Annotated in this window: 52 protein-coding genes, 1 tRNA gene and 2 pseudogenes (1 of these 55 only partly in view); 31 read left to right on the top strand and 24 right to left on the bottom strand. The window is 62.3% G+C overall.

What is annotated here, in order from left to right; genetic code table 11:
- Together HAP47_RS02730 and HAP47_RS02735 are read left to right on the top strand one after the other, a co-directional pair.
- Positions 1–5: the 3' end of an N-acyl homoserine lactonase family protein gene (locus HAP47_RS02730; protein ID WP_173639542.1), read on the top strand. The gene continues 802 nt to the left of window position 1, outside the view; 5 of the gene's 807 nt are visible here — the last part of the coding sequence; its start codon lies beyond the left edge, outside the window; it ends in the stop codon at positions 3–5.
- 70 nt (positions 6–75) lie between these two features.
- Positions 76–957 (top strand): NAD(P)-dependent oxidoreductase, encoded by an 882-nt coding sequence (locus tag HAP47_RS02735; RefSeq protein WP_173639541.1) that lies wholly within the window; start codon positions 76–78, stop codon positions 955–957.
- A 210-nt stretch (positions 958–1,167) separates the two neighbouring features.
- Here the strand turns inward: HAP47_RS02735 and HAP47_RS02740 are convergent, their stop codons facing one another.
- Positions 1,168–1,728, bottom strand: a complete 561-nt coding sequence (locus HAP47_RS02740; protein ID WP_210285275.1) for a MarR family winged helix-turn-helix transcriptional regulator — start codon at positions 1,726–1,728, stop codon at positions 1,168–1,170.
- 190 nt (positions 1,729–1,918) lie between these two features.
- Between HAP47_RS02740 and HAP47_RS02745 the strand changes: the two genes are divergently transcribed.
- From HAP47_RS02745 to fahA, 5 genes are all read left to right on the top strand, one after another.
- Positions 1,919–3,544: an FAD-dependent oxidoreductase gene (locus tag HAP47_RS02745; RefSeq protein WP_173639540.1), complete on the top strand. Its 1,626-nt coding sequence runs from the start codon at positions 1,919–1,921 to the stop codon at positions 3,542–3,544.
- Between the two features lie 9 nt (positions 3,545–3,553).
- Positions 3,554–3,781, top strand: coding sequence for a DUF2783 domain-containing protein (locus HAP47_RS02750; RefSeq protein ID WP_173639539.1), 228 nt, complete (start codon positions 3,554–3,556; stop codon positions 3,779–3,781).
- Between the two features lie 28 nt (positions 3,782–3,809).
- The gene (locus HAP47_RS02755; RefSeq protein WP_173639538.1) at positions 3,810–4,766 is read left to right on the top strand and encodes an MBL fold metallo-hydrolase; all 957 of its coding nucleotides are present in this window, start codon (positions 3,810–3,812) and stop codon (positions 4,764–4,766) included.
- The gene (gene hmgA / locus HAP47_RS02760) at positions 4,766–6,112 is read left to right on the top strand and encodes a homogentisate 1,2-dioxygenase (protein WP_173639537.1); all 1,347 of its coding nucleotides are present in this window, start codon (positions 4,766–4,768) and stop codon (positions 6,110–6,112) included. The genes HAP47_RS02755 and hmgA overlap by 1 nt, the downstream gene beginning before the upstream one ends.
- A gap of 209 nt (positions 6,113–6,321) precedes the next feature.
- A complete protein-coding gene (gene fahA / locus HAP47_RS02765; protein WP_173639536.1) occupies positions 6,322–7,590 on the top strand; it encodes a fumarylacetoacetase in 1,269 nt (422 codons plus the stop codon).
- A 163-nt stretch (positions 7,591–7,753) separates the two neighbouring features.
- Here fahA and HAP47_RS02770 read toward each other — a convergent pair whose 3' ends face one another.
- Together HAP47_RS02770 and HAP47_RS02775 are read right to left on the bottom strand one after the other, a co-directional pair.
- The gene (locus tag HAP47_RS02770) at positions 7,754–8,065 is read right to left on the bottom strand and encodes a DUF1272 domain-containing protein (protein WP_173639535.1); all 312 of its coding nucleotides are present in this window, start codon (positions 8,063–8,065) and stop codon (positions 7,754–7,756) included.
- Positions 8,066–8,151: 86 nt separating this feature from the next.
- Positions 8,152–8,628, bottom strand: a complete 477-nt coding sequence (locus HAP47_RS02775; RefSeq protein ID WP_173639534.1) for an Lrp/AsnC family transcriptional regulator — start codon at positions 8,626–8,628, stop codon at positions 8,152–8,154.
- 122 nt (positions 8,629–8,750) lie between these two features.
- Between HAP47_RS02775 and hppD the strand changes: the two genes are divergently transcribed.
- Positions 8,751–9,869 (top strand): 4-hydroxyphenylpyruvate dioxygenase, encoded by a 1,119-nt coding sequence (gene hppD, locus HAP47_RS02780; protein ID WP_173639533.1) that lies wholly within the window; start codon positions 8,751–8,753, stop codon positions 9,867–9,869.
- Between the two features lie 182 nt (positions 9,870–10,051).
- Here the strand turns inward: hppD and HAP47_RS02785 are convergent, their stop codons facing one another.
- The 4 genes from HAP47_RS02785 to HAP47_RS02800 all read right to left on the bottom strand — a co-directional run bounded on the left by HAP47_RS02785 (position 10,052) and on the right by HAP47_RS02800 (position 15,125).
- The gene (locus HAP47_RS02785) at positions 10,052–11,164 is read right to left on the bottom strand and encodes a CaiB/BaiF CoA transferase family protein (RefSeq protein ID WP_173639532.1); all 1,113 of its coding nucleotides are present in this window, start codon (positions 11,162–11,164) and stop codon (positions 10,052–10,054) included.
- Positions 11,165–11,397: 233 nt separating this feature from the next.
- Positions 11,398–12,198 (bottom strand): FAD binding domain-containing protein, encoded by an 801-nt coding sequence (locus HAP47_RS02790; protein ID WP_173639531.1) that lies wholly within the window; start codon positions 12,196–12,198, stop codon positions 11,398–11,400.
- An 11-nt stretch (positions 12,199–12,209) separates the two neighbouring features.
- A complete protein-coding gene (locus HAP47_RS02795) occupies positions 12,210–14,549 on the bottom strand; it encodes a xanthine dehydrogenase family protein molybdopterin-binding subunit (RefSeq protein ID WP_176396242.1) in 2,340 nt (779 codons plus the stop codon).
- Between the two features lie 90 nt (positions 14,550–14,639).
- Complete coding sequence (locus HAP47_RS02800) at positions 14,640–15,125, bottom strand: (2Fe-2S)-binding protein (RefSeq protein ID WP_097675807.1); 486 nt, start codon at positions 15,123–15,125, stop codon at positions 14,640–14,642.
- A gap of 404 nt (positions 15,126–15,529) precedes the next feature.
- Between HAP47_RS02800 and HAP47_RS02805 the strand changes: the two genes are divergently transcribed.
- The 4 genes from HAP47_RS02805 to HAP47_RS02820 all read left to right on the top strand — a co-directional run bounded on the left by HAP47_RS02805 (position 15,530) and on the right by HAP47_RS02820 (position 20,155).
- Positions 15,530–17,245 carry a PQQ-dependent dehydrogenase, methanol/ethanol family gene (locus HAP47_RS02805; protein ID WP_231168722.1) on the top strand — a complete coding sequence of 572 codons (1,716 nt, stop codon included), beginning with the start codon at positions 15,530–15,532 and terminating at the stop codon, positions 17,243–17,245.
- Positions 17,246–17,266: 21 nt separating this feature from the next.
- Positions 17,267–18,475 carry a c-type cytochrome gene (locus tag HAP47_RS02810; protein WP_173639530.1) on the top strand — a complete coding sequence of 403 codons (1,209 nt, stop codon included), beginning with the start codon at positions 17,267–17,269 and terminating at the stop codon, positions 18,473–18,475.
- Between the two features lie 138 nt (positions 18,476–18,613).
- The gene (locus HAP47_RS02815) at positions 18,614–19,294 is read left to right on the top strand and encodes a response regulator (RefSeq protein ID WP_173639529.1); all 681 of its coding nucleotides are present in this window, start codon (positions 18,614–18,616) and stop codon (positions 19,292–19,294) included.
- Between the two features lie 81 nt (positions 19,295–19,375).
- The gene (locus HAP47_RS02820; protein ID WP_231168723.1) at positions 19,376–20,155 is read left to right on the top strand and encodes a LuxR C-terminal-related transcriptional regulator; all 780 of its coding nucleotides are present in this window, start codon (positions 19,376–19,378) and stop codon (positions 20,153–20,155) included.
- Between the two features lie 102 nt (positions 20,156–20,257).
- Here HAP47_RS02820 and HAP47_RS02825 read toward each other — a convergent pair whose 3' ends face one another.
- Together HAP47_RS02825 and HAP47_RS02830 are read right to left on the bottom strand one after the other, a co-directional pair.
- Positions 20,258–21,631 carry an ATP-binding response regulator gene (locus HAP47_RS02825; RefSeq protein WP_173639528.1) on the bottom strand — a complete coding sequence of 458 codons (1,374 nt, stop codon included), beginning with the start codon at positions 21,629–21,631 and terminating at the stop codon, positions 20,258–20,260.
- A complete protein-coding gene (locus tag HAP47_RS02830) occupies positions 21,628–22,800 on the bottom strand; it encodes an FIST N-terminal domain-containing protein (RefSeq protein WP_173639527.1) in 1,173 nt (390 codons plus the stop codon). Before HAP47_RS02830 ends, HAP47_RS02825 begins: the two co-directional genes overlap by 4 nt.
- Positions 22,801–23,264: 464 nt before the next feature.
- Here HAP47_RS02830 and HAP47_RS02835 point away from each other — a divergent pair, with 464 nt between their 5' ends.
- Positions 23,265–25,298 carry a methyl-accepting chemotaxis protein gene (locus HAP47_RS02835; RefSeq protein ID WP_173639526.1) on the top strand — a complete coding sequence of 678 codons (2,034 nt, stop codon included), beginning with the start codon at positions 23,265–23,267 and terminating at the stop codon, positions 25,296–25,298.
- A gap of 60 nt (positions 25,299–25,358) precedes the next feature.
- Here the strand turns inward: HAP47_RS02835 and HAP47_RS02840 are convergent, their stop codons facing one another.
- On the bottom strand, positions 25,359–25,751 hold the full coding sequence (locus HAP47_RS02840) for a DUF3175 domain-containing protein (RefSeq protein ID WP_173639525.1): 393 nt from the start codon (positions 25,749–25,751) through the stop codon (positions 25,359–25,361).
- Between the two features lie 232 nt (positions 25,752–25,983).
- Between HAP47_RS02840 and HAP47_RS02845 the strand changes: the two genes are divergently transcribed.
- The 4 genes from HAP47_RS02845 to HAP47_RS02860 all read left to right on the top strand — a co-directional run bounded on the left by HAP47_RS02845 (position 25,984) and on the right by HAP47_RS02860 (position 30,156).
- Positions 25,984–27,426 (top strand): MFS transporter, encoded by a 1,443-nt coding sequence (locus HAP47_RS02845; protein ID WP_371821728.1) that lies wholly within the window; start codon positions 25,984–25,986, stop codon positions 27,424–27,426.
- Positions 27,427–27,429: 3 nt separating this feature from the next.
- Positions 27,430–28,263, top strand: coding sequence for a trehalose-phosphatase (gene otsB / locus HAP47_RS02850; RefSeq protein ID WP_173639523.1), 834 nt, complete (start codon positions 27,430–27,432; stop codon positions 28,261–28,263).
- 202 nt (positions 28,264–28,465) lie between these two features.
- On the top strand, positions 28,466–29,917 hold the full coding sequence (locus HAP47_RS02855; RefSeq protein ID WP_173639522.1) for a trehalose-6-phosphate synthase: 1,452 nt from the start codon (positions 28,466–28,468) through the stop codon (positions 29,915–29,917).
- Between the two features lie 149 nt (positions 29,918–30,066).
- Positions 30,067–30,156 (top strand) — tRNA-Ser (locus tag HAP47_RS02860).
- A gap of 318 nt (positions 30,157–30,474) precedes the next feature.
- Here HAP47_RS02860 and HAP47_RS02865 read toward each other — a convergent pair.
- The 5 genes from HAP47_RS02865 to HAP47_RS02885 form a co-directional block, all read right to left on the bottom strand.
- On the bottom strand, positions 30,475–30,636 hold the full coding sequence (locus tag HAP47_RS02865; RefSeq protein ID WP_173639521.1) for a hypothetical protein: 162 nt from the start codon (positions 30,634–30,636) through the stop codon (positions 30,475–30,477).
- 65 nt (positions 30,637–30,701) lie between these two features.
- Positions 30,702–31,205 carry an ATP-dependent DNA ligase gene (locus tag HAP47_RS02870; protein ID WP_231169050.1) on the bottom strand — a complete coding sequence of 168 codons (504 nt, stop codon included), beginning with the start codon at positions 31,203–31,205 and terminating at the stop codon, positions 30,702–30,704.
- A gap of 305 nt (positions 31,206–31,510) precedes the next feature.
- The gene (locus tag HAP47_RS02875) at positions 31,511–32,839 is read right to left on the bottom strand and encodes an MFS transporter (RefSeq protein WP_173639519.1); all 1,329 of its coding nucleotides are present in this window, start codon (positions 32,837–32,839) and stop codon (positions 31,511–31,513) included.
- Between the two features lie 34 nt (positions 32,840–32,873).
- Positions 32,874–33,971, bottom strand: a complete 1,098-nt coding sequence (locus tag HAP47_RS02880; RefSeq protein ID WP_173639518.1) for a M14 family metallopeptidase — start codon at positions 33,969–33,971, stop codon at positions 32,874–32,876.
- Positions 33,972–33,989: 18 nt separating this feature from the next.
- A complete protein-coding gene (locus tag HAP47_RS02885; protein ID WP_173639517.1) occupies positions 33,990–34,790 on the bottom strand; it encodes a gamma-glutamyl-gamma-aminobutyrate hydrolase family protein in 801 nt (266 codons plus the stop codon).
- Between the two features lie 102 nt (positions 34,791–34,892).
- Between HAP47_RS02885 and HAP47_RS02890 the strand changes: the two genes are divergently transcribed.
- Positions 34,893–35,885 (top strand): LysR family transcriptional regulator, encoded by a 993-nt coding sequence (locus HAP47_RS02890; RefSeq protein WP_173639516.1) that lies wholly within the window; start codon positions 34,893–34,895, stop codon positions 35,883–35,885.
- A 259-nt stretch (positions 35,886–36,144) separates the two neighbouring features.
- On the opposite strand, the gene HAP47_RS02895 is transcribed toward HAP47_RS02890, so the two are convergent.
- Positions 36,145–36,600, bottom strand: a complete 456-nt coding sequence (locus HAP47_RS02895; RefSeq protein ID WP_231168724.1) for a L,D-transpeptidase — start codon at positions 36,598–36,600, stop codon at positions 36,145–36,147.
- A 4-nt stretch (positions 36,601–36,604) separates the two neighbouring features.
- On the opposite strand from HAP47_RS02895, the gene HAP47_RS02900 reads away from it, so the two are divergent.
- From HAP47_RS02900 to HAP47_RS02915, 5 genes and pseudogenes are all read left to right on the top strand, one after another.
- Positions 36,605–36,841 carry a hypothetical protein gene (locus HAP47_RS02900; RefSeq protein WP_231168725.1) on the top strand — a complete coding sequence of 79 codons (237 nt, stop codon included), beginning with the start codon at positions 36,605–36,607 and terminating at the stop codon, positions 36,839–36,841.
- Between the two features lie 308 nt (positions 36,842–37,149).
- Positions 37,150–37,314, top strand: coding sequence for a pilus assembly protein N-terminal domain-containing protein (locus HAP47_RS41500; RefSeq protein WP_371821848.1), 165 nt, complete (start codon positions 37,150–37,152; stop codon positions 37,312–37,314).
- A 68-nt stretch (positions 37,315–37,382) separates the two neighbouring features.
- Positions 37,383–37,799: pseudogene (locus HAP47_RS02905) on the top strand (IS5 family transposase); the annotation flags it as partial.
- An 8-nt stretch (positions 37,800–37,807) separates the two neighbouring features.
- Complete coding sequence (locus tag HAP47_RS02910; RefSeq protein WP_176396241.1) at positions 37,808–38,038, top strand: hypothetical protein; 231 nt, start codon at positions 37,808–37,810, stop codon at positions 38,036–38,038.
- Positions 38,039–38,252: 214 nt separating this feature from the next.
- The gene (locus HAP47_RS02915; protein ID WP_231169051.1) at positions 38,253–38,948 is read left to right on the top strand and encodes a thermonuclease family protein; all 696 of its coding nucleotides are present in this window, start codon (positions 38,253–38,255) and stop codon (positions 38,946–38,948) included.
- Between the two features lie 32 nt (positions 38,949–38,980).
- Here the strand turns inward: HAP47_RS02915 and HAP47_RS41505 are convergent, their stop codons facing one another.
- On the bottom strand, positions 38,981–39,382 hold the full coding sequence (locus tag HAP47_RS41505) for a hypothetical protein (protein ID WP_371821729.1): 402 nt from the start codon (positions 39,380–39,382) through the stop codon (positions 38,981–38,983).
- 13 nt (positions 39,383–39,395) lie between these two features.
- Between HAP47_RS41505 and HAP47_RS41510 the strand changes: the two genes are divergently transcribed.
- Complete coding sequence (locus HAP47_RS41510) at positions 39,396–39,698, top strand: DUF1269 domain-containing protein (RefSeq protein ID WP_371821730.1); 303 nt, start codon at positions 39,396–39,398, stop codon at positions 39,696–39,698.
- Positions 39,699–39,962: 264 nt separating this feature from the next.
- Here HAP47_RS41510 and ppk2 read toward each other — a convergent pair whose 3' ends face one another.
- Positions 39,963–40,751 (bottom strand): polyphosphate kinase 2, encoded by a 789-nt coding sequence (gene ppk2, locus HAP47_RS02930; protein ID WP_173639512.1) that lies wholly within the window; start codon positions 40,749–40,751, stop codon positions 39,963–39,965.
- A 326-nt stretch (positions 40,752–41,077) separates the two neighbouring features.
- On the opposite strand from ppk2, the pseudogene HAP47_RS02935 reads away from it, so the two are divergent.
- Together HAP47_RS02935 and HAP47_RS02940 are read left to right on the top strand one after the other, a co-directional pair.
- Positions 41,078–41,930 (top strand): annotated as a pseudogene (locus HAP47_RS02935) (transglutaminase family protein).
- Between the two features lie 612 nt (positions 41,931–42,542).
- A complete protein-coding gene (locus tag HAP47_RS02940) occupies positions 42,543–42,680 on the top strand; it encodes a hypothetical protein (RefSeq protein ID WP_173637096.1) in 138 nt (45 codons plus the stop codon).
- Between the two features lie 66 nt (positions 42,681–42,746).
- Here the strand turns inward: HAP47_RS02940 and tnpC are convergent, their stop codons facing one another.
- The 3 genes from tnpC to tnpA are packed head-to-tail and all read right to left on the bottom strand — an operon-like array spanning position 42,747 to position 45,175.
- Positions 42,747–44,318 (bottom strand): IS66 family transposase, encoded by a 1,572-nt coding sequence (tnpC, locus tag HAP47_RS02945; RefSeq protein ID WP_166213725.1) that lies wholly within the window; start codon positions 44,316–44,318, stop codon positions 42,747–42,749.
- A gap of 52 nt (positions 44,319–44,370) precedes the next feature.
- Complete coding sequence (gene tnpB / locus HAP47_RS02950; protein ID WP_166073804.1) at positions 44,371–44,724, bottom strand: IS66 family insertion sequence element accessory protein TnpB; 354 nt, start codon at positions 44,722–44,724, stop codon at positions 44,371–44,373.
- Entirely contained in the window at positions 44,717–45,175 is a 459-nt protein-coding gene (tnpA, locus tag HAP47_RS02955; protein ID WP_166073826.1) for an IS66-like element accessory protein TnpA, read from the bottom strand. The genes tnpB and tnpA overlap by 8 nt, the downstream gene beginning before the upstream one ends.
- A 517-nt stretch (positions 45,176–45,692) precedes the next feature.
- On the opposite strand from tnpA, the gene HAP47_RS02960 reads away from it, so the two are divergent.
- A complete protein-coding gene (locus HAP47_RS02960; protein WP_173639511.1) occupies positions 45,693–46,040 on the top strand; it encodes a hypothetical protein in 348 nt (115 codons plus the stop codon).
- 445 nt (positions 46,041–46,485) lie between these two features.
- Here the strand turns inward: HAP47_RS02960 and HAP47_RS02965 are convergent, their stop codons facing one another.
- Together HAP47_RS02965 and HAP47_RS02970 are read right to left on the bottom strand one after the other, a co-directional pair.
- Positions 46,486–47,664 carry a DUF2252 family protein gene (locus HAP47_RS02965; RefSeq protein WP_371821731.1) on the bottom strand — a complete coding sequence of 393 codons (1,179 nt, stop codon included), beginning with the start codon at positions 47,662–47,664 and terminating at the stop codon, positions 46,486–46,488.
- Positions 47,665–48,061: 397 nt separating this feature from the next.
- Positions 48,062–48,265: a DUF3606 domain-containing protein gene (locus HAP47_RS02970; RefSeq protein ID WP_173639510.1), complete on the bottom strand. Its 204-nt coding sequence runs from the start codon at positions 48,263–48,265 to the stop codon at positions 48,062–48,064.
- Between the two features lie 379 nt (positions 48,266–48,644).
- On the opposite strand from HAP47_RS02970, the gene HAP47_RS02975 reads away from it, so the two are divergent.
- Both HAP47_RS02975 and HAP47_RS02980 read left to right on the top strand, forming a co-directional pair.
- Positions 48,645–49,808 carry a peptidase M15 gene (locus HAP47_RS02975; RefSeq protein WP_173639509.1) on the top strand — a complete coding sequence of 388 codons (1,164 nt, stop codon included), beginning with the start codon at positions 48,645–48,647 and terminating at the stop codon, positions 49,806–49,808.
- A gap of 353 nt (positions 49,809–50,161) precedes the next feature.
- On the top strand, positions 50,162–52,279 hold the full coding sequence (locus tag HAP47_RS02980) for an alkyl/aryl-sulfatase (protein ID WP_173639508.1): 2,118 nt from the start codon (positions 50,162–50,164) through the stop codon (positions 52,277–52,279).
- Between the two features lie 484 nt (positions 52,280–52,763).
- Here HAP47_RS02980 and HAP47_RS02985 read toward each other — a convergent pair whose 3' ends face one another.
- On the bottom strand, positions 52,764–53,543 hold the full coding sequence (locus tag HAP47_RS02985; protein ID WP_173639507.1) for an IclR family transcriptional regulator: 780 nt from the start codon (positions 53,541–53,543) through the stop codon (positions 52,764–52,766).
- Between the two features lie 331 nt (positions 53,544–53,874).
- On the opposite strand from HAP47_RS02985, the gene HAP47_RS02990 reads away from it, so the two are divergent.
- Together HAP47_RS02990 and HAP47_RS02995 are read left to right on the top strand one after the other, a co-directional pair.
- Positions 53,875–54,666, top strand: coding sequence for an enoyl-CoA hydratase/isomerase family protein (locus tag HAP47_RS02990; RefSeq protein ID WP_173639506.1), 792 nt, complete (start codon positions 53,875–53,877; stop codon positions 54,664–54,666).
- 4 nt (positions 54,667–54,670) lie between these two features.
- Entirely contained in the window at positions 54,671–56,767 is a 2,097-nt protein-coding gene (locus HAP47_RS02995; protein ID WP_173639505.1) for an acetate--CoA ligase family protein, read from the top strand.
- The last annotated feature ends 42 nt before the right edge of the window (positions 56,768–56,809 follow it).

Consider the following 56,809-nt stretch of genomic DNA (forward strand, 5'->3'; position numbering starts at 1 on the left):
AATAGCCTCGCCGGGCGGAGCGAGGCGTAACACGTCAAGAAACGTCAGAAAGAAGAAGCGAAAAGAAGAAGCGATATGACTGAATACAAGACTCTCGGGTTCATCGGCCTCGGCGTGATGGGTGAGCCGATTTGCCGCAACCTGGTCAAGAAGAGCGGCAATCGCGTTATCGTGTTCGACCTGTCGACTGAGCCGCTGCAGCGTCTGCGCGCCGACGGCGCCGAGATTGCCGGCTCGGTCGCCGATGTCATCAAGCAGAGCGATGTGCTGTTCCTCTGCCTGCCGAGCGCCAGGCATGTGCGCGCCGTGTTCGAAGGCGACGGCATTCTGAAGAACATCAGAAGCGGCCAGGTCGTAGTCGATCTCGGCACGTCCTCGGTCAGCCAGACCCGCGACTTCGCCGGCCAGTTGCAGGCGAAGGGTGCGGCCTGGGCCGACGCGCCGATCGCACGCACCCGGCAGGCGGCGCAGGACGGCACGCTCAGCGTGATGGTCGGTGCGGTGCCCGTGCTCTACGCCGCGATCGAGCCCTTGATCCGCTGCTTTGCCACCGACGTCACCAATTGCGGCGACGTCGGCGCGGGGCAGGTGACCAAGATCCTCAACAACATGGTTCTGTTCGAGACCGTGAACGCGCTGGCCGAGGCCGTCGCGGTGGCGAAGCGCAATGGCGTCGATCCAAAGCTGCTGCTGGAAACCCTGTCGAAGGGCTCGGCCGACAGCTTTGCGCTGCGCAACCACGGCATGAAGGCGATCGTGCCCGGCGTGTTTCCCGAGCGCGCGTTCTCGACCGAATATGCGCTGAAGGATCTGTCCTATGCGCTGGAACTCGCCGCCGACGCCGGCATCAAGATCCGCGGCGCGGAGCTGATCGGCACGGTGCTTCAGGAGGCGATCGACAAGGGATCGAGGGATAATTATTTCCCTATTATCGCGAAACATATCGATCGGGCGTAGCTCTCGCGCCGCATGAACTGCGTAGGGCGGATCCGCCCTACGCGACTGTGCTCGTGTTGGGACGGCAGCCAACCCCCAGCGTCGTCCTGGCGAAAGCCAGGACCTATAACTACAAATGTCGCTTGTTGTGCTTCGCAGGAACGACGAGTCCCGTCCGCAACACCGGCCGCGGCGTATGGGTCCTGGCTTTCGCCAGGACGACCGCAGGGTTTAATACACGTCCTTGGCGTCGGCCTCTTCGCTGGTTTGCACCAGCTCGAGGCTGGTCTCGACCTTGCCGAGCAGGCGTGCGAGGTCGCGGCGCTCCTGCGCGGACAGGCAGGAGAGGATCTCCTGCTCCTTGCGCAGCAGGCGCGGGATCAGCTCCTCATACAGCGCCTGGCCCTTCTTCGTCAGTCGCAGGCGGAATTCGCGGCGGTCGTCCGCGTTCTCGACGCGCTCGACGATCTCGCGCTCCATCAGCGCCGAGACGGCGCGGCTGATGGTGGATTTGTGGGTGCGGGTGCAATGCGCGATATATTGCGCGCTGCAGGGATCGCTGCGGAAGCCCAGCGTGGCGAGCACGCGCCACTCGGGAATGTCGAGGCCGTGGCGTGCCTGGTATTCGCTCGACAGCGCCGAGGACACCTCGGCCGCCAGCCGGTTCAGGCGGAACGGCATGAAATGGAACAGGTCGAGGCGCTTCTTCGTCGGCGCGATATTGTCGCGCACGTCCGCTTCCACGGCGCTGCGCGGCCGGGCTGGAGGCTGGCTTGCAGAGGTCCTGGCCAAAAATTCCTCCAATTTGAGTTGACGGCGAGCCCGACTGGGAGTTTAAGATAGTTGCAAGTGAAACTAATCTAGCAAGGTCGCGGCCGGCTCGCAAGGTTTTGTCGCAAGAGGGCTTGGTCCTAACCAGCCGCACAAGCCGCAGCCAAAAGCCGACGGCACCAGGGAACATCCAGGGCAATCAGGGTCAGCAATGGCAGCCAACACGGCACAGGCCAAAACCCAGTTCGGCTATCGCCGTCATCCCGACCAGGACCGGTCGGGCGCCAACCTCGCGGAGCATCCGGTCGTGGTGGTCGGCGCCGGGCCGGTGGGATTGTCGCTCGCGATAGATCTCGCGCAGCGCGGCCAGCGCGTGCTGCTGCTCGACGATGCCGACCGGATCGGCGAAGGCTCGCGCGCGATCTGCTTCTCGAAGCGCTCGCTGGAATTCTGGGATCGCCTCGGCGTCGGCGACCGCATGGTCGAGAAGGGCGTGGTGTGGAGCGTCGGCAAGATCTTCCACGGCGCCTCGCAGCTCTATCAATTCAACCTGCTTCCCGAAGAGGGCCATAAGCGGCCCGCCTTCATCAACCTGCAGCAGTTTTACGCGGAGGCCTATCTGGTCGATCGGGTCGAGCAGCTGCCTGAAATCGATCTGCGCTGGCGCAACAAGGTGATCGCGCTGGAAAGCCGCAACGATGGCGTCGCGTTGACCATCGCGACCCCGGAAGGCACGTACCAGGTGCACGCCTCTTTTGTCGTCGCCTGCGATGGCGCCCGGTCCTCGCTGCGGCAGATGGTCGGTGCAGACTTTGCGGGGCAGGTGTTCGAGGACCAATTCCTGATCGCCGACGTCAAAATGACCGCGGCATTCCCGACGGAACGTTGGTTCTGGTTCGATCCGCCGTTCCATGCCGGACGTTCGGCGCTGCTGCACAAGCAGCCGGACGATATCTGGCGGATCGATCTGCAGCTCAATCCGGATGCCGATCCGGTGGCCGAGAAGCAGCCGGAGAATGTCCGGCCGCGGATCGAACGCATGCTCGGCCACGACAAGTTCGAATTCGAGTGGATCTCACTCTACAAGTTTCAGTGCCGGCGGATGGCCAGGTTCATCCATGGCCGGGTGATCTTTGCCGGCGATTCCGCGCACCAGGTCTCACCGTTCGGTGCGCGCGGCGCCAATTCCGGGCTCGAGGATGCCGAGAATCTGGCGTGGAAGCTCGATCGCGTGTTGCGCCGGCTGTCGCCGGAAGGCCTGCTTGAGACCTATCACATCGAGCGCAGTGCGGCGGCGGATGAGAATATCCGCGAGTCCACCCGCTCGACCGATTTCATGGCGCCGGTGACCCGGCAGGAGGCGCGGCTGCGCCAAGCGGTGCTGTCGCTCGCAGAGGATACCGAGTTCGGCAAGCGCATGGTCAATGGCGGCCGGCTGTCGGTGCCGTCGGTCTACGACACGCCGCTGTCGAGCGGCGATCGCGACAGCTGGCGCGGCGGCCCGCGGCCGGGCGCCTCGATGCTGGACGCGCCAGTGACCGAGCAGGGCGGCGGCTCCAGCTATCTGACCGACGTTTTCATCAGGCAGGGAACGCGTTTCACGCTGCTGGAGTTTGGTAATGGCGCAGCGCTCGACGTGCCTGACGGCGTCGGCACGATCCAGGTCGGCGGCGAGGGCGGGCTGGTCGACGCGCAAGGCCTTGCCGGCAGGCGCTACGATGCCGAGCCCGGCACCGCCTATCTGCTGCGGCCGGACGGCTATGTCGCGGCACGCTTCCGGAACGCCACGCGGCCGGCCCTCGATGCGGCGCTGGCGCGCGCATCCGGCCTGAACTGAGGAGCAGTCATGGCGCTGTCGACCAGTTCGAACTTCGCTAGTCCCGATGACGCCTTCCGCGCCATCGTCGAGGCACATCGCGGTCTCACCGAGGCGCAGAGCGCCGATCTCGATGCCGCGCTGGTGCTGGTGCTCGCCAACCATATCGGCGATCTCGACGTGCTGCGCGAGGCGATCGCGCTGGCGAAGCGGCGCACGCTGGATGCGAGCCAGCAGCAACAACAGCAACAACAATAGCACTGATCAAACGGACAGGATTGAACTGATGGCCAAAGGTTTTGCATCGACCACGGATCTCGCGGAGAAGAAGGTCACCTTCTCCGAGATCGGCACCGATCTCTACGCCTTCACCGCCGAGGGCGATCCCAACACCGCCGTCATCGTCGGCGAGGACGGCTGCCTGGTGTTCGACGCCCAGGCAACGCCCGCGATGGCCAACAAGGTGATCGAGCGGGTCAAGACCGTGACCGACAAGCCGATCAAATATGTCGTGCTGTCGCATTATCACGCGGTGCGCGTGCTTGGCGCCTCGGCCTATCACGCACAGGGCATCGTCGCCTCGCAGGAGACCTATCGCCTGATTCAGGAGCGCGGCCAGCAGGACTGGGATTCCGAATATGGCCGCTTCCCGCGGCTGTTTCAGGATGCCGCGAGCATTCCCGGCCTGACCTGGCCGACGCTGACCTTCGAAGGCGAGATGTCGATCTATCTCGGCAAGCGCGAGGTGCGGCTGATGCAGCTCGGCGCCGGCCACACCTCGGGCGATATCGTCGCCTGGGTGCCGGACGCCGAGGTGATGTTCTCCGGCGACCTCATCGAATATCACTCGGCCTGCTATTGCGGCGATGCGCATCTGCGCGAATGGCCGATGACGCTGAACGAGATCCGCGCCTTCAATCCGAAGGCGATCGCGCCGGGCCGAGGCGATGCGCTGAAGGGGCTCGAGACCGGGCGCGATGCGATCGCGATGACCCGCGATTTCGTCACCACGCTCTACGGTGCCGCCGAATCCTCCGTCGCCAAGGGTCGCAGCCTGAAGGAATCGATGGCGGCGACGCGCGAGGTGATGGATCCGAAGTTCTCGAAGTTTGCGATCTACGAGCACTGCCTGCCGTTCAACGTTTCGCGCGCCTATGACGAGGCGTCCGGGATCGACGATCCCGTGATTTGGACCGACAAGCGCGACCAGGAAATGTGGGCCGCCCTGCAAGGAGGATCATGATGAACATCAATACCTCGCCTGATCAGATCGTTCGCAGCTCGGGGCAAGTCACGCCGGGCTATATGTCCGGCTTCGGCAACAGCTTCGAGACCGAGGCCTTGCCCGGCGCGCTGCCGATGGGGCGCAACTCGCCGCAGCGCTGCGCCTATGGGCTCTATGCCGAACAACTGTCGGGCTCGCCGTTCACGGCGCCGCGCGGCACCAACGAGCGCTCGTGGCTCTACCGCATCCGTCCGTCGGTGCGGCATTCCGCCCGCTTCGCCAAGGCGGATGCCGGGCTGTGGCGCACCGCGCCGTGCCACGAATACGACATGCCGATCGCGCAACTGCGCTGGGATCCTGCTCCGATCCCGAAGCAGGACATGACCTTCCTGCAGGGCGTGCAGACCATGACCACGGCCGGCGATGCCAACACGCAAGCCGGCATGGCGGCGCACATCTATCTCATCACCAAATCGATGGTCGATCAGCATTTCTACAATGCCGATGGCGAGATGATGTTCGTGCTGCAGCAGGGCAATCTGCGCCTCGTCACCGAGTTCGGCCGCATCGATGCCGAGCCGGGCGAGATCGTGGTGATCCCCCGCGGCGTCAAGTTCCGCGTCGAGATTCCGAATGGCCCGGCGCGCGGCTATCTCTGCGAGAATTACGGCGGCGCGTTCACGCTGCCGGAGCGCGGCCCGATCGGCGCCAACTGCCTGGCCAATTCGCGCGACTTCCTGACGCCGGTGGCTGCCTACGAGGACAAGGACACCCCGACCGAGCTCTACGTGAAGTGGGGCGGCGCGCTGTTCAAGACCACGTTGCCGCATTCGCCGATCGACGTGGTCGCGTGGCACGGCAATTATGCGCCCTATAAGTACGACCTGCGCACCTTCTCGCCGGTTGGCGCGATCGCGTTCGATCATCCCGATCCGTCGATCTTCACGGTATTGACCTCGCCGTCGGAGACCGCCGGCACCGCGAACATCGACTTCGTGATCTTCCCGGAACGCTGGATGGTGGCCGACAACACCTTCCGGCCGCCATGGTACCACATGAACATCATGTCGGAATTCATGGGGCTGATCTACGGCGTCTACGACGCCAAACCGCAAGGCTTCGTGCCCGGCGGCATCTCGCTGCACAACATGATGCTGCCGCATGGCCCTGATCGTGAAGCCTTCGAGCACGCCAGCAACGGCGAGTTGAAGCCGGTGAAGCTGACCGGCACCATGGCCTTCATGTTCGAGACGCGCTACCCGCAGCGGGTCACACAGCATGCCGCGACCTCGGCGACGCTGCAGGACGACTACTCGGACTGCTGGAAGGGCTTGGAGAAGAAGTTCGACCCGACCAAGCCGTGACGCCTCCACCCTCCCCTGGAGGGGGAGGGTCGGTTCGCATGCAGCGAAGCGGAATGCGAAACGGGGTGGGGTGATCTCTCAACCGGGCGATGTGTTCGCGGATAGACCGTCACCCCACCCCGCCGCTCATTTCATTCGCGTCGACCCTCCCCCTCCAGGGGAGGGTCAAGAAGATCAGCTGTTGCACCAGATTGCACATCGGAACCACCATGCCCCACCCCAACGATCCAAAGCTCCGCTCCTTCATCGACGTCGCGCCCACCTCGGACTTCCCGATCCAGAACCTGCCGTACGGCGTGTTCTCGTCCAACGGACTGGCGCCACGTATCGGCGTCGCCATTGGTGATTTCATTCTTGACCTTTGGGAGCTTGAGCAAGACGGACGGTTGGATGTTGGCGAACCCGGTATCTTCGCAGCCCCAGGCCTGAATCCATTCATGCGTTTGGGTCCGAAGGTTTGGACGAAGACACGTGCAAGGATTAGCGAACTGTTGCGGCACGATAATCCTGAACTGCGCGATAACGATGAATTGCGCAAGCTGACGTTGGTGCCGATGTCACGCGCCAAACTACATATGCCTTTCGCCGTCTCGGGCTATACCGATTTCTATTCGTCGAAGGAGCACGCCACCAATGTCGGCGTCATGTTCCGCGGCAAGGACAATGCGCTGCAGCCGAACTGGCTGCACATGCCGATCGGCTACAACGGCCGCGCCTCGACGGTGGTGGTGAGTGGCACCAAGGTGCGGCGGCCGCGTGGCCAGCTGAAGCCGCCTACCGCCGAGGTGCCGAGCTTCGGCCCCTGCAAGCGGCTCGACTTCGAGCTCGAGATGGGCGTGGTGGTGGGGCAGGCCTCGCCGATGGGCGAGATGCTCACCGAGAAGCAGGCTGAAGAGATGATCTTCGGCTTCGTCATCCTCAACGACTGGAGCGCGCGCGACATCCAGCAATGGGAGTATGTGCCGCTCGGCCCGTTCCAGGCCAAAGCGTTCGCGACCTCGATCAGCCCGTGGGTGGTGACGCGCGAGGCGCTCGAGCCGTTCCGCATGCAGGGCCCGGCGCAGCAGCCGGAGCCGCTCGCTTATCTCAAGCAGGCGCAGCCGAACAACTACGACTTGCAGCTCGACGTCGCGCTGCGCGCTGGAGCGATGAACGAAGCGAAGACGATCTGCAGCACCAACTTCAAATACATGTACTGGTCGTCGGTGCAGCAGCTCGTGCACCATGCTTCCAGCGGCTGCGCGATGAATGTCGGCGACCTCCTCGGCAGCGGCACGATCTCCGGCCCCGAAAAGCATCAGCGCGGCAGCCTCCTGGAAATCAGCTGGAACGGCACCGAGCCGGTGGAGCTTGGCAGCGGCGTGACGCGCTCGTTCCTGGAAAACGGCGATTCGCTGGTCATGCGCGGCTGGTGCCAGGGCGACGGCTATCGTGTCGGCTTTGGCGAGGTCGAAGGCACGATCGTCGCGGCGGAGTAGCCGCCGGTTGCGTCGCGCTGTTTCACTCCCCTTGAAAAGGGGAGGTCGGTTTGCACAGCAAACCGGGTGGGGATCTGGTCTCTCAACGAGCGCCAGTGCCTGCGGCCGACCCCTATCCCACCTTCCCCTGTCAAGGGGAAGGTGCCCCACAGCTGTGCAAGCCTTACCGCTCCTCCGGCCTGACATCCCTCAGCCGCGCCGTATTCGCCGCGCAGTCCTCGAGGCTGTATTTCAGATGCACCCGCTTGTCCGACGGCGGCTGGTTCGCGGTGCAGACACCCGCCCGCCACGGCTTGGCCGGGCGGATCGGCCGCGGCGCAAAACCGCCGCCGCAGTTCGGGCAGACATTGCCGAGCTTGTTCTCCGCGCAATCCGCACAGAACGTGCATTCGTACGAACAGATTCGCGCCTCCAGCGCGCTCGGTGGCAGGTCCTTGTCGCAATACTCGCAGTTCGGTCGCAGCTGCAGCGCCATAGTCGCCTCTCGTGGGGGGTGTTGGAGGAATGATCGCAAATCGGGCCGGGAAAGCGAATGACGTATTTCCCTCGATTTGCGCCGGGTCAGATTTGCAGCGCTTTCAGCGGCAGCTTGGTGCTCTCCTTCAGGCGATCGAGCACGATCGAGGAGCGCACATGCGCCACGCTCTGATGCGGCATCAGCACGTTGTTGACGATGTCGGACAGGCTCTTCAGATCGCGCAGCATCACCTTCAGCACGTAATCGGCATCGCCAGTCAGCGCATAGGCTTCCTGGATGTCGTCGACGCGGTTGACCAGCTCGCGAAACCGCTTGGCGTTATCGGGCGAGTGGGTCGCGAGCGTGATGTGGATGAAGGCAATCAGGCCGAAGCCGAGCGCCTCGCCGGCGAGGTCGGCATGGTAGCCGGAAATCACCTTCTCCTCCTCCAGCCGCATCCGCCGCCGCGAGCATTGGGAGGCGGAGAGCCCGACCAGGTCGGCGAGCTGCTGGTTGGTCAGCCGGCCGTCGTCCTGCAACGCGGCGAGCATTTTGAGGTCGAAGGCATCGACGTCGGGCATGCGCGGATGGTCCATTTCATGCACGGATCGTGCGCGATCATAGCAAATCAGAGGCCATTTTGCACGCACGTTGCGCAGCAGGTGACGGAAACTGATCCTAGATAAATCAGGGAGTTGCCGCCATGGGACCGTTTCCGCACGACGCGCCACCGGCCGAAATCAGCACCGAGAACCCGATGGGCACCGACGGCTTCGAGTTCGTCGAATATGCCCACCCCAATCCCGGCGAGTTGCATGCCCTGTTCAAGCTGATGGGCTTTGTCGCGATCGCCCGCCACAAGACCAAGACCATCACGGTCTATCGCCAGGGCGACATCAACTATCTCGTCAACGAAGAGCCGGGCACTCACGGCTTCAACTTCGTCGCCGCGCACGGCCCCTGTGCGCCGTCGATGGCGTTCCGCGTGGTCGATGCGAAGCTCGCCTATGAGCGCGCGATCGCGCTCGGCGCGGAGCCGGCGGATGTGTCGTCCGCGGAGAAGACGCTCGATGTGCCCGCGATCAAGGGCATCGGCGGCAGCCTGCTGTATTTCGTCGACCGCTACGGCGCCAAGGGTTCAGCCTATGATGCCGAGTTCGAATGGCTCGGCGCGGTGAACCCACGCCCTGCAGGCTCGGGCCTGTATTACATCGATCACCTCACCCACAACGTCCATCGCGGCCGCATGGATGTCTGGACCGGCTTCTATACAAAGCTGTTCAACTTCCGCCAGATCCGCTTCTTCGACATCGAAGGCCGCGCGTCCGGCTTGTTCTCCCGCGCGCTGACCAGCCCGGACGGCAAGATCCGGATCCCGATCAACGAGGATGCCGGCGATTCCGGGCAGATCGAGGAATATCTCAACACCTATCATGGCGAGGGCATCCAGCACATCGCCTGCGGCGCACGTGACATCTACCGCACCGTGGAGACGCTGCGCGCGGACGGCCTGCCTTTCATGCCGTCGCCGCCCGACACCTATTTCGAGCGGATCGACGCCCGCCTGCCGAAACATGGCGAGGACGTCGCGCGGCTAAAGACCAACGGCATCCTGATCGACGGCGAGGGCGTGGTCGCCGGCGGCCAGACCAAAGTCCTGCTGCAGATCTTCTCGGCCAATGCGATCGGGCCGATCTTCTTCGAATTCATCCAGCGCAAGGGCGACGACGGTTTCGGCGAAGGCAACTTCAAGGCGCTGTTCGAATCGATCGAGGAAGACCAGATCCGCCGCGGCGTGCTGAAGGTCGATCACGCGGCGTAGCGTACCACGCTAGCGCACAGCCAACAGGTGTCGTCCCGGCGAACGCCGGGACCCACACCGCGGAATTGATCGAGTATGCCGGATGGCAGTCCCGCGGAGCGATCGTGCGTCATAACCACGTTTCGGGGTTATGGGTCCCGGATCGCGCTCGCTACGCTCGCTTGTCCGGGACGACAGCGAGGCTATTTTCCTGCCTTCCACGCGTTCGTCACGTCGCCAATGCTTGCCAGCTCCGGCTCGCGGATCGCGGAGGGCGTACGCGAGAAGCGCGGCGCGGGGGCGGGCTGGGTGACGCCGTGGCGCTCCACGAATACCTGGCGTGCTGCCATGTGCGGATGGGCAGGTGCTTCCTCCATCGTGAGGATCGGCGCGAAGCAGATGTCGGTGCCTTCCATGATCTTGCACCAGTCCGCGCGCGACTTGCTCTTGAACACCTTGGTCAGCTTCTCCTTCAGCGCCGGCCAGGCCTTGCGATCCATCTGGGCGTCGAAATCGGCATCGGTCAGGTCGGCATGCTTGCGCAGCAGCGCATAGAACTGCGGTTCGATCGAGCCGATCGAGATGAAGTTGCCGCAGGAGCATTCGTAGACGCCGTAGAAATGTGCGCCGCCGTCCAGGAAGTTTTGGTCGCGGCCGCCGCTCCAGCGGCCCTGTGCGCGCATGTCGTAGAACATCGACATCAGCGAGGCCGCGCCGTCGCACATCGCGGTGTCGACCACTTGGCCCTTGCCGGACTTCTGCGCTTCCAGCAGCGCTGCGAGCACGCCGACCACGAGATAGAGCGCGCCGCCGCCGAAATCGCCGACCAGATTGAGCGGCGGCACCGGCTTCTCCTTGGTGCCGATCGCAGCGAGTGCGCCGGTGATCGAGATGTAGTTGATGTCGTGGCCGGCGGCGTTCGCCAGTGGGCCTTCCTGGCCCCATCCGGTCATGCGGCCGTAGACCAGCCTGGGATTGCGCGCGAGCACGACGTCGGGGCCGAGACCGAGACGCTCCATCACGCCGGGGCGGAAGCCTTCGATCAGCGCATCGGCATGGCTGAGCAGGTCGAGCACTTCGGCGATCGCCGCCTTGTTCTTGAGGTCGAGCTCGATGACCTTGCGGCCGCGGGTTGCCACCGCCTTCAAATTCTTGCCCGCGCCGACCCGATCGAGGGTGATGACCTCGGCGCCCATGTCGGCGAGCAGCATGCAGGCGAACGGGCCGGGGCCGATCCCGGCGAATTCGACGATACGGAAGCCGGCGAGCGGGCCCGAGGTGCGAGCGGCGGTTTGGGAGGCAGGTTTATCGAGCACGTTGTTATCCGTTCGTTGTGGGGCGTTAAGCGGCTGAGGTGCTTGCGGCTGGCTTGGTGCCGACTGTCATGCGTTCTCCCAGCCGTCCGTGAGACGGTATTTTTAATTAGCTGATTAGCTAAATTGTCTCGCCGAACGCGCGATGAGGCAAGCGTCTTTTGCCCCGAAGCGCCGGTAAAACGCGAACGGCGCGCATCGCTGCGCGCCGCCGCTCGACTTGTGTTTAGGCGCTATCAGCCGGCGGCTGCCACCGCCCGCTGTCCCATCACCTTCACCAAATTGGCGCGGTAATCGGACGAGCCATGGATGTCGGCGAGCAGGCCGCTTGCCGGGATCGTCACGCTGTCGAGCGCCGAGGCCGCCCAGTTCGCCTTCAGCGCCTGCTCGATCGGCGCCACCCGCATGACGCCGCTTTGCGACGCGCCGGTTGCCGCCACGCGGACGTCACCGGCCTTGGTCTTTGCGACGAATACCCCGGTCAGCGCAAAGCGCGAGGCCGGATGCCGCATCTTGGCATAGCCTGCCTTGGCCGGGATCGGGAACACGACAGCGGTGATCATCTCGCCATCCTCGAGCGCCGTCGTGAACAGGCCCTTGAAGAAATCCTCCGGCGCGATCGAGCGCTTGTTGGTCTTGATCGTCGCGCCGAGCGCCAGCACCGCTGCCGGATAGTCCGCCGCCGGATCGTTGTTGGCGAGCGAGCCGCCGATCGTGCCGCGATAACGCACGGCGGGATCGCCGATCATAGACGCCAGATTGGCAAGTGCCGGGATTGCCTTCTGCACGGCGTCGCTTTGCGCCACGTCGTAATGCGTGGTCGCGGCCTTGATGGTGACGGTGTCGCCGGACACGTCGATGCCGATCATGTCCTTGATCTTGGCGACGTCGATCACATCGGATGGCGCAGCAAGGCGCTGCTTCATCACGGGGAGCAAGGTCTGTCCGCCGGACAGGAACCTGGAGTCCGTGCCCTTGGCGAACTGCGCCACGGCATCGTCGATCGAGGACGCGCGGTGATAAGTGGTCTCGTACATCGTATCCTCCCTCAACCGTGAATGGCGTGCCAGACACGATCGGGCGTCGCCGGCATTTCCAGCTTGTTGTTGCCGATGGCGTCCGTGATCGCGTTGATCACGGCAGCAGAGGCGCCGATCGCGCCGGCTTCGCCGCAGCCCTTGACGCCGAGCGGGTTGCCCGGACACAGCGTCGTGGTGTGGGAGAGCTGGAACGACGGCAGGTCGTCGGCGCGCGGCATTGTGTAGTCCATGAAGGACGCGGTCATCAGCTGACCGGTGTCGTCATAGACCGCGCCCTCAAGCAGCGCCTGGCCGATGCCCTGCGCAAGGCCGCCATGGACCTGGCCCTCGACAATCATCGGGTTGATCAGCCGGCCGAAATCGTCCGCTGCCACGAAGTCGACGAAGGTGGTCTTGCCGGTGCCCGGATCGACCTCGAGCTCGCAGATGTAGGCACCGGCCGGGAAGGTGAAGTTGGTCGGGTCGTAGAACGCCGTCTCCTTCAGGCCGGGCTCCATGCCATCAGGCAGGTTGTGCGCGGTGTAGGCGGCGAGCGCGACCATCGGCAGCGCGATCGCCTTGTCGGTGCCGGTGACCTTGAACTCGCCGTTCTCGATCACGATGTCGCTCTCGGACGCCTCGAGCGCGTGCGCCGCGATCTTCTTGGCCTTGGCTTCCACCTTCTCCATCGCCTTCACGATCGCCGCACCGCCGACCGCGATCGAGCGCGAGCCGTAGGTGCCCATGCCGAACTGCACCTTGTCGGTGTCGCCGTGGACGATCGAGACCTGGCTGATCGGCACGCCGAGCCGCTCGGCGATGATCTGGCAGAACGTCGTTTCGTGACCCTGGCCATGGCTGTGCGAGCCGGTGAGCACCTCGATGGTGCCGACCGGATTGACGCGAATCTCGGCCGATTCCCACAGGCCGACGCCGGCCCCCAAGCTGCCGACCGCCTTCGACGGTGCGATGCCGCAGGCCTCGATGTAGCAGGAGACGCCGATGCCGCGCAGCTTGCCACTGGCTTTCGCCTTGGCCTTGCGGGCCGGGAAGCCGGCATAGTCGATCGCCTTCATCGCGGCATCGATCGAGGCGTGGAAGTCGCCGACATCATACGCCATGATCACAGGCGTCTGATACGGGAACTGGTTGATGAAGTTCTTCTTGCGCAGCTCGGTCGGGTCGACCTTCAGCTGCCGCGCCGCCGTCTCCATCATCCGCTCGAGCAGATAGCTCGCCTCGGGACGGCCCGCGCCGCGATAGGCGTCGACCGGCGTGGTGTTGGTGTAGACGCCGATCACCTCGGCATAGATCGCCGGGATCACATACTGGCCCGACAGCAGCGTCGCGTAGAGATAAGTCGGGACCGCCGAGGAGAATAGCGACATATAGGCGCCGAAATTGGCGTGGGTCTTCACCCGCAGGCCAAGGATCTTGTTGTCCTTGTCGAACGCCATCTCCGCTTTCGAGACATGGTCGCGGCCATGTGCGTCGGTGAGGAAGGCCTCGGAACGGTCACCGGTCCACTTCACCGGGCGATTGACCTTCTTCGAGGCCCACAGCGCCACCATCTCTTCCGGATAGATGTAGATCTTGGAGCCGAAGCCGCCGCCGACGTCGGGTGCGATCACGCGCAGCTTGTGCTCGGGCGCGATGTTGTAGAACGCCGACAGCACGAGGCGGGCGACGTGCGGGTTCTGCGAGGTCGTATAGAGCGTGTAGTGCTCTTCGGCCTGGTCGTAATGCGCGATCGCCGCGCGCGGCTCCATCGCGTTCGGCACCAGGCGGTTGTTGGTGAGCTCGAGCGTCACCACGTTGGCGGCCTTGCTGAAGGCGTCGCCGACCGCGGCTTCGTCGCCGATGTGCCAGTCATAGACGATGTTGCCGGGGGCCTCGGGATGCAGTTGCGGCGCGCCCGACTTGATCGCGGCCCTGACGTCGGCCACCGCGGGAAGCTCTTCATAGTCGACGACGACGGCTTCCGCCGCGTCCTTGGCCTGGTTCTTGGTCTCGGCGATCACGACCGCGACCGCCTGTCCGACGAAGCGCACGGTCTCCGGCGCCATCGCCGGCCACGCGCCCATTTTCATCGGCGAACCGTCCTTCGAGGTGATGGCCCAGCCGCAGATCAGATTGCCGACCTTGTCGTCGACGATCTGCTGTCCGGTCAGCACCGCGATCACGCCCGGCATCTTCATGGCCTCGGCGGAGTTGATGCCCTTGACCTTGGCATGCGCATGCGGACTGCGGATGAAGTGAGCGTAGCTCATGCCCACCATTTTGACGTCGTCGACGTAACGTCCCTGGCCGGTAATGAACCGGCGATCTTCCTTGCGCACGACGCGTGCGCCAATTCCTTCAACACCCATAGTCTAGTCCTCCCGACGGAGATTCGATTTGCCGCCGTTTCCATCGAGACCGGCGGTGATGAGCTTGATCGTGTGTACTGCGTGAGCCGGCTATTCGGCGGCCTGCGCGACCTTCATGCGGCCGGCTGCATCGAGCACCGCCTTGACGATGTTGTGGTAGCCGGTGCAGCGGCAGATGTTGCCTTCGAGCTCGTGGCGAACGGTTTCCTCGTCGAGCTTGCCACCATGGCGATGCACGATATCGACCGCGGACATGATCATGCCGGGGGTGCAATAGCCGCACTGCAGGCCGTGATTGTCGCGGAACGCCGCCTGCATCGGGTGCAGCTCGTCGCCCTTGGCGAGGCCTTCGATGGTGGTGACGTTGGAGCCCGCCGCCTGGCCGGCCAGCATGGTGCAGGATTTGACCGCCCGTCCATCGACATGGACGACGCAGGCGCCGCACTGGCTGGTATCGCAGCCGACATGGGTGCCGGTGAGGTTGAGGTTTTCGCGCAAGAGATGCACGAGGAGGGTTCGGTCCTCGACGTCGACCGAAACCGCCCTGCCGTTTACCGTCAGTTTGACTGTAGACACGCGTTTCTCCCAATAGCTTCGTTATGGGCCCAGTAGACCACGCTTCATATGGGACGTAACCGCGATCAAAGTCGTAGGTGCGGCCCTGTCGTGAAGGCGCCGGGCTGTACTTTCGATCCTAGCAGGCGGCCGTTCAATGAGCAATTTGCAAGCTGCCGGGAGCACGCTCCGGCGCGATGAAATCACGCCGCAGTGCAAGCGGTTTTCGGCACGCGGATGGTGCTACGGCGCGCCGAAAGTCGCCACCAAGATCGCTACTACCTTCCGCCTATAACGACGCAATAGCGTTGCTGTCATTTTCATCGCCGACGCAGCGACAGAAGATCGCTGGTTCACGAAATTGGGTATCGATCCGCGCGCGCGATGCATCCATCGCGGCAACGAAACCATATTGGAGGAAGCCAATGAAGCTGAGGAGCGGGATTTTCTTTGCCGGCGTGTCGCTGGTTGCCATGGTGATGGCAGGTATTACTGCGTCGAAAGCGAATGATTCCGTCGCAAAGGCGGTGTCCGATCCGAACGGATGGGCGATCGCCGGCCACGATTACGGCAACACGCGCTTCAGCCCGCTGAAGCAGATCAATTCCGAGAACGCCGGCAAGCTGCAGCTGGTCTATTCGCTGTCGCTGGCCTCGCTGCGCTCCAACGAGTCTTCGCCGCTGGTGATCGGCAAGACGCTGTATGTGTCGACGTCGTGGGGGCCGAAATACGTCTATGCAGTCGATGCCGCGACCGGCGCGCGCAAATGGACCTGGCAGCCCGATATTCCGGATGACGTGCTGCAATACGCCTGCTGCGACGTCAATAATCGCGGCGTGTCCTATGCCGACGGCAAGATCTTCGTCGGCCGGCTCGATGGCAAGCTGACCGCGCTCGATGCCGAGAGCGGTAAGGAGCTCTGGACCTCGACCGTCGTGGACTACAAGCAGGGCTCGGTCATCACCTCGCCGCCGCTCATCGTCCGCGACAAGGTGATCACCGGCTTCGGCGGCGGCGAATACGGCGTCCGCGGCTCGTTGCAGGCCTTCTCGCTCAAGGATGGCAAGCTGCTCTGGCAGACATTCACGGTGCCGGCGCCCGGCGAACCCGGCAGCGACACCTGGAAGGGCGACACCGGCCTGCATGGCGGCGGCGCCGCCTGGCTGGTCGGGTCCTACGATGCCAAGTCCGACACGGTCTACTGGGGTACCAGCAATCCGGGACCGTGGAATACCGGCGTGCGCTCCACCGGCGACGGCAATTTCGGCAAGCTGACCAACCTCTACACGGCCTCGACGCTGGCGATCGATCCCAACACCGGAAAGATCAAGTGGCACATCCAGGGCACGCCGGCTGACGCGTGGGATTATGACGGCGTCAACGAGCTCCTGCTCGCCGACCTCAAGATCAAGGGCTCAGAGACGCCCGTCCTGATGAAGGCGGACCGCAACGGCTTCTTCTTCGTGGCCAACCGCGAGACCGGCAAGATGATCTCGGCCGAGAAATACGTCTTCGCCAATTGGGCCAAGAAGTGGGACATCAACACGATGCGGGCCGAAGAGGATCCGGACAAGCGTCCCGGCCCCGGCCATCCCGCCAAGGACATCTGCCCGAACCTCATCGGCGGCAAGAACTGGCAGCCGATGTCGTTCAACCCGCAGACCGGCCTCGTCTACATTCCGAGCAACAATGTGTGCATGGACTGGTCGGTCAGCGACGTGAACTACAAGCGCGGCGTGTTCTATCTCGGCGCCGAATTCCCCACCAAGCCCGGTCCCGGCGGCTTCCTCGGTGAACTCGTGGCCTGGGATCCGATCGCCAACAAGAAGGTGTGGAGCATCAAGGAAGACCTGCCCTTCAACGGTGGCACGCTGACGACCGGCGGCAACCTGGTGTTTTCAGGCAATCTGCACGGCGACTTCCGCGCCATCGACGCCAAGAACGGCAAGGTGCTGTGGAGCAAGAACCTCGGCAGCGGCATCGGCGCCGGTCCGGTGACTTATTCGGTCGACGGCAAGCAGTATGTCGCGATCGTGGTCGGACGTACCGCCGCGCTGCCCGCCTTCCTCGGTGACATCGGCAAGAAGATGGTCGCCGCGGCGCCCGAAGGCGGCTCGCTGTTCGTGTTCGCCCTGCAGTAAACGTTCGTCAAGGAGGCAGCATTGTCCGTATCTTGCATCGCCCGAAACGAACTGCGCACCCCCTCGCGCAACACGCGGTTGGAACATGCAATCCGGACCGTGCTGCTCTCCGCCCTGCTTATGGTGCCGGCCCTGGCGGCCGGCGCCGACGAGACAAAACCGCCGCTGCGGCTCTGCGCCGACCCGACCAACCTGCCGTTCTCAAGCGACGACCCGGGCAAGCCCGGCCTCTATCTCGAGATCGGCCAGGCGGTGGCGCAGAAGCTCGGCCGCACGGTGAGTACCAACTGGTACAAGTCCTATTTCGGCAAGCGCACCGTGCGGGAGACGCTGCTCAGCAAGCAGTGCGACGCCATGGTCGGCCTGCCGCTGGTCGACGATTTCATGGGGCCGGCGGTGATCTTCTCGAAGCCGATCGCCCATGAAGGCTATGCGCTGGTCGGCGCCAGGGATCGCAAACTGGCCGGCATCGACGACCTCAGGGGATTGCGGGTTGCGGTGCAATATCAATCGACGCCGCAAAATCTGCTGGCGCTGCGTGACGACATCCAGAAGGTCACCGTGCTCAGCCCGGAGGAGGGCATGGCGGCCCTAGAACAGGGCAAAGTCGACATCGCCTTCATCTGGGCGCCGGTGGCGGGGTGGCTCAACAAGACCAGCTACGGCGACAAGTACCAGATCGTCTCGACCGAGGGCGATGGCCTGCTCTGGGCGACCGCGATCGGCTTCGCCAAGGCATCCGGCGCGCTGCGCGATGAGGTCGACGCCGTGCTGCCGTCGCTGCAGCCGGAGATTGCCGCCCTGTTTGCCAAATATGGCGTGCCGAACGGCGCTCCAGTGAAGTTCGGCGAGGCAGACCGGGCGACGACGTCGTCCGCCGGAGCCAGCGAACCCGTCACGGTCGGGCAGGCGGCTTCGGCCGAGAAACCGGTCCAGACCGCCGCAACCGCCGGGGATGCCAAAGGCGACGCCACGGCGGGGCGGGAGGTGTTCAACGGCACCTGCGCCCATTGTCACGGTCCGGATGCGGTGCAGGCCGAACGTAAGATCGATCTCAGGTTGCTCAAGAAGCGCTATGCTGATGACATGGAATCGACCTTCTGGAAGACGGTCCATGACGGGCGGCCAGCCAAGGGCATGCCGGCCTGGAAGGACGTCTTCAGCGACGACGAGCTCAGAAACGTATATGCCTATCTGCAGAGTGTGCAGGATACCGGCGGATCGAACTAGCCGCTACGATCGGCAATAGTAGCGTTTTCAAGCGAAGTGGATACCGGTTCGCGTGAAGAAGGCGCATCAGAACATGAATCGAGTGCCCCGTTCCGATTCAATCGGAACGGAAACGGCTCGAGCAGTGCGAGGGTCCGCATGATGGGGTTCCTGATCATCGACGATCACCCCCTGTTTGGGGAGGCGCTTGGCAACGCCATCCGCATCTCGCATCCCGATGCCCGGATCTATGAGGCCACCTCGATCAAGGGGGCCCTTGGCATCCTGGCCAGCGAGCCGAATATCGACCTCGCGCTGCTCGATCTGCTGCTGCCCGACGTGGTCGGCTTCTCCGGCTTTCAGAAGATCAGGGATCGCTATCCGCGGCTGCCGATCGCCATCGTCTCGAGCGAGGAGGACAAGCACACCATCCGCGAGGCGCTGGAAATGGGTGCGGTCGGCTATCTGCCGAAATCGACCTCGCTCAGCGAGCTCTCGCAGGCGATCGCGCGCGTGCTGAGCGGATCGGTCTCGGCGCCGCGGGATTTCGTCGCGGTCGGCGCGCTGGAACAGTCCGAGACGGCGCGGACGCTGCGCGAGAGGATCCAGAAGCTGACGCCGCAGCAAATTCGCGTACTTCACCTGATCATCCGCGGCCTGCAGAACCGCGAAATCGCCGCCGAGCTCAAGCTCGCGGAATCCACCGTGAAGGCGCATGTCACCGAGATCCTGCGCAAGCTGAAGCTGTTTAGCCGCAACAAGGCGATCATCGAGCTCGGCAAGATTCCGCTTCCCGTCCTTGAAGCCAGCTCGGGCACGAAGGCAGAGAAGGCGCCCTAGGTTTGCTGCGCTGCAAGGCGAAACCATCCGGGGTGCTACCTATAGGCTGCCGCCCGGCTTTGAGATAACGTCGTCCGAACAATGGCTGTCATCAGCGATCCGAGGGAGGACGGCGCAGCATTGACCACGACCGCGCCCCTGGCGGACGAGCCGCCGCTCGATAAGGCGGGTGCGCCTCGACTGCTGATCGTCGAGGACCACCCGCTGTTCCGTGCCGCCCTGATCGGCGTGATCGGGGCCGAGTTTCCCGACGCCGAGGTACTGCAGGCGACCTCGATCGATGGCGCGCTCGACGTGATCGGCGCGCGCGACGGCCTCGATCTGATCCTGCTCGATCTGTCGATGCCGGGAACCACCGGCCTGCTCGGCGCCTACCGGGTGCGGGCCGCGGCGCCGCGTAGCGCGCTCGTGATCGTGTCGGCGCATGACGATTCCCGGATCATCGGCAGCGCGATCGCGCTCGGCATTTCCGGATTCATTCCGAAGTCGACGCCGAAGGTCGAACTGGCGCGCCTGCTGCGCGGCATTCTCGAAGGCGAGGTGTGCCTGCCGACGCGTTTCCGCGATTCGGCTGCCGCACGGACGGGCCAGGCCGACACCAGGCAACTGGTGCAGCAGCTCGGCCAGTTCACCGCGCAGCAGCTTCGCGTGCTCGACATGATCTGCCGCGGCCTGCAGAACAAGCACATCGCCTATCAGCTCGATATCTCGGTCACCACCGTGAAGGTGCACGTCTCGGAGATCCTGCGGAAGCTCGGCGTGCGCAGCCGGACCGAGGCCATCATCGCGCTGTCGAAACTGGATTTCGGCAAGCATGACCATGCGCCGTTGACCGTCTCGCCGCCGTCGCATGGCGACTAGAGCCTTTCCCGTTCCGATGGAATCGGAACGGGGCTCTAGGTTCTTGTCTTGACGCGTTTTCTTCACGCGAACCGGTATCCACTTCGCTCGAAAACGCTCTGATCATAGCCGCGCGCCCGACTGCTCCGCCGCCAGCAGGAATGACAGCAGCGAGCGCATCTCGGCGGGCTTGATCGGCTTCTTCAGCAATTCGTGGCCAAAGGCCGAGACGTCGGAGGCGGCCTTGGCCGAGTAGTCGGCGGTCACGATGATCGCCGGAACCTTGGCGTTGATCTCGCCGCGTATCACGTCGACGGCCTGGATGCCGGTCTCGCCATTGTCGAGGTGCAGGTCGGCGATGATAGCGTCGGGAATGCCGTCCAGCGCGTGGATGCGCTCGAGCGCCTCGGTCTTGGAGATCGTCACGGCGACGTCGCAGCCCCATTTCTCCAGCAGATGGGCGAGGCCCTCGGCGCTCGAGAGGTCGTTCTCGATCAGCAGGATCTTCGCGCCCTCCATGCCACCATAGCGATAGTCGACGCTGGCCTGTTCGCGCACGGGGATCGCAACCGGATCGAGGGTGCGGGGCACGGTGACCGAGAACACCGAGCCCTTGCCGGCGCGTGAACTCAGCCTGATGTCATGACCGAGCAGGTCGGCAAACCGGCGCACGATGGAAAGGCCAAGCCCGATGCCGGCCTTGTCGCTTGCGCCGGCGTCCCCGCGCTGAAACTCGACGAATATGGCTTCGCGCTGGGCTTCCGGGATGCCCGGCCCGGTGTCATGCACCTCGATGCAGATGTCGTCGCCCTTGGGGCGGCATCCCATCAGCACGGTGCCGCGCTGGGTGTAGCGCAGCGCATTGGCCACAAGGTTTTGCAGGATCCGGCGCAGCATCAGCGGGTCGGAGCGAACCACCGCGGACGACGGTATGATTTTGAAGCCGAGGTTGCGCTTGGCGGCGGTTGCCACAAATTCCTGCTGCAGCGGCTCGAACAACGAGGCGATCGCGACCGGACCGAATTCGGGCCTGAGCACACCGGCATCGAGCTTCGAGATGTCGAGCAGCGTCCGCAACATGTCCTCGAGCGTCGCCAGCGAACGGTCAATCTGATCGGTCAGCGCGACGCTCTTGGATTCGTTGGCCATCTCGGTCAGCGCGGACAGCGTCAGCCGCGCCGCATTGAGCGGTTGCAACAGGTCGTGTGTTACCGAAACCAGCACTGATGATTTCAGCGAGCTTGCCGCCTCGGCCTGCTGCTTGGCCTGCAGCAGGCGTCCGTTGGTTTTCTCCAGCGATTGCAGCGCCTGCTTGAGCTGCTGGGTGCGGTCGCGGACCTGCTGATCGAGCGCGATGGCCGTCTCGAACAGCGAGAAGGCATTGAGCTGCTGGTCGGTCGAACGTTCGACGCGCGACATCAGCGCCGCGTTGATCTTGCGCAGCTTCTCGGCTTCGCGTTCGAGGGCCGCAATGCGCGTAGTCGTGCTGTCGGTCATTGCGGGCCGACAGCCCGCTTGCCGATGGCGATGCCGGTCAGCGTCTGGTTGACATGCATGGAGCGATACTGCTCGCCATAAGTCTGAAAGCCAATCACTTTGTTGCGGCGATAGAGCTCCGACATCTCCCGCGACAGCTGGCGTTGCTCGACATCGAGCCGGCGCAGCACGCATTCGAAGCCGATGAACATCGAGACCTCGCCGAGATCCTCGGTCAGCTCCTGGAGCAGGCGGCTCGTCGCGTCGATCGGGTCGCGCTCGCGCGCCACCGTCAGCACCATTCCCTCGTCGATCGCACAGAAGAACTGCAGCGACCCGTCCGGATTGGTGCGCTGGATCGACCGCGCGTAATAGGCGCCGCCGACGCGCACCAGGACCGGATGCGCGGCGAACGAGAACAGTTCAAGCTTGCTGTCGCTGAGGCCGACGGCACGGGAATATTCCAGCGCTGCGGGCTCGGCATTCAATTCCTTGACGATACGGTGCTCGATGTCGGCCTCGGTCACCACCATCTTGGTCGAGGTCGGCTCGAAATGGTCGCATTTGAAGGTGCGGAACGGCAGCCGCGTCCGGATCAGGATCAGGACGGCAGCGTCGGTAAAGGCTTCGCCGCCGTAGAAGATCCACGACTTCTCGAAGCGCAGGCCATCGCCGGCGGAGCCGCCGACCACCGGAATGTCGCCGAGCGACGCGTAGATCGCCGACATGATGGTTTCCTCACGCTGGCACATGCCGTCGATGAAGAGCAGCCCGAAGGAATCGTCGGTGTGATCGCAATGCTCGGTGCGTTGCGCGAATTCGTTCTGCAATTCGGTGCACATCGAGCGGCCGTGATCGACCCGGAACGTCGCGAGATCGAACAGCGGCCGGGCCGCGATGACGAAATCGGCGGCATTGAAGCCCATCGCGACGACGCTGTCCTCATCCCAGCCGCCGGGCGACAATTCGCCCGCCGTGGTGCAGCCGAAGATCGGAACGTCGGGCATCTGCCTCGACAGTTCGGCAATGAATTCCTTCGGGTCATAGAACGGCGACACGAACACCACGAGCATGGCGAGATCAGCCGCCGCCAACTGGCGTGCGATCTCGTAGGCGGCCTCCTGCGGCCCGTTGGTCTTTGCCTGCGCCACGACAATACTGTCGGTGGCGCTGCCGTTCTGCTTCGCCAAAGGCGTTCTCCCTGACCAGAATTTTTTGCTTTTTCTTGGCCCGGCCGGTTGGAGCCGCGCGGGCCGTAAGGGCATCCGGGCCAAGCCGCGATGGTTCGCGGTCCGCCCTGACTTTATAATCTAGGTCGTGAGGGGGATGTCATGGGTCGCGCGGCCTCGCCGGCAGCTACTCTCGCCGCAAGCGCCAGCGGCGCCGACCGACGCGATGACATGGGACACCTCCCGATGTGTTGTCCTGGCCCGGGCAGGGACAGGTTTGATCGGTTCTAAACTATCGGGCCGGACCCGCGCGTCAATCACCTTGCCCACCTCCCTGGGCAGACCAAGGTAGTACCGGGCCGATACGGGCGCGGCGCTGCCCATTTACCGGGCCTTATTGATTCTGCCTTAGTTTTGCCCTCCGGGGGCTGGGGCGGGTTGCTGCCGGACCCCGCGTGGTTTTCAGAATGAAGACGGGGGTTGGAATGCCGGGACTCAAGCGATCGCTGTCGATCAGGTTCCCAACCCTCAGATTTCAAGCCAAGATCATGCTCGGCTTTGCCGTCACGCTGGCGCTGTCGGCGGCCACAATGGGCTTTGCCTATATGGGCTTCGAGCGGGTCTCCGCCGGTGTCGGCTCCTACCGCCAGAGCGTCGCGGAAGCCGACCTCGCCCGCAACATCGATCGCGAATTGATCTCCTACCGTTCGCTGGCGCGCTATTACGTCGCGACCGGCAAGGAGGACGACGCCAAGGCCGCGCTCGCCGCCGAGGCCAGCCTGAAGGACGCCATCGTGGCGTCGATGAAGGGCACCAGCAATCCGGCCCGCCTCGAGCAGGTCACCAAGCTGGAGCGCGAATTCCGCGCCTTCACCAAGATCTTTGCCGAGATCGTCCGCATCAAGGACGAGAGCGCGCAGACCGCGCAAAACAAGCTGGTCCGCAGTGCGACCTCCATGCGCTACAAGCTCGACGATCTGCCGAGCAATGCCGACGATTCCGAGCTGCAGTCGATCCAGTTCGGCGCCAAGAAGGTCGCCGACCAGCTGCAGTCGATCACCGGCGCCGTCAACACGTTCGTCGTCAACGGCGACAAGACGGTCGCCTCCAGCGCGCTCGCCCGGCTGAAATTCGCCGACAATCTCGTGAAGGGGATCACCTCGAAGAACGAGCGGATCGCCCAGGGTGTGAAGGACATTACCGCCCTGCTTGAAGAGTACCGCGAGGCGCTGGCCAAGCTGATCGCGAATGCGAAGTCGATCGACGAATTGACAGTCGAGATGACGGAATCCGCGGCCGCCATCAGCCAGGGTGCGGCGGCGATGAAGTCCGACCTGCTCGCCGACCAGAAGCGGCTCGAGAACGAATCGCATTCCATGATCGGCGAGACCGAGCAGCTGATCCTGATGCTTGCGGCAGGCAGCTTCGTGCTAGGACTGGTGTGGGCCTTCTTGCTCGGCAAGGGTATTTCGCGCCCGATCGCGGCGATGTGTGCGGCGATGCGCGAGCTCGCGGCCGGCAATTTCGACGTGGTGCTGCCGGGCCTCGGCCGTCGCGACGAGCTCGGCGAAATGGCCGGCGCCGTCGAAGAGTTCAAGGTCCAGGCGGTCGCCAAGGCCGAGCGCGATGCCGCGACCCAGGAAGCGCAGAACAAGGCGAGCGCGGCCGCGCGGCGCACCGAGTTGATTCGCTTCGCCGACGAATTCGAATCCGCCGTCGGCTCGATCGTCTCCAATGTGTCGGCTTCCGCCGTGCAGCTCGAATCCGCGGCCGGGACGCTGACCCGCACTGCGGAGACTACGCAGAACCTGTCGAGCCAGGTCGCCGGCGCCTCCGAGGAGGCCTCGAGCAGCATGCAGTCGGTTGCTTCCGCGACCGAGGAGCTGTCGGCGTCGGTCGACGAGATCGGGCGCCGCGCCAAGGAATCCAGCCAGATCGCCGATTCCGCCGTGCGTCAGGCCGAGCAGACCGACGCGCGCATCGGTAAGCTCTCGCGTGCCGCGCAGGAGATCGGCGACGTGGTCAAGCTGATCACGGCGATCGCCGAGCAGACCAACCTCCTGGCGCTGAACGCCACCATCGAGGCGGCGCGCGCCGGCGATGCGGGCCGCGGCTTCGCGGTGGTCGCCGCCGAGGTGAAGTCGCTGGCGAGCCAGACCGCGAGAGCCACCGACGAGATCTCGACCCACATCTCGGGCATGCAGGCGGCGACGCAGGAATCGGTCGCCGCGATCAAGGAGATCGGCGGCACGATCGGGCAGATCTCCGGGATCGCGACCAACATCGCGAGCTCGGTCGAGCAGCAGAGCGCGGCAACGCAGGAGATCGCGCGTAGCGTGCAGAACGTCGCGCAGGGCACCCAGGAAGCCGCCTCCAGCGTCAACCAGGTCAACCGTGGCGCCACCGAGACGGGAGTCGCCTCTGAAGAAGTGCTGAACTCGGCCCGCTCGCTGTCGGTCGAGAGCTCGCGACTGCGCGAGGAGCTCGACCGCTTCATGGCGAACATCCGCGCGGCGTAGACCCACAAGTGTCGTCCCGGCGCAGGCCGGGACGCCGCCGTCGGTTGGCGGGACGGCAGGCTAATCCCGTCCGAACAGGTGCTTCAATTCGACCTTGGCACGCTCCAACCGTGAGCGCTCGGGCTTCGGCAGCGTCCTGCCGGCACGGTTGATATAGAAGGTCAGCATCGACAATGCGGAACGATAGGCGCCGCTCTTGCGGCGCGTGCTGTGCTCGGCGGATCTTTTCAGCGATGATGCGATCTTCTTCGCACTCGTCTGCTTGAACACACCGCGCTTGAGGTCCAGCGCGTCGCTCTCCCTTGTGACCCGCTGCGACCAGCGCTTCGACGTCGTCTTGCTTGCTCCGCGCTTGCGGCGCATCGTGCTGGCGGATCGTGCGGTCGATCTCCTTGCTGATTTTCTCGTTGATTTTCTTGCCGTCTTGCGCGTGGTTTTCTTGTGTGCGGCCATCAATGCCTCCGAGGCTGTTGGGCCGAAAACCGCTCGTCGCAATCGCGGTTCCTATGCCGCATTGCGGGAACCCTTGCTGGGCTGCGGCGTTGACGTCGTGTGGCGGGCACTTCGTTTGCCGCAATCCTGGGAGCGAGAACCTTGGAACACAGCGTTCCGGGGCATTTCTCATTGGTCCATTCTGATGACGCTGCAGCGGACACAGTTGAGCTCTGCGACGACGCACGCGGCGATGGCTCCAGTCGCGCCAAATGACGGCCGCATCATCGAGACCTCGATTCCTCTCCGCCTCGACAATCTGCGCTGGAGCGGCTTCCACACCCGCGTCGTGCTGGCGCTAGGCATCACCTGGATTCTCGATGGGCTCGAGGTGACGCTGGCCGGTGCGCTGTCGGGAGCGCTGAAGGAGAGCCCGACGATGAGCTTCTCCAATGCCGATGTCGGGCTTGCCAGCAGCGCCTATCTCGCCGGCGCCGTGCTCGGCGCGCTCGGTTTCGGCTGGCTCACCGACCGAATCGGCCGCAAGAAGCTGTTCTTCATCACGCTCGCGCTCTATCTCTCGGCGACGGCGGCGACCGCGCTGTCGTGGAACGTCGCGAGCTACGCGCTGTTTCGCTTTCTCACCGGCGCCGGCATCGGCGGCGAATACACCGCGATCAATTCGACCATTCAGGAGCTGGTGCCGGCACGCTATCGCGGCTGGACCGATCTCGTCATCAACGGCAGCTTCTGGATCGGCGCCGCGATCGGTGCGTTGAGCGCGATCATCCTGCTCGATCCCGCGTTGCTTGCGCCGGATCACGGCTGGCGGATCGCCTACTTCACCGGCGCGGTGCTCGGGCTCGTCGTGCTGTTGATGCGGATGTGGATTCCGGAAAGCCCGCGCTGGCTGATGATCCATGGGCGCCCCGAAGAGGCTCACAGGATCGTTGCCGATATCGAGACCTCCGTGCTCGGTCACGAACAGCCGAGCGAGGGCTTTGAGAAGATCAAACTCCGGATGCGGGATCACACGCCGCTGCGCGAGGTCGCGGTGACCTTGTTCACCACCTACCGGCAGCGCTCGCTGGTCGGGCTCGCGCTGATGGCCGCGCAGGCCTTCTTCTACAACGCGATCTTCTTCACCTTCGCGCTGATCCTGACCGATTTCTTCGGCATCGCCGCCAGCAATGTCGGATGGTATATCCTGCCATTCGCCGCCGGCAACTTCCTCGGGCCGCTGCTGCTCGGTCGCCTGTTCGACACGCTTGGCCGCCGCACCATGATCGTGCTGACCTATGGTACCTCGGGCGTGCTGCTTGCGCTGTCCGGCTATCTGTTCTCGATCGGTGTGCTCAGTGCGCAGACCCAGACCATCGCCTGGATGGTGATCTTCTTCTTCGCCTCGCCGGCGGCGAGCGCCGCCTATCTCACCGTCAGCGAGACGTTTCCGCTGGAGGTCCGCGCGCTTGCGATCGCCGTCTTCTATGCTGTCGGCACCGGCATCGGCGGCGTAGTTGGACCGGCGTTGTTCGGCGTGCTGATCGACACCGGGTCGCGCAACAGCGTCTTCGCCGGCTACCTCCTGGGGTCGGCACTCATGATCGTCGCCGCAGCCGTCGCATGGCGCTATGCAGTCGCGGCCGAGCGAAAATCGCTCGAATCTGTCGCGCGGCCGCTGGCATTTGTGGAGTAGACTATGACGAAGCACGAATTGGCCGAAATGCCCCTGGATGATGACATCACCCGCAATGCTACGACCGGCAGCATGCCGGCGCCGGCATCGCTGATTCCGCCGCTGGATCGCACCGCGGTGCTGCTCGACATCGACGGCACCTTGCTCGATTTCGCACCGACGCCGCGTGAGGTCTGGGTGCCGCCGGAACTCGCGACCACGCTGAAGCAATTGCATGATCGCACCAACGGCGCGCTGGCGCTGGTCAGCGGCCGTTCGCTCAACGATATCGACCTGATCTTCGCGCCGGAGCAATTTCCCGCGGTCGGCGGCCATGGCGCCGAGATGCGGCTGCAGCCGGACAGCGAGGCGGTCGCGGCGTACGCGCCGCCGCTGGACAAGGAATTGAAGCGCCGCCTCGCCGCGATCGCCAAGCTCAGCCCCGGCATTCTGCTCGAGGACAAGGGCTATTCGCTGGCGCTGCATTATCGCCTGGCGCCGCAGGCGGAGAGGGCGATTTATGAGGCGGTCTCGCTGATACGCGCCGAGTTGCCGAATGCGCCGATCGAGGTGCTGCCGGGCAAGAGCGTCTGCGAGATCAAGCATTCGGGCTTCACCAAGGCGACCGGCGTGCGCGAACTGATGACGCATGAGCCCTTCAAGGGACGCCGCCCGTTCTTCATCGGCGACGACGTCACCGACGAGACTGTGTTCGCGATCATGCCGGGTTTCAACGGTCTCGCATTCTCCGTCGGACGTCGCGCCACCGGCGTCGCCGGACATTTCGACGGGCCGAGCGATGTGCGCGAGTTCCTCGCGCAGCTGCTCGACGATGATAGGGACGTGGGCCTGTCCTAACGCGTCACATTCATCGCAGCCGATTCGAATGCGGTGCTTTTGCGTCGTGGGAGCGACCTCGCATGAAATTATCTTTTCGCGAGTTCCCGCGAGTTCCTTGGCGCTTCGTCAGAATTTGGTTTCAATTGGGAGATTCTTTGATCCGGAACCATCTTGATGAATGGTTGTTAATACCGCGAGTTGACCAACAGGAGGGGACCGGGTGAACCTCGTCGTCGTATCGAACCGCGTCTCGCGCGGAAAACCCAATGAACCCATGACGGGGGGGCTGGCTGCGGCCTTGTTGCCGGTAGTGGAAAAGACAGGGGCAATATGGGTTGGCTCCAGCGGACGTGTCCGCGACGGGAACCACAAGGAACCTTTTGCAGAGGTCGAAGCTCTCGGCGCCGGCGCGCTGGCGATGCTCGATCTGCCGGCCGCGCACTACGGCGGCTATTACGAAGGCTTTGCCAATTCGGCGCTATGGCCCGCGATGCATTCGCGCGCCGATCTGATTCGTGCGTCGCACGAGGACTACACGAGCTATCGCGAAGTGAACGCGTTCATGGCGCGTGCGTTGTTGCGCTTCCGCAAGCCTGATTCCGTGTTCTGGATCCAGGACTATCATTTCCTCGCGCTCGGTGCCGAGCTGCGCGATCTCGGCGTCACGCAGCCGATCGGCTTCTTCCTGCACACGCCGTGGCCGGCGCGCGCGGTGATCGCGGGCGTGCCGAATCATCGCGAGCTGATCGAGGCGATGCTGTCCTATGATCTGATCGGCTTCCAGACCGATGAGGACTGCGAGAACTTCCTGAGCTACGTGCAGAACGATCTCGATTTCCACGTGCGCGACGGCGTCATCAATTCGTCGTTCGGGCGGACCCGCGCTGCGGTGTTTCCGATCGGCATCGATCCCGGCAAGTTCGCGCAGCTGGCGACCAAGGCGATGATGCATCCCGACGTGACGCGGCTGCGGAGAAGCCTCAACGGCGAGAAGCTCGCGATCGGCGTCGATCGGCTCGATTATTCCAAGGGCCTCGTCAACCGCATCAAGGCATTCGACAAGATGTGGACGCTGCACCCGAACCTGAAGCGTTCGGTGTCGCTGCTGCAGATCGCAACGCCGTCGCGCGGCGCGATCGAGGCCTATGGCAATCTCGCGAGCGAGGTCGCGAAGCTCGTCACCGACGTCAACGGCGTGCATGGCGAGGTCGACTGGACGCCGATCCGCTACCTCAACAAGGGTTTCGGCCAGGGTGTGCTCGCAGGGCTCTACCGCACCGCGCAGGTCGGCGTGGTGACCCCGCTGCAGGACGGCATGAACCTTGTGGCCAAGGAATATGTCGCGGCCCAAAATCCGGCCGATCCCGGCGTGCTGGTGCTGTCGAAATTCGCCGGTGCCGCGAACGAGCTCGATGCCGCGCTGCTGGTCAATCCGCATGACATCGACGGCATGGCACGCTCCCTGGCGACGGCGCTCGCGATGCCGCTGACCGAACGGCGGAAGCGTTGGGAAGCCATGATGGAGAAGCTCAACAGCGGCACCATCCAGCAATGGTTCGCCGATTTCATCGAGGCGCTGCAGGATACGCACAATGCGGGTGCCGCGGCGTTGCCGGAGCCACCAAGCCTGTGGCCGCGCCGCGCGGCGGATCTTGCCGCGCGTTATCACTAGTCGCATCGCATGGCAGGATTGACGCGCTTGCTGGACGCGGCTGATGTCATCGCCAATTTATTCAATATTTTCAAATCATCGGGGAAATTTCGCGGTCCGGCGGCGCGCCCCTTGCAAAATCCGCCTCAGCCCTTCAAGAGAAGCCTCCCGGAGAGATGGCCGAGTGGCTTAAGGCGCACGCTTGGAAAGCGTGTGTGCGGGAAACCGTACCGTGGGTTCGAATCCCACTCTCTCCGCCAAATCAAATTGAAAACATTGATGTTTTTGCCATTCACCGCAGCCAATCCCTAGATTCATACCTAGGCGGTGGCTGGTGCCACTGGCGCCGGGTCGGATTTAACGCATGGGCGGGCCGCGCTTGGCGGCTGGCGGGCTGTTAAAACGTGGCGGTTGGCTGGCTTGGGCGGCAGCAGGCGGGCGCGATTCAAGTGCACAGTCCGCCTTTTGGGGGGCTGAGGGGCAGGACCGTGCCGGGCCACAGACCCGGGCGGCAGGCGTGGCCCTAATACCTTAACGGCGCTGCTGCGAAGCTGGTTCCTCGTCGCGTCGCACCGGCGTCAATGCCACCGCCGCTGGAGCTTCTTGAGCAACCGCCGCAAGTCGTCAATGTGCTCTTTGATGACTTTAGCCCGCGCCTCGTCCATCTGCCGCCGTGTCCTGCGCTTCGGCTTGGGTGCAGGCTTTGGTTTCGGCGGCGGTGGTTCGTCGTTCGGGGTCATCGACGGAATCATCTCGCCGTCGCGATGAGCGAGCGTTGACGTGAGTCAAAGCCAATGGCCGCTGGCTAGCCCCAATCCTCGTCGCGCTCGCGCCGCACCGCCGCGCTCGCCGGGTTCTTCGACTTCAGCCATGTCTTCGACGCCCCGCTGCGATACGGCGCATCGATGCGCTTCGAGACGATGCCCTCCAGCCCTAGCTTGCAGGCGTGCGAGAACACGGCTGCTCCGTCATGGTCGAGATGGTCGTTGAACTGGATTGCCGCGCGCAGTGCCTTGCCAACTAATTTCGCCAGCCGCTGCTTGCGGTCGAGCAAAGCCAGATCGCGCAGGTCGCTGCCGTCATGCTCGATCAGGTTGAACGCGAACAGCACCGCGTCACGGTCACGGCGGCGGCTGCTGCAGCGCGTCGAAATCTGACACCCCGTCAGCCCACAGACCACGGCCTCGCGGTCGATCAGGAACGATTGCGCTTTGAGGGCGAGCGCGGCCTGCGCTATGGCCGGAAAGCGGTCGGCCCAATCGTAACCGCCCTTGGTGAAGCAGCGCACCCGCGCGCCTTCGCGCCGCACCAACAGCCGGAAACCGTGGACGGGAGTGTTTGATGTGCGAGAAATGTATCGAGATTGACGAGCGGATAGAACATTACCGTTCACTCTGCAGGCGGATCACGGATCAAAAGACATTAGACGTCATCGCTGATTTGATTGAGCGACACCAAACTGAAAAACTCGCCCTGCATCCGGAGGGGGAGTAATCCCACATCAGTTGGCGGCCTCCCGCAAAGTCTCCTGGTTGGCCCTAAGCAGACATGCCCCGACCGCCGGCAGATGTCAGCTTTTGGACCCGCAGCAGACGTTACAGCGCTACGACCTGATCAACGATTCACGTCAACATCGCGCGATTCCGGAAGCATCCACATCGCGAGAGTACTCACTGCGCACATGACCGCAACGTACCAGGCTGGCGCCATTGGATTGTGGGTGACCGCCAGTAGCCAAGTCACTACGAACTGGGTTGTGCCTCCGAAGAGCGAGGTGCCGATGGCGTAGACGAGCGACAGACCGGTGCTGCGCACCGCGATGGGGAGCAACTCCGGCACCTGGACCAGCCCTGCGGTGCCGAACATCGCGGTGAGGGCCGCAAGCACGGCAGTCGCGGCCAGCAGGGTCGCGGCACCTGTGGCGCCGGACAGCCACATGAACAGGGGCACGATGAGGAACATCAGCGCCAAGCGTGGCAGCAGGTTGATGGTCCGGCGCCCGAACCGGTCGCACAATGCGCCACCGGCCAGGGCGAAAGCGAAGGTCATCACTCCGCCCATCAGTACGCTGCCCTGCGAGAGGGCCACAGGCAGCTTCAGCACCTGCACCGCATAGGTCACCATGTAGTTACCCACTTGGGAGGCTACCGCCGTAGCCGCCGAGGCCAGTACGCCCAGAATCAGGATATTGCTGTGGTTCCGAAACACCGATCCGACAATGGCCGCGCCGCCGTGCTCTTTAGTGCCGCCGTGTGTTTCGGGCAGGTCGCGGCGAATATAGACGGCGATGGGCACGAGCATCAGGCTGACAAGAAACGGCACGCGCCAACCCCAGGCCGCCAGATCTTGCGGTGACAGCAGTAGCGATAGCACCACACCGAAGATGCCGCCGACCGCCACCGCCAGACCTTGGCTCGCGATCTGCCAGCTCGAATACAGGCCCCGGCGTCCCGGCGGCGCAGCTTCGATCAATAAGGCGGTGGCCGGCCCCACCTCACCTCCAAGCGCGAACCCTTGCAGCAGACGGCATAGCACCACAATGATGGGTGCCGCCATGCCAATGCTGGCGTAGCTGGGCGTGGCGGCCAGGCCCAAGGTTCCAACGGTTATCAGAGCGACCGTGAGAATCATCGCTGGCTTGCGCCCGGCCTTATCGGCAAAAGCGCCGATCAGCGCGCCGCCCAGCGGCCGTGTGAGGAAGCCGACACCAAAGGCAGTCACCGCCGCCAACAGGCTGCCGAACTCGCCCTCCACCGGGAAGAAGGCCTTGCCGATGTATACAGCGAAATAGGCGTAGATGACGAAGTCGTAGAACTCCAACGCGTTGCCGGCCACCGCGGCGACAACAGCCTTGCGGCTAATCGTTGTCCTGGACAGCGCGCCATCGCTTGCAATCGTGGCGCTCTGCGGCGCGAGATCGGAATTTAGGGTGGTGGTGCTCATGCGAGAACTCGCGAGTTTGATGGACAAGAGCCGCTCAGGTTTCGACGGAACAATCCGCTTGCAAGCCTTTGATGGCCTGCAGGCAGGCTTGGCGGCCTTGACGCCAGATGTCGTGTTTCCAGTCATCGGCATTGGGGTAAAATGCCTCTTTGAGATCGCACTTGATCTGCTGTGCCAATAGCGGATCGGCCGAACCATGACGGTGCAGCCAGTGCTCGGCACGCAGTGCTGACGTGACGCGATCGCTGGGATAGGTGCCGTATTCCAGGCAGATTCCGATTTGTTCGGCCTGCGGGCACTCCTCGAACAACGCGGTCTGGATGGGCCCGGTCAACGGAATGCTCGTCGATGTGCCGGTGTGGACGTCGGTCAATTCGCCCCACCATTGCCTGGCGCGCGGCTTCGCATTTTGATCTAAGCTCGCGAAGATGCGCTCGCCGACGCCGCTTGGTCCGAGCCCGGTATGGATGTCGATCGACGCGAGTTGCTTCACGTTTCGCGTGTAGCGCTTCAGGATCGAGCGGAAAGTCCGGTTGCTCCAGGTCGGTGCACTTCCCCCGAAAAACATGCCGTCAGCACGGATGTATTGGCCAAGGCCGATGGCCCGCTGCAGGCCGCGCGCGCCATGCTGGGTGCGGTACGCGGCCAGTTCGGCCTCTGCATCCACTCCGGGCGGCCAAGTGGCCGGCAGCAGCCAATTGTGGATCTCTGCGTAGCCGGTGTTGACCGGCAGTGGCTTTGTGAAGTCGACGAAGTTCCGGTTGAGATCCACATTCTCCTGCGTGACGCGCCGCAAGTGAGAAAAGCCGTAGGGGTTTATCGCATGTACATGCAGTATCGCGGTGTCGGCATACATCGGTGTATCCTCGGTCAAGAGGCCGATCTGCACGGCGGAACCACAAAAGCCCTCCACACCGTGCACGCCGCTGAGCACGATCAGCATTTTCGATGCGTCGGCGGGACCGTCCAGCACCACGTCTACGGCCAGCGTTTCTCCCTCAGCGCCGGGTAGGTCCAGTACATGGCTGTCCACTACAAGGCCGCGGGCGCTGGCCGCGCCCAGAAACTTGCTGCGTGCGATCGCGTAGGTCGGGCTGAAAAGATCGAGGGACCGGGAAGAGATATCGTGCATGTCTGCTCCTGACGGGATTTATGCCAACGTTGGCGCGGGCTCGATGGAGCGCAGCCGATGCAACAGGCGCTTGCGGCATGCGCTGCCGAATGCGGTGAAGATGGCCTGGGCCAAAGGACAGTTGTGAGTACGCATCTCGGGATGAAACTGCACCGCGAGCGTAAAGCCCGGCGCGCAGGCGACCGAGAAGGCCTCCACCAGGCCGTCGGATGCGGTGGCTTCGACCCGCAAGCCTTGCCCCAGCCGATCGATCCCTTGGTGATGGAGAGAATTGACCGGCACGCGCTGCTCGCCAACCAGACTGGCAAGCACGCCGCCCGGTGCGATGTCGATGCTGTGACTGTCGTCGTACCACCGTTCGATCGGTCGTGCGTGATCGCCTTCGCGGTGATCGAGGTGGCCGGAGCGCGCGTGGACCGCCGAATCGAGCGTGCCGCCGAAGGCCACGTTCATTTCCTGAAAGCCGCGGCATACGCCGAGAATAGGTATGCCGGCGGCTACGACTCGCCGAACCAGCGGCAACACGGCCGCATCGCGCGCCAAGTCGAGCAACATCTCGTCGGGCACGGCCGGAGCTCCATAGCACGCGGGCGATACGTTGGAGGGACTGCCGGTGAGCAACAGGCCGTCAATGCTGTCGATGAGGCTGTCGGTATCGAAAGCTCCCGCCTCGGCGGGAAGGCCCAGCGTCATAACGCCAGCGCACTCCGACGCTGCGCGGACATAGCCATGCAGTACGGCATGCGCATCGTGGCCATGCCGATCGATCCGATCGGCGGCAACGACCACGAGAGGACGGCGGAGAGCGTCGCAGGTCATGTTCAGGGCATCTCTAAGGGATGCCATGAGTGTAGGATCACGATGTGTTTGCGTAAATTGCAATTTAACTATAGTTTAGTTGCGTAACCTGCAAGTGACCGCATGAACACTCGCCAGCTCCGCCACTTCCTTGCGGTATTGGACCGCGGCTCGCTCAGCGCCGCCGCCAAGGTCGTGCACCTTAGCCTGCCTGCACTGTCGCGCAGCCTGCGCTCGCTCGAGGATGAATTGCGCGTGCCGCTGTTCGACCGCCAGGACCGGCGCCTGCGGCCTACGCCTTATGCGCTGACCTATGCAGAGCGCGCCCGGCGAATTGTCTTCGATGAGACGGAAGGCGCTCGCGCGCTCGCTCTTATGCGGGACGGAGAGTCGGGGTCACTGTATTTCGGCATGGGCTCGTCAGTTGCCCGCATACTGATGGCACCGATGTTGCTGCAACTTCTATCGGATGCGCCGCGGCTGCGGCTCAACACCGTCGTGCAAAGTACCGATGCTCTGCTGGCCGCACTGCGCCGTGAAGAACTCGACTTCTTCATCGGCGACATCCGCTCTGTAGCGCATGACAGCCAAATGCGGGTTGAGCCTGTTTACCGCTGCACTCTCGGCTGGTTTGCTCGTCGCGGCCATCCGCTGGATGGCCGGACAAAGGTCCCTATCGATGCACTCAAGCCATATCCGCTCGTTGGAGCCGGATATGCCGACGAGGCGCTGTTTGAGCAGATGGCGGCGCTATATGGATTATCGCTACCTTTTCAGGAGCATTTCGCGGTCAACACCAATGATGCACCCACCCTGCTAACACTGCTCAACTCGAGCGATGCGATCGCTCCGGCAACAGACGTTTCGATGTTCACGGATCTTCGAGACGGCACGCTAATTTGCCTGGACGTCAATCCGCCTCTGAACTTGCAACTCACCTTGGGCATCGTCGAGCGCGACGGCCGAACCCGCGTGCCCGCGGCTGAACGGGCTTTCAAGATCGTAAGAGCGCACTTCGCATCTATGGAGCAGGCGGTTGCCCCCCGAACGCCGCGGGCCAAGACGCGCCGCAAGGTCAAGGGCAAGAACCGGACACGCACGAGGATCACGCAATAGTCTCGCCGTCAGCGCGAAAAGTCTGGGCTCGGCCGCTTACGCGAGCTTCCGGTTATGGCCCTCTTGAGACATGCCTGACTGACGGCAGTCCGCTTCCGAATGAAGACCGGAAGTGCCGACCCGCCAGTGGCCGGCCTGAACGGCCCGCAGTTGCAGGGCCTCCCGGTTCGGTAGGGAAAAAAGCGCGCGGCCGGCGAGGCGCTGATCCGCGAGGCGACGGCCTCCCGTGCCGGGGCTGGAACGAGAAGAAATAGATCGATTACTGAAGGCGGTCGACGACCTTTACTGGCGTACCCTTGGATACCCTTTCGGCGACACGCTCGGCGTCCCAGTTCGTGAGCCGGACACAGCCGTGCGATTCAGATTTGGAAACCTTCCCGGGGAACGGCGTGCCGTGGATTCCATAACCGTCTCCGGAAAGATGAATCCACATCGATCCGACCGGATTGTTCGGGCCCGGCTTGATGATGAAAGGCTTTCGAGAATGCACGCCTTTGAAGTGATAGGCGGGGTTATAGCGATAGGCCGGATTGGCGTCGATCTCCGTGACCTTCAGCGTGCCGGTGGGAGACGGCTTCTCCTCGCTGCCGACGGTCGCCGGATAGAATCCGATCAGCGCGTTCGACTTGTCGAATCGCCTGACAACCTGTCGTTTCTTGTCGACTTCCACCTTAGCCGCCGCCTCAGAACGTTGGTCGGCACCGACGTCGATCACGACGATGGCTTCGCCGGCGCGTTCGAAGTGTCGCCCCGGATTCAGAGTTCGACAGCAGATCCTCGCTCATGTGAAATTTCTCGGCGAGCCCGTGATCATTCAGCACGTCGAAGGCGGCACCTGGCCAAGCTGGATCGGCACCGACCAGAAGCGGACGATCAACTCCTTTGCGAGGGATGAACAAACATGGACCACCATCACATCCTTCGGTGGGACAGCGAACTTCGATGGCGGCACGTGAAATAGGCGTTCGCTTGTTTCTCCTGAAGAGAGGCTCGGGCGGACGGCCGTGGTGATCGCGGTCTTATCGTCTGCTGGCGAGCCCGCAATCGGCACCCTGAACGAACGCGGAGTATTAATAGGAGATCTGAAAATTCGGCCCAAGCACGCCCGAGGAATTGCCATGGCGGCCGCTGTGCTTCGCATGCGAACTTGCGTTATCGTATTGGTCTTGCTCCTAACCACGATCTCGGTCGCTTGCGCCGCGGATCAGACGATTACCCTAAAGGCTCGGTGCTCCGACTTGCACTTCAAAGACCTTTCAAGACGGTGCTCATCGGCAATCCGAATATCGTCGATGTTCAAACGGTCAACGATCGCAGGGGCACACTGGAACCCTTGAACCTCGGAGCAACAAATCTCATTTTCGTTGACGACAGAAGCATTGCGATCACCAACTTAAGAATCGTAGTCTTAGGCCCGGGAGACATCTGAATGGTATTCAGCCGAGTTGAGACGGGCTGTCGAATTGTGACTCAAGCTCCTGATAGAGGGAGCGAATCATGCGCTACGAACTCACCGACGACGAGTGGACTGCCATCAAGCCGAGCTGCCGAACAAGCCGCTGGCGTTCCTCGGGTAGACGACCGTCGTGTCCTCGACGGCATCTTCTGGGTCCTTCGATCCGGAGCACCTTGGCGCGATCTTCCGGAAGCGTTTGGTCCTTACACCACTTGCTACAATCGCTTTGTTCGCTGGCGACGAGCCTGCGTGTGGGCCAACATCATGAACGCCCTGGCGGCCGCTCATGATACCGCAGTGCAATGATCGACACGTCTATTGTCCGCGTGCATCAGCACGGTGTCTGCATCAATCACAAGAAGGCATTCTATGGGCGATCACGGGGCGGATTGACCAGCAAGATTCATGCACTCGTGGATACCAAAGGTCTTCCGGTCCGGCTGGCACTGACGCCGGGATGTCGAGGATGATGCAAACCGCCTTCTCGATGTCGGTGTGGTTGATGAAGGCATGCGCCAACGAAAGCAGAATGGGTTCGAAGGCGTCTGCCGCAGAAGGCGCTGCACCGCCTTTTCAACGCAGGCACAACGACAAATCCAGCGACAGGGAGCGTAAGCGCGCGAACGATGCATACGGGAAGATGATTCCGAATCTGACCCGGAACCTCCTTGATCCAAATCAACGCGGTGCCCGGTAAACGAGATCCTCTAACGGCGAAAAAGCAGTAAGATTTCATGCGTGTATCAAAAGCAATTGCCTTGTTCGGTAGCATTGATCCCAACGCTGACCGAATACGATCCGTCTCTTAAAAAAGCAAAAGTGGACCGTTATCATCTTTCGACGCTGCCAAATCACGCAGCACATAAGCGGGGTTGCAGATGCGCGCTCTCATTGCGGCGTTGTTGTTGGTGATGGCCGGACCAAGCTTGGCGTCCGAAATTGTTGTGACTGATGGCGACACGCTCCAATTGGATCGCACGATCTATCGGCTAGACGGCATCGATGCACCCGAAATCGATCAGACGTGTCTCGACCAACGAGGCGACGTTTGGCCATGCGGGGTTGCGGCACGCGATCGATTGAGTGCGTACATTGGAGAACGTACAGTCCGGTGCGAGGACAAGGGGCCTGACCCGGTCTACAGGCACCGACGGATAGGGATTTGTTCAATCGAAAGGGAGCCCACAACGCTCAATGAGTGGCTCGTTCGCGAAGGATGGGCGATCAAGTTCGATCCTGCCGCAAAGGGCCGTTTTACGGCGGAGGAAGCTGACGCACGTGAGAACCGGCGCGGACTATGGAAAGGATGTTTCGCGGAACCACGGGAGCTACGAGGATGGAATCACAATGGCGCACGGCTTATCGGCGGTGGTTGTCAAGCTGGTCATGAAAACCGAACACGCGACAAGCTATTCCGCGTCGACAGCCCCATGCCGCCGGGGTGCCCGATCAAGGCTAAGCTGGCGCTGCGGGCCGTAGGCTACGAAGGTATTTATCACCTGCCAAGTTGCGGGAGCTATCAACGCCTGAAGCGGGTTAATCGGTGGTTATGCACCGAGGAAGATGCTTTGGCGGCGGGATTTCGCAAGGCGCTGACTTGCCGATAGATGCCGCTGCTAGCAAATCTTCGCGCCTGGTATCAATACCAACCGCGCGGACGATTGTTGTGTCCGTCTTGAAGGGCATGGCTGTGCGCTCTCGTGCTCTCAAAGCCCTCACCATTCGCCGCCGGCGAGCGCGCCCTTACATCGCCCTTCAGCAGCGAGGCAAAGGGCTCCTCCGCGGCCCATTCCGGGTGCTGCGGGGCGAGCACCTTCACGCGGTGCAGGGCGAACAGCAGCTGGAAATACATCGGCTGCTCTGCCCACAGCGTGCCGTCATTGTCGAAGGTGACGATCCGCCACGCGAGGTCCGCATCGGACACCGCATCGTGATCCCGTCGGAATATGCCGCGCAGTGGCTCGTCAAGGCCGAGCCGCTGCAGGTGTTCGCGCAGCGCCGCGTCCGGCACACTCAGCGGATATTTGACGGATGTCGGCATCAACGACAAATGGATGAAAGAGACTGCTGCCGCCGTTCAACCCGGAACCGCAGCGCTCTTCGTACTGGTGCGCAAAGTCACTTCAGACAAGGTTCTTGAGAGGCTCAAAGGACGAAGCAGGTCAGCCCGAGCATCGTTCGCGAGAGGAGGTCTGGCGGCCGAATCTGGCATGATCGGCAGCAGAGGATCTGCGGGCTGCGGCAGCTTCGCAATTGCCTCCGCCGGAAGGGGGACGGCCTGGGGAGCCGCTGGTGATGCAACGTCAGCCTTCATACGTCCGCGTCACTCTGTTTCATCAGCCGGAATCACCGCATAGCCAAGCAGGCCTTGGCGATTGGAATATTGACGCAGCGCAAGGACGGTCCCCAGGCGGCATAATGACAATGCTATATTGGAAGCGCTTGTTTCAGGAAGACGCCTGTAGGACGGTGATCACCGCATTGCGTGCAAAGCGCATTGATCCACCTGGGACATCATGCAAGGAGGGCTCCGAACTCTGCTGCCTTCGATGTGTGGAGCGAGCAGCCTTTGATCTTCGTCAAAGTTCACGCGTTGTCAGCCGATAATGGCAGCAATCCGTCTAAGCCTCGATCAGGCCGCGTTCATAACAGGCTTTATCGTAAGGAAAAACGACCGCGGGGTCGGGTCTGTGGAGGCGACGGTGCTTTCCCGGATAGTTCAGCCGCCACAGCATATCGCGAATAATATTAAGTCGCGCATGTTCCTTGTCACCGGCGCGGACCACGGTCCATGGCGAGGTGACGGTATGCGTCCGCTCCAGCATCTTGTCCCGTGCTTCGGAATAGGCTGTCCAATACTTCTGCGCCTTGGCATCGATGGGGCTCAGCTTCCATTGCTTCAGGGGATCCCTTTGGCGGTCGGCGAGCCGCAGCTTCTGTTCCTGTTTCGAAATATCAAGGTAGTACTTGAGCAGGGTGATACCCGAACGCTCAATCATTGCCTCGAAAGCCGGCACGGTCTCGAGGAATTCCTCAGTTTCCTCCTTGTTGCAAAAGCCCATAACACGCTCAACTCCGGCCCGGTTGTACCAACTGCGATTGAACAGCACGATCTCTCCTGCCGCGGGCAAGTGCGAAACGTGACGCTGGAAGTACCATGAACGCTGTTCCCGATTGTTTGGCGGCCCCAGCGCCACGACGCGGGTATCACGCGGGCTTAGATGTTCGACAATCGACTTGATCGTGCCGTCCTTGCCGGCGGCGTCGCGACCCTCGACGATGACAAGGATACGCTGGCCCCGCTCAATCACGCAGCGCTGCAGCTTCACGAGCTCGATCTGCAGCCGGATTAGCAGCGTGTGATACCTATGGCGGCTCAAATGTTTCGGAAGCGGTGGCCGGTTCTTCATGGTGTGTTCCCTCCTGGCCGCATCAACCATCTAGGTCGGCGCGCCGACGCGACATCCGCAAATTTGCAGATCTCCGACCAGCGGTCACGTCACACTTGTCGGTCGGGTCGCAACGCGAAACCGATGTTGTGCTTGCACTTCGTTACCCGTCATCATGGCCGCTTGGATGGATCGCAGCGTTCTTGCCCGATGCCTCGACCGAAAATCAGTCCGGGTTTCGGCCGTCTGGATCGACATTTGCATGGGAACGTTCAACTCGACCATACTTCCCGAGGGGACCACCGGATAAGGGATCTGGTTATACGCTGCCCCGATTGGAGCTTTCGTTGACTACGCTGAAAGTTCTTCACACGACGACTTATCGGTTCAACGAATACGTGCGCCTGTTGCCGCACCGCTTGATGCTTCGTCCGCGCGAAAGCCGCGAGCTTCGTTTGATTTCGAGCAACATCAAGGTGACGCCGGACGCGGACCTGACCTGGGCGCACGATGTGTTCGGCAATACGATCGCGACGGCCACGTTTCAGATGGCAGCCTCCAACCTCGTGATCGTCGGCGTCGCGGAGCTCCAGCTCGACGCGGTCGCACGGCCGGTATTCGACATCGCTGTTTCGGCCATGTCTTATCCATTCCGCTATTCTGACGACGATTGGATTGATCTCGGTGCCCTGGCCTCCCCCCAATTCTCGGACGCGGCAGGAGTCCTGAGAAACTGGGCACAAATGTTCGTTCGGGGAAGTCGGACTCGCTGCTTAAGGACCTGAGCGTCGGTGTTTCTGAAGCCGCTCGGTACCAGAGCCGTGAGATGAGGGGACCCAAACGCCGCTAGAAACACTAGATCGCGGCTGGGGGTCATGCCGGGATTTCGCGGTGCTGTTCGCCGAAGCAGCACGCATGCTCGGCTTCGGAGCCAGGATCGTCTCCGGCTACCTTTACAATGCAGAACAAGGCAGCGTCGGATCGGCCGGTGCAGGATCAACCCATGCGTGGGCCGAGGTCTTCGTGCCGGGAGCCGGCTGGATCACTTTCGACCCGACCAATCGCAGCCTGGGGGGCTTCAATCTGATCCCGGTCGCGGTCGCGCGCGACATCCGGCAGACGATCCCGGTGTCCGGCAGCTTCGTCGGTAGCACCGGCGCCTTCGCCGGGATGTCCGTAGAAGTTCACGTCACATCATAGCGTGACGCAATGGAGCTTCGGGATGGCAGAATCCCGTCCATTAAATTGTCGTGAATGAGCAAATTTGACCATAAGCTCGAGCTGGCGCTGCGGCACGATATCCTTCATTACCGCTCCATTCTCGGCATCCACCGGTGAGTGGGAGTGTGTTGCCCCCTAGGAGGAGCATCATGCCCGACATTCAGCCCAGCCAAATTCAGCCCGTCGCGTTGTGGTGCCGCTTCGAAATGGTGGCAGGCACCTTTCAGACGAGGAGTTCTGCGCATTTGATTTCCCGGGATGCAAGCGATGTCCGAAAGCACAGCGCACTGTCCGGACTTTAGGAAGTTCGGAGGATCCCATGAATTCGGAGGCGTTGCGCGGATGGATTGAACGTGCCTGCCGCCCAAAAACGTCGTCTTTCGCTCCAGTCAGGAGAAGTACATTCACCTACAGAACCTCATTCTTTTCAAGAAACGTCTTGCAGAGCCGCACAGTGAAGCGGAGCGGGACGTGCTCTTAAAGTTGCTGGCGGATGAGGAGGCGAAAGAGCCTCAGCCGAAAAGAGGCGCTCTCTTGCCGCGTTGAACCGCATCAAGGAACGGCGTGCTCCAAATTCGAGAGGATACGACTATGAACCACCAGATCATGAAACCCGCGGTCGCCGCCGCGCTCTTCGGTGCGGCGACGCTCGGCTCGGTGCTCCCTTCGGTGGCTGCTCCGATCTCGCTGAGCACGAGTCTTCCAGAGCAAGCCGCTTCTTCATCGTAAGCGCGATTTTCTTCGCACGCCGGCGGTTTTGATGGATTGCCCTGGTATCGGGCGATACCGAGCCGTTCAGGCAGTGGCGGCTTTGTGGAAGTTGAAGGGCAGCAGGTCTGTAATATCGGCGTCGCCGGCGCGCTGAGGCAATTCGGTGAGGACGTGGCGCAACCACGCTAACGGCTCGACACGTGAGGCGCGGCAGGTCAGCATCAGGCTATAGACGACGGCACTGGCCTTGGCTCCGTCCACGGTATCGCTGAACAACCAACTCTTCCTGCCAGTTGCAAAAACCCTGATGTCGCGCTCCAGAAGATTGTTGTCAATCGGCATGCTGCCGTCCCCGGTGTAGCGCGTCAGATATTCCCATTGGTTTCGGGTGTAGGATACGGCGTCGCCGAGCTTGCTGTCAGGCAAGACCTTCGGGGCCATGTCATCGAGCCATACTTTGAGAGCATTGAGGATGGGGACACTATGTTGCTGGCGGAAGCGGCGAATGCAGTAGGCCTGTGTTTCACCCTTCTCCGGTATTCCGTCCCACGCCCGCCTTTCAACCCGGTAGAGCTGTTCAAAGAACCGCAGCGCTTGCTCGGGCGGACCGCCGCCCTTCTTCCTGGCTTTGAGGGCATCGACAAAGCGCCGCCGGGAGTGGGCCATGCATCCAATGTGGGTGGCCCCTTCCAGCGTGCGCCATGCGGTATAGCCGTCACTCATTACAATGCCACGGTAATCGCCGAGGAAGGCTTGCGGGTGGATTTGGCCGCGGCCCGGCTGATAATCCAGAAGAACGATCGGCTCGTGGCTGCCCTTGCCGCTGCGATAAGCCCACATGTACGATGTGCTGGTGGCCCGTTTGTCCTTCTCCTTGAGGACCTGAACCGTTGTCTCGTCGCCATGGATGAGAGGTTGTGATCTGAGCCGCAGCTTCAGGGCGTCGTAGATGCGATGCAGATGCTTCTCGCTCGAGCCAATCACCCAGTGGCCCAAAGCGCCGCGGCTGACAGGAACACCTGCACGTTCGAAGGCCTGCGCCAGGCGGTAGAGCGGCGTGCCATCGACATATTTGTGAACCAGCGCGAACGCCAGCGTCGAGGGCGTGGCAACGCTGCCCGGCAATGGTTGCGGCGGCATCGGCGCGGTCACGACAGGGGCGTGGATCCCGGTGCGATCGCAATGGCGGCACGCATATTTGAAGCGCACATTCTGTAAAACCTTCGCCTTCACCTCGATATGAAGTTGCTCGGTGACAGCCTCGCCCATGCGATGCATCTGGCCACGGCAGCAAGGACACGCCTTCTGATCGTCGGACAGGTCATACTCGACGCGCTCACGAGGTAGGTTCCCCGGCAGCGGCTTGCGGCCGCGCTTCTTTCCCATTGTGTTTTCGACGGGTGGCAAGCCCGTGTCCGGAAGTTCGGCGATATTGTTCGTTTCACTGCCGGCGTCCTCCTCATCGGAGGCCTGCTCGGCTTCATTGAAGAGACGATCAACATGCTTTTCGCTGCGCGGCGCAAAACGATGCAGGCGTGCCAGCGCCAGTTCTTCCTCGAGCTTGGCGACGCGGTCGGCGAGTTGATGGTTCTCCGCCTGCAGCGCAGCAATGCGTGCCAACAGCACTTCAACACTCGGATCGCCGGTTCGATTCATCGAATTCTTGAATCTGAACCGTACCGACGCGTCAACCGCTCAACTCGAGAGCTCAGCCGGCAACCTGATATTGCCGCACCGGATGGCGGACCATCGCATCGATATCGATGCCGTCAAGGATCCAGTGCAATTGCTCCGTCGTCAGCGTGACGATCGCCTCCTGGCGGCGCGGCCATCGGAACCTGTCTTCGGTCAGCCGCTTCAGGACCAGTACAAAGCCGGACCGATCGAAGAACAGAAGCTTCATCCGGTCGCAACGGCGATTGCAGAACGCAAAAACCGCCGGAGTGAATGGATCGAGCGCCATCGTCTCCTGGACCAGGACCGCAAGGCTGTTGATGCCAGCCCGGAAGTCGATCGGCTCACGGTGCAGATAGACCTGCAGGTCATCGCCCAGTCTAAACATCGCCCAGCGCTCCGATGATCGCCGTCAATGCATCCACATCGCCGCATTCCAGCGCGAGCTTCACGCCATTCGGCAGCGACACGCTCACTTTGGCCGGAGAACAAAAAGCTGGAGTCCCTTTGGGTTCCGAACCACGCACTTCATCGTAAGCCGGCAAATCAACCGTCGCCACGCTGTCTTTTCGCGACAGGTCCCGCTCGGACTTCCCCTCAAGCTGAACCGGGATGAACGCCGGGCGTGAGGACGGCGGCAGCGACCTGGTCGCGCTGTGCTTCTTGATCCACTTCCGAAGGAGGTTCGCGTTGACCCCATGTTCGAGTGCAAGCCTCGATACCGAAACCCCAGGCTCAAGGCAGGCCGCGACAAGACGCTCTTTCGATGCCGCCTCGTAGCGCCGGCGACCGTTCCGGCCGACAAGCCTGACCCGCAGTTTCTGATCATCGTCGCTCATCACAAGGTGTCCACCTATTTTGGTGGACACCTCATGCATCAGGACTCTCAAAAGCAAAAGGTGCGGAGAAATTCGCGCTTACTCTTCATCCGGAGTGACAGAGGTCTACTACCGACGCCACTACCGTCGCGGCTACTACGGCGCTCCGGGGGCCGCAATCGGTCTTGGCATTCTGGGCGCCGCGGCTGGAGCCGCCGCTTACGGAGCCTACGGCGGTGGCTATTACGGGCCGGGCTATTACGCGCCAGGCTACTACGGCGGCCCCTATCCCTATCGCCACCACTACTACGCCCCGTATTGAGGGCGCGAGCGACGCTGTTTGAGTGCGACGGTCTTCATCATAGCGTCGCACTCAACGCGGTTGTGAGGCTAATCAAGAAGCTTCGCCTGGTAGTGGGTAACAGACACAGCGAACACGTCAGGCCCTACAAGTAAGGCACAACGTCGGGTGCCGGACATAGTTGATTTGCATCAATCTGACATTCCTTTGCCGTTCTAGGTTCATCGCGCAGTTGCAGTGAGAACCTCTCCGCCATTTTGCCCCCAGATTTCGTACCTCGAAACGGAGACAGGCCGAAAACTCGGCCGTTATCGTGAATCTTTTGAGCTGAACGTTCAGGGCATCGCCGCGCCACAGACGTTTATCGCTGAATTCGAGCGCGACACAGAAGGGCGGCTCTGCCTCAAGGGGCGTCTGCGTCAGGATGCGGCCGGTCCCTGGTGGTTCCGCGCCGTCACTGGCGCCACGCCGGATGGGCGGCGCGCATTGATCATTTGGCGCAAGCTCACCGGCAATCTTGAGCACGACAATCTCTTGCTCGACACGTGGTTCACGCGCGTCGGCTATTCCGCCAAGGACAGCTAATTCGGCCTCATCTACGTCAACGGCGACAATAACCTGGAGAATCTAAAGGCGGTCGACGAAACGTGGAAGGTCCGCTTGATCGAAGAGGACTTCCACCGCCTCGATATGGAGGGCCTGTGATGGCCCGTGCTGCGACCAAAGCCAAGCCCCGCGCCGGCAAGCCTCAGGTTCCCTTTGTCCACAAGCTCGTCTTGAACCAGTGCCTTCTCTCGCTCCCCCACCGCAACGATCACGCGTTGGGCTCGTTGAGTTCGTTCTTCCCAATTAACCGGCGCTACGTTCCTGTGCAGGAACGCCCCGCTGTCAGACCGCCTCACGCCGCACCTACCTGCTGGTCGATTGGAAGATCTGGGCGCAAAGTCACAGCATTCCAGAACATTCGATGGGCGAACTCGGTCCCGCTCAGACGCCTTATCCGACCGACGACGATGTGAGCACCGACCCTCTAGGCCGCTAAAGCAAATCGACGACAGTGTTCAAGATAAGCTGCTTCGTGCGACGCAACCAAGGAAACGACGCTGCTCCAGAGCCAGCTTGGCGCGTCCAGCGACTTGCTCTTGGATGCGGCGAGCGTCCGAAGCCATTGCTTTCGTTCTGCACCGTCCATCTGGCGCCCATGTGCCTTGCCCACGACTGTCGCTAGATACTTAGCAACATCCTCAGCTTCGTCTTGAGCCATAGAATCGAGATCGAATTTCAAATCTTGCGGCAGCAGCTCCCGAATAAAAACCGAGCGTTTGCCGATACTGCCGGACACCATTCGTTCTCCCAGGTTTGGCGAAAGATTTCTAGCTCCCTCCACGACTCGGTCGCCATTCGACTTGGGCATGCGAACTTTCTTGTACCGTGGAGCCGATGCCGTCACCGCCTCCTTGATATCCATCAACGCGTATTCAGCCGAACGGCCTGATCCGACTTTGACCAAAACGGCGTAGCGCAAAAGCCCAAGCGAGCTGCAGCCCTTTACCCAGTAAGCAGCATCGGCGACCTTGAGTCGGCAATCATCCTTGCGGGATTTGAGCGTTGTGATCAGATGCTGAAGGGGGATAGTTGCAAACAGCTTCTTAATTCGTTTGCGTTCCAAGTCCGATATCGAAAGAAACTTTTTGCCTAGCGGGATCGTGGGCTTTGTGTTTCGGATCCGCTCTTCAGCGAGATGCTTCCAAGTGCGCCGTGCTGACTGCCGCACCACCAGGCGGATTGTTTTCGGCATATCGCGCAAATCGTCTTCTGAACGAAGCGCCTCCTCATAGCCTGCGATCATTGCCTCCATCATCTTGGCCGCGGTGACGCCGGGTAAGTTGGAGCCCCGCGAGGCTGTCGTGAGCGACAATGCTAGGCGGATCAAGTCGTGAGACGGATTGCCAATTACGGTCTGGTCAAGATCACGTATCTGTACTCGTATCTTTCCATCTGCGTCCGCCAGAGGCCCCAAATTGCCTGCGTGACAATCGCCGCAGATCCAGACCGGAGGCCCCTCTGGCAAAGTGCCTCGTCGTTGAGCGTCTAGCCACTCATAGAACTTGATGGTGCTTCCGCGAACATAAGCGTGCGCCGAGCGTGCCATCTTCAGCGTTTGTTGTGTTTTCAGAATGCCTTGCCGCGTTGAATCCAGGTTGCTCACCAGCCCTCCCGCACAGCCTAAATCGGGTTCCAGCAGATGGAACTTTATGAGAGCCTTAAAGTTCCGCCGGGTTACCGATACCGCGGCGGGCCGCACGTTATCTCGGCCTGCGGCCGCGCGGCGCGGTGGCAAACGTTAGACCTAGAACCTTAGCTCTGAGCCGCACTGCTGCTTCGGCTGCGGTTCATCTCAACGGCAATGTCTACAGCGTAGCGGCCTTCCGCGATAAATGTTTGCAGAGTGCCGTCTTCATCGGGGTCCCAAGGGCGGTTCTTCGGCATCGTGATGCAAATCAGTGTGTAAGGCCAATTCGTACTGGCGAGCCTTTTCCAGCAGCGCGTCTCTGACTGGACCAGGCGGCAGAAGCGCGGCCTGCCTGCGCGCCTCCCGTGCACATTCAGCGCTGACTTCTTGTTCTCTCGTCACGATTCGCCTCCAGCTCCTTGCGGACGGCCGCGGCAGAATTTCCGACTTTATCGACCGCCTTGCGAAGCTCTTCCTTCGAGACACCGAGCGCATGAGCCCAGCATTTCACTTGGTCAGGCGCATGCAGATCGATCTTTGAGCGCTCGAACTGATCTTTTTTTGTAAGGCTGTCCATTCTCGAACAACCCCGGCTTGGGCGCTCCGTTCCTAAGAAACTGTCTGCCTGATTCGTATGTCCATCGGACAGTGCCGACATGACAAAGGCAGCATGCAAACGACCGGGTTCACCCATTGGCAAAGGGCCCGCGAAAAGCCGACCTGAAATATAAGCGCCGTTCGCGTCGGCCCTAAACCGATAAGGAAGTCAAGCAGCTTCGAGCGCTGGCAAAGGCGAACACCCCGAAAGGCGTTATCAGCCGAGTTGCATTCGGGCAACATCGTTCGGAAAGATGCGTCATCAACCTTCTTTCGCCATTGCGCGACCGCGTCCCAAGCCGACAATCCGCCTCGTCACATGCTGCAATCTGGCTCCCGAGGAGCCCGTGGAGGCTGGGATGATGAACTCAAGACGGGTGCGGGGGGCGGCGTTGGGCGGGACGGTCGTCCTGTCGGGCTGTATCGTCTCGTGGGTTGCGGCGTTCGGTTCGGCTGGCATCGAAAAGATCGGTGCGTCAGTCACCGGTGCATCAGTTGATGAGCCCCGCGCACTTGCTGTCGTTGCCGATGCCGTATCTGAGACATCACCAGCAACTGCCACGTCGAACGCTGCCGTCGACGGCCCCAATGCAGTGGTAACCATGAGCGAACAGGAAGCGGTGGCGACCACCAACGCTTCGCCGTCCGTGCACGAGACGGAACCTGTCGTCGCGGCCGCGTTGACCAATCCGGCGCTGCCGCCGGACACTCAACCGGGGCAGGCGCGGGCAGCGAATAAGCCGGATCCGGAGCCTCGCGTGGTAAAGGCGGCGGTAGACTCCGTCGAAATCCTCGACGAGTGCTGGGACGTCAGTGCCTGCATCGACCGCTATCTCTGGGCGCTCTATCAGAGGACGCCCAAGGAAGACACCATCAAGGTGCCGGAGCAGAGGGAGGTGACGGTCAAGAGAAAGAAGAAGATGGTGACGGTCACCAGAACCTTCACCAGACTTGTCGATGAGGATTTCGCCTGGAAGGACACCAAGGCGGCCGAAAGAGCCAGCATGCCCATGATGGACTACGTCATGGGAGGCGTCGATCGGAGCTTCAAGCTGAAGCTCTTCCGTGCACTTCTCGCGGCGGAACAGGCCGGCCTGTCGCCCGGTATCACCAGCGCGTTCCGCGATGACTACCGCCAGTCGATTGCAAGCGGGCTGAAGGCGGCCAGCAACAGGTCGTATCACGGCGGCAGCCTCCGTGGCGGCTACGGCCATGGTCTCGCCGCCGACATCGTCAGCATCGACGGCGCGACGCGTGACGACCGTTGGAGATCGTCGGAAAAGCTCTGGAAATGGGTCGACGCGCACGGCAAGGAGTTTGGCGTCGCGCGCCCCTATCTCGATTTTGATCCCCCGCATCTGGCGCCTATCGATGGCCAGGAATATGCCGCTCATCGCGGCGGCGCCAAAACGCGGCACGCGGCGCTGGACGCGAAGACGCACAGCCGTCACGCGGCGCACGATAATTACGTCGCAGTGAAACGCGCAAAGACAGCGAAGTCATCGAAGGTGCGAACGATCTAAGCGGGATCACGGTGCTCCGTATGGTGGGGGTAGCCCACCGGGTCCGCGCAAAAGCGCGTCGCGATGAAGGCTCCGGCGCAACCCACCAAAGTCGTACCCCGAAGATGGCGGGCTGCGCTTCGCTACGCGTGTACTTACAAAGGCCACGTTCGCGTTGCCCTGAAAAGGCGACATTGCACCTCCGCAATCAGGTCTGCGTTTCGCTGGCCATCGCACTCAAGAAAGGTGCAGGGGTGGTTTGATCTGGGTCAAACAACTTTGATCTACGTGATCTAAGAGACTTTTCCGCTAGTCCGATGGCACAGCTTGTGTCGACAACTCATTGGTCCCCATTTTGCTGTCAGGAGTGCGCGATGAAGACCGAACAACCTTTCCCAGATCTGGTTGTCGCTGCGAGTATCGCCGTTGCATTCTTTGCTCTCGCATTCAACCCGGGAGTAGCGCAGGCCCAAGGCGCCGGAGTGGAGCGCCCGCCAGCGCAGGTCATGCACTTCGACCCGAACGGCAAACTACCGTCGACGTTTACGCTCGAACTGCGCAAGGGCGTCACTGCCACACTGCCATTCGACGACAAGCGCGACTTCGACGAGGCCAAGAAGGGCTTCATCGCCGAGCCGCCCTACAAGCAAATCAAGGCCGATGCCGGCCACGTTGCTTGGGATATGGGTAGCTATCAGTGGCTGCTGCAAGACCAGGACTTCCAGAGCATTCACCCCTCGTTGCAGCGCCAGGCCGTGTTGAACATGGCCTATGGTCTGTACGAAGTGTTGCCGGACAAGATCTATCAGGTGCGCGGCTTCGACCTGGCCAACGTCTCGTTCATCAAGGGCGATACCGGCTGGATCGTGTTCGACCCGCTGACGGCCAAGGAAACCGCCCGCGCGGCACTTGAGTTTATCAACGAAAAACTTGGTAAGCGACCGGTTGTCGGCGTCGTCTATTCGCACTCGCACGTCGACCACTTCGGCGGTGTGCGCGGCGTGGTGGATGAAACCGACGTCGTCAGCGGCAAGGTCAAAGTCATTGCCCCGAAAGGCTTCCTTGAGGCAGCGATCTCCGAGAACGTCTTCGCCGGCAACGCCATGTCGCGCCGCACGCAATGGCAATATGCGGTATTGTTGCCGCGCGACCCGCTCGGCCATGTGGATCAGTCGATCGGCAAGAATGTGGCCAACGGCAACACCGGTCTGATTCCCCCCAACCTGATCATCAGCAAGGACTTCGAGGAATTGACGCTCGACGGCGTGACGATGGTATTCCAGAACACGCCGGACACCGAGGCGCCAGTAGAGATGAACACCTACTTCCCGCAGTTCAAGGCCTTCTGGGCCGCGGAGAACGTGACCGGCACCATACACAACATCTATACGTTGCGCGGAGCGCCGACCCGCAACGCTTTGAACTGGTCGAAGGAGATCAATGTCGCGCTCTGGAAGTTCGGCCAGGAAGCCGAGGTGATGTTCGCTTCGCACAGTTGGCCTCGCTGGGGCAACGCCCGCATCCAGGAGGTGCTGCGCGCGCAGCGCGATGCGTACGCGAACCTGAACAATCAGGCGCTGCACTACGCCAACCTGGGTGTGACGATCAACGAGATCCAGAACGTCTACCAAGTACCCAAGAGCCTGCAGCAGCAGTGGGCTGCGCGCAGCTACCACGGCGACGCGCAAAACAACTCGCGCGCCGTCATCAACCGGTTCCTCGGTCACTATGACGGCAATCCTGTCAACCTAGCGCCGCTGTCGCCGAAGGATTCGGCGCCTCTTTACGTCGAAATGATGGGAGGCTCGGCGAAGATCATTGCCAAGGGCAAGGAACTGTCGGCCAAGGGCGAGTACCTGCAGGCCACAGAGATTCTCAATCGCCTGCTGTTTGCCGAGCCGCAGAACAAGGAGGCCCGCGGATTGCTGGCGGACGTTTACGAACAACTTGGCTACCAGTCCGAAAGCACCAGCTTTCGTAACAGCTACCTGCAGGCATCCTATGAACTGCGCAACGGACTACCTGGCGGCACGCCTCAACGAAGCACCGGACCGGACGTAGTGCGCGCGATGTCGACGGAAAACTGGCTCGACTTCCTGGGTATTAGCATGGACCCGAAGAAAGCCGATGGTATGCGCTTCACTATCAACTTGGTCACGCCCGACAACGATGAGAAGTATCTGGTTGAGATGAGCAACGCCACACTGACCAACATTAAGGGCGAGCAGGCAAAAAACCCTGATCTGACGATCACACTCAACCGCGCCGACCTCAACATGGTGATGATGGGTGTCAAGTCCTTCGACGACCTGATCAAGACCGGCAACGCGAAGTTCGAGGGTGACCGTAAGCCCTTTGACCAGCTCAGGGAGCTCATGGTCTCGTTCACGCCAAACTTCGAGATCCTTCCGGGTACCGCGCCAAAATCGCCGACGGAGGGCCCCAAACCGTTCGAGCTGCCTGACATGCTACCCTCGGGGGAAGGCGACTGAAGGCACTCCAAAGCCTTTCCAAAGCCATCGGCAGATTTCACTTAAGGGGTCACAAGGCGACATCGTTGGGGACACGGTCGCGCGTCGGCTTTGCCTTCGAAAGCGGACATCCCGAATTTATGAGTGGTCGCTCTTACAGGAATGAAAGCACACGTCCCTTCAGAGCATCCTATGCAGCCCGCCGGGCGGGATTCGGACCAACTTGCATGGCCTACGTAATACGGAGAGCCTTTGGATATTTGGATGTTCTTCCCCAGCGAGAGGACCTGAGCCGCAGCAGATGAGCAATTTTGTTCTAGATTCTCTCTCTCCGCCATTTGCGCGATGGTGTACGCCAGACTACGATTTCGAACTATTTCGCGCGCAGCGCGCTGTTAGGCCCTCGATCCTTGCGCGGGCCCATTTGTCCAGGAGTTGATAATCGCACCGCTACGTCGGCCCGGCCTTTAGAACGTAGCCGTGCCGTCCCGTCTTGCTTCAGGCGTTATCTCGATACAGAGAGTGTTTCCTCGCATCGTGCGGCGAATACCATGAGGTACTCGCCGATCTCTCTGCCAAGGGCTTCGGTGGGTTCGATGTCTTGCAGGCTCATGTTGAGCGCGTAAATCGGCAGACCTTCGACGACGATCGGAGTGGCGACGGCGAGTACGCCGGGCTGCCAGGAGACCGCACAGTAGCCGTCGCGCCTGACGGAGCGGATTGATTTCTGCACCTCGGCGATCAGCGCCTTGGTGGCGGCGGCATTACGTCGCCGGAATTGCACGAGCAGCGTGTCGCGGGCCGCGTCCGGGATCCCCGCGAGATAGGCGCGCCCAAGCGAGGTCAATTCCATCGGTACCTGTTGACCGGCCACAATGCTGCGCAGCGTCGGGCGCGGGCTGTAGCGAATGGATTCCAGGTAGACCATCATTGTACGATCCGCCGTTGCGAGACCGACGTTCAGCCGGCGCCGCGTGGATTCAGCCCGCATCAGCGGGCTGAGCACCTTGAGCACCGGCGATCCCATGCGGACGGCGTGGCCGAGGCTGAGGACGGCGGCGGCAAGCCGATAGTTTCGCTCCGTCCGGACTTCGTCGAGCATGCCGAACTCGACCAAGGTCTTGGTCAGTCGGCTGACGGTAGAGCGAGGCAGGCCGGTGCGCTCGGCGATCTCGCCGTTGCCGAGCGTATCGACGCCGGGCCGGAAGGCACGCAGGATCTCGATGCCCCGCTCCAGCGACCGGTTTCCATTTGCGCCACCAGAATATTCCCGCGCTGAAGCCATGCCGCGCTCCGTCTGACCCATTCCACTAAATGGAAATGGAGGATATCCGCTTTTATGACAACTCAGTATACAAGCAAACAATAAAACAAAGCGCAAAGCATCTCGGGAGCATGAAACGCAATGTCTAACATTCCTGTTGGGTAATAGTCCGGCGTGGTCCGGTTCGTCGACTTGGACGCGACGGGCGCCGGCTTGAAATCGATACATCGTTGGTCCCTCGGCGCAGGCGCGCCGAGATGTCCGGGTCGGCATCCGCCGGCGCGGCCGGAGTGATGCGTCTTCCGCGATGAAAATCTGCGCACAGTGCCAAACCACAATCGAAGGTATGCACATGACCTATAAGCTGATCGAGTTCTCAGTCGATACCGGCGTCGCCACCATCGCCCTCAACAGGCCCGACCGTCGAAATGCCATGAGCGACGACATGCGCTCGGAATTTGTGGATGCGCTCCAGGCGGTCGCGGGCGACAAGTCGATCCGGGCGCTGGTTTTGACGGGGCGCGGCAGTGCGTTCTGCGCGGGCGGCGATATCAGCGGCATGAAGCGGCGCCTGGAAGCCCCGCAAGGCGAAGTCGCATTCAACGGCTGGAGCAGGCAGCAGGGCGTGCATCGGGTTCAATCCATGCTGCTCAACCTGCCCAAGCCGACCATCACCGCGGTGAACGGTGCCGCAGCCGGTCTCGGCGCCGATACCGCGCTCGCTTGCGATTTTCTGATTGGATCGGAGCGTTCGAAATTCACCTGGTCCTACATCAAGCGCGGACTGATCCCCGATGGTGGCGGCTCCTACTTTCTTCCACGACGTGTCGGACTTCCCAAGGCAAAGGAGTTGATCTTCACCGGGCGTATGGTCGAGGCCGACGAGGCTCTCGCGCTCGGCATTCTCGATCGCAAGGTGACCTCCGGCGAGCTTCTTTCGGCCGCGCAGGCATGGGCCGTCGAACTCGCGCAGGGATCACCGACGGCGCTCGCACTGGGTAAGAAAATCCTGAACCAGACCTTCGAGCATTCGGCACACGAGATCTTTGATCTTGGCAGTCAGGCGCAAGCCATCTGCTACACCAGCGCCGAGCACCGCGAAGCGGTGATGGCGTTCCTCGCAAAGTCGTCCTCGAAGGAGTGATGCCATGAACGCCATCGCACGCCTCGTTCGACCGCGGAGTGTCGCCGTCATCGGCGCTTCCGCCGATCCAGACAAGACCACTGGACGGCCGGTGGCATTCCTGCAAAAGCACGGCTTCTCGGGCACGATTTATCCGGTCAACCCGAAGGTCGAACGCATCGGTGAGCTCACCTGCTATCCCGATGTCGGGGCGCTACCGGCGGTGCCCGATGTTGGGATCGTCCTCCTGGGCGCGGAGCGCGCGCATCTCGCGGTGCGGGAGTTGTCGAAACGCGGCGCCGCCGCAGCGATCGTCCTTGCGAGCGGTTATACCGAAACCGGCGAGGAGGGGGCTTTGCGCCAGAGGCAGCTTCTGGAAGCTGCCGGTTCGATGCGGATCCTTGGCCCCAACACGATTGGCCTCGTCAACCTGACGGACAATATCGTGCTGTCGGCCTCGGGCGCACTGGCGATGGATCACTTCCCCGCAGGCCCAATCGGGCTCGTGTCGCAGAGCGGCGGAATCCTTGGGGCGCTGCTCTCCCGCGCGGCAGCGCGGGGCATCGGGTTGTCGAAGCTCGTGTCCACGAGCAACGAAGCCGACCTCGAGCTTTCGGACTTCATCGAATTTCTTGCAGCGGACGAAGCCACCAAGGTGATTGCGCTGTACGTCGAGGCGATCCGGCATCCGGTCGGTTTCCGCGAAGCAGTCCGAAAAGCGCGGTTGGCCGGCAAGCCGGTGGTGGCTTTCAAGATCGGCCGTTCGGAGGCCGGAGCCAAGGCCGCCGTCTCGCATACCGGCGCGCTCGCCGGCTCGGATCGCATGTACGACGCGCTGTTCAGGCAGCTCGGTGTGATCCGGGCGAAGACATTCGAGGACCTGCTCGACATTCCGGCCGCTCTCGCTGCGGGGCGGAAGCTTTGTGGAAAGCGCGTGGCGATCCTCACTTCCACTGGAGGCGCCGGAACAATCGTTTCCGACAGTCTCGGCGTCGCCGGTTTCGAGACGCCCACGCCGGATGCCGAGACCGCGGCTCGTCTTGCGTTGCTGCAATCCGGCTCCCATGCCAATCTCGACCGCAATCCGGTCGACCTGACGCTGGCCGGCCTGCATCCGGACATCCTGCGGGGTGCGATCCGCGCTCTGCTTGCCAGCCCGTGTTATGATGCCCTGGTGATAATTGCAGGGTCGTCTGCCGTCGGATCTCCGGCGCTTCTTGCAGATGCTGTCCGCGACTGCCTGCCGGACTCCGACAAGCCGGTCATTGCTTATGTCAGCCCGTACGCGCCGGACGTCGGCGCGGTTCTCACGGCGCGCGGCGTGCCGGCCTACACGTCAGCCGAAAGCTGCGCGTCTGCATTCGCAGGCTTGCTCCTGGCGGCCCGGTGTTCGCGCCGCGAAGTTGCTTTGTCGGTCGAACGGCGGGTCGACATCAGCGAATTTTCCACGGGCTCACTCGACGAGGCCCAGGCCAAGGCACTCTTCACCCGGTTCGGCATTCCCGCGGTGGCCGAGCGGATCGTCGAGACATCGGCGGAAGCGGAATCCGCGGCGCACGGCCTTGGCGAGAAAGTGGTCCTGAAGGTCCTGTCCGGCGAGATCACGCACAAGAGCGATGTCGGTGGCGTCGCGATCAATCTGACGCCGGATACGATCGGCGGACGGCTTATCACCATGGCGAATGATGTAGAGAAGGCGACCGGCGAGCGTCCGCAACGCTTCCTGGTTCAGGAGATGGTCGCGGGCGGCACCGAGTTGATCCTGGGCATGCACCGCGATGTGCTCGGCACAGCGATTCTGCTCGGCATGGGCGGCGTCACCGCGGAACTCTTCAAGGATACAACCATGCGTCTCCTGCCGCCGCAGGGTGGCCTCAGCCGCGATGACGCGCTCTCGATGCTGCATGACCTTATCACCTGGCCGTTGCTGGACGGATTTCGGGGACGGCCGAAGTCGGACGTCGAGGCGCTGGTGTCCACGATCGTCGCCTTCTCGCTGATGGCGGCACAACTCGGCGAGCGCCTGATCGAGGCCGAGATCAATCCGGTCTTCGTCTTGCCGGCGGGTCAAGGCGTGCGCGCCGCGGATGGCGTCGCGGTGCTGGGAGCGGCCGCCGGCTGAGCAGGCTCCGCTCGGTCCGGCATAGGCATTATCGAACGGTCT

This window comes from Bradyrhizobium sp. 41S5 (assembly GCF_011516665.3).
Lineage (GTDB): Bacteria > Pseudomonadota > Alphaproteobacteria > Rhizobiales > Xanthobacteraceae > Bradyrhizobium > Bradyrhizobium quebecense.

Coding starts and splice junctions, on each gene's coding strand:
- HAP47_RS02735 (WP_173639541.1), top strand. CDS start 76: ATGACTGAATACAAGACTCTCGGGTTCATCGGCCTCGGCGTGATGGGT.
- HAP47_RS02745 (WP_173639540.1), top strand. CDS start 1,919: ATGGCAGCCAACACGGCACAGGCCAAAACCCAGTTCGGCTATCGCCGT.
- HAP47_RS02750 (WP_173639539.1), top strand. CDS start 3,554: ATGGCGCTGTCGACCAGTTCGAACTTCGCTAGTCCCGATGACGCCTTC.
- HAP47_RS02755 (WP_173639538.1), top strand. CDS start 3,810: ATGGCCAAAGGTTTTGCATCGACCACGGATCTCGCGGAGAAGAAGGTC.
- hmgA (WP_173639537.1), top strand. CDS start 4,766: ATGAACATCAATACCTCGCCTGATCAGATCGTTCGCAGCTCGGGGCAA.
- fahA (WP_173639536.1), top strand. CDS start 6,322: ATGCCCCACCCCAACGATCCAAAGCTCCGCTCCTTCATCGACGTCGCG.
- HAP47_RS02770 (WP_173639535.1), bottom strand. CDS start 8,065: ATGGCGCTGCAGCTGCGACCGAACTGCGAGTATTGCGACAAGGACCTG.
- HAP47_RS02775 (WP_173639534.1), bottom strand. CDS start 8,628: ATGCCCGACGTCGATGCCTTCGACCTCAAAATGCTCGCCGCGTTGCAG.
- hppD (WP_173639533.1), top strand. CDS start 8,751: ATGGGACCGTTTCCGCACGACGCGCCACCGGCCGAAATCAGCACCGAG.
- HAP47_RS02790 (WP_173639531.1), bottom strand. CDS start 12,198: ATGTACGAGACCACTTATCACCGCGCGTCCTCGATCGACGATGCCGTG.
- HAP47_RS02795 (WP_176396242.1), bottom strand. CDS start 14,549: ATGGGTGTTGAAGGAATTGGCGCACGCGTCGTGCGCAAGGAAGATCGC.
- HAP47_RS02805 (WP_231168722.1), top strand. CDS start 15,530: ATGAAGCTGAGGAGCGGGATTTTCTTTGCCGGCGTGTCGCTGGTTGCC.
- HAP47_RS02815 (WP_173639529.1), top strand. CDS start 18,614: ATGATGGGGTTCCTGATCATCGACGATCACCCCCTGTTTGGGGAGGCG.
- HAP47_RS02820 (WP_231168723.1), top strand. CDS start 19,376: ATGGCTGTCATCAGCGATCCGAGGGAGGACGGCGCAGCATTGACCACG.
- HAP47_RS02825 (WP_173639528.1), bottom strand. CDS start 21,631: ATGACCGACAGCACGACTACGCGCATTGCGGCCCTCGAACGCGAAGCC.
- HAP47_RS02835 (WP_173639526.1), top strand. CDS start 23,265: ATGCCGGGACTCAAGCGATCGCTGTCGATCAGGTTCCCAACCCTCAGA.
- HAP47_RS02840 (WP_173639525.1), bottom strand. CDS start 25,751: ATGGCCGCACACAAGAAAACCACGCGCAAGACGGCAAGAAAATCAACG.
- HAP47_RS02845 (WP_371821728.1), top strand. CDS start 25,984: ATGGCTCCAGTCGCGCCAAATGACGGCCGCATCATCGAGACCTCGATT.
- otsB (WP_173639523.1), top strand. CDS start 27,430: ATGACGAAGCACGAATTGGCCGAAATGCCCCTGGATGATGACATCACC.
- HAP47_RS02865 (WP_173639521.1), bottom strand. CDS start 30,636: ATGACCCCGAACGACGAACCACCGCCGCCGAAACCAAAGCCTGCACCC.
- HAP47_RS02875 (WP_173639519.1), bottom strand. CDS start 32,839: ATGAGCACCACCACCCTAAATTCCGATCTCGCGCCGCAGAGCGCCACG.
- HAP47_RS02880 (WP_173639518.1), bottom strand. CDS start 33,971: ATGCACGATATCTCTTCCCGGTCCCTCGATCTTTTCAGCCCGACCTAC.
- HAP47_RS02885 (WP_173639517.1), bottom strand. CDS start 34,790: ATGACCTGCGACGCTCTCCGCCGTCCTCTCGTGGTCGTTGCCGCCGAT.
- HAP47_RS02890 (WP_173639516.1), top strand. CDS start 34,893: ATGAACACTCGCCAGCTCCGCCACTTCCTTGCGGTATTGGACCGCGGC.
- HAP47_RS02900 (WP_231168725.1), top strand. CDS start 36,605: ATGGCTTCGCCGGCGCGTTCGAAGTGTCGCCCCGGATTCAGAGTTCGA.
- HAP47_RS02910 (WP_176396241.1), top strand. CDS start 37,808: ATGATGCAAACCGCCTTCTCGATGTCGGTGTGGTTGATGAAGGCATGC.
- HAP47_RS02915 (WP_231169051.1), top strand. CDS start 38,253: ATGGCCGGACCAAGCTTGGCGTCCGAAATTGTTGTGACTGATGGCGAC.
- HAP47_RS41505 (WP_371821729.1), bottom strand. CDS start 39,382: ATGCCGACATCCGTCAAATATCCGCTGAGTGTGCCGGACGCGGCGCTG.
- HAP47_RS41510 (WP_371821730.1), top strand. CDS start 39,396: ATGAAAGAGACTGCTGCCGCCGTTCAACCCGGAACCGCAGCGCTCTTC.
- ppk2 (WP_173639512.1), bottom strand. CDS start 40,751: ATGAAGAACCGGCCACCGCTTCCGAAACATTTGAGCCGCCATAGGTAT.
- HAP47_RS02940 (WP_173637096.1), top strand. CDS start 42,543: ATGAACCACCAGATCATGAAACCCGCGGTCGCCGCCGCGCTCTTCGGT.
- tnpC (WP_166213725.1), bottom strand. CDS start 44,318: ATGAATCGAACCGGCGATCCGAGTGTTGAAGTGCTGTTGGCACGCATT.
- tnpB (WP_166073804.1), bottom strand. CDS start 44,724: ATGTTTAGACTGGGCGATGACCTGCAGGTCTATCTGCACCGTGAGCCG.
- tnpA (WP_166073826.1), bottom strand. CDS start 45,175: ATGAGCGACGATGATCAGAAACTGCGGGTCAGGCTTGTCGGCCGGAAC.
- HAP47_RS02970 (WP_173639510.1), bottom strand. CDS start 48,265: ATGGACAGCCTTACAAAAAAAGATCAGTTCGAGCGCTCAAAGATCGAT.
- HAP47_RS02975 (WP_173639509.1), top strand. CDS start 48,645: ATGATGAACTCAAGACGGGTGCGGGGGGCGGCGTTGGGCGGGACGGTC.
- HAP47_RS02980 (WP_173639508.1), top strand. CDS start 50,162: ATGAAGACCGAACAACCTTTCCCAGATCTGGTTGTCGCTGCGAGTATC.
- HAP47_RS02985 (WP_173639507.1), bottom strand. CDS start 53,543: ATGGCTTCAGCGCGGGAATATTCTGGTGGCGCAAATGGAAACCGGTCG.
- HAP47_RS02990 (WP_173639506.1), top strand. CDS start 53,875: ATGACCTATAAGCTGATCGAGTTCTCAGTCGATACCGGCGTCGCCACC.
- HAP47_RS02995 (WP_173639505.1), top strand. CDS start 54,671: ATGAACGCCATCGCACGCCTCGTTCGACCGCGGAGTGTCGCCGTCATC.